This window comes from Streptomyces sp. NPDC015139, from assembly GCF_043079785.1.
Classification (GTDB): domain Bacteria; phylum Actinomycetota; class Actinomycetes; order Streptomycetales; family Streptomycetaceae; genus Streptomyces; species Streptomyces albidocamelliae.
Map to the genome: position 1 here is coordinate 396,067 of NZ_JBIBUW010000001.1, position 57,671 is coordinate 453,737.

Genomic DNA, 57,671 nt, shown 5'->3' on the forward strand with positions numbered 1-57,671 from the left:
AGCCGCGGTGCGGGAACTTCTCGAGCGCGGAACCGGGGTGACACATGACGGGGGGTGACGTGCGGGCCGGTGCGGACGCGGTGACCGGCGATACGGCCGGAGAGGCGACGCCCGAGCGTGGGGTCGTGGCGGGCGGCGAGGGTGCGGTCGTGGCCGGCGGTGAGCCGTGGGTGTCGGCCGGTGAGACCGGTCCGGACGTCGCGACCGCGACCGTGCCCGCACGGGCCCCGGCGGTCCCTCGGCGCGTCGACGTCCTTGTGGTCGGCGCCGGACCGGCGGGACTCACGGCCGCCGCGAGGCTGGCCGCCGCCGGTGCCGGGCGGGTGGAGGTACTGGAACGGGACACGCGACCCGGCGGAGTCCCCCGCTACTGCGTCCACGGCGGCTTCGGCACCTGGCTCCGCCCGCTGACCGGCCCCCGGTACGCCCGTCTGCTGGCGGAGGCGGCCGAGCGGGCCGGTGCCGTCGTACGGACCGGGGTCTCGGCGCTGGACTGGGGGAGTACGGGACCGGTGCTGAACACGGTCGGCCCCGACGGCCCCGAGACGGTCGAGGCACGGGCGGTGATCCTGGCCACCGGCGCCCGTGAGCGCCCCCGTGCCGCCCGGCTGGTGCCCGGCACCCGGCCCGCCGGCGTCTTCACCACCGGTGAACTCCAGCAAGCGGTACACCTGTTCGGGCAGCACATCGGCAACCGTGCGGTCGTGGTCGGTGCCGAGGACGTGTCCTGTACGGCGGCCGACACCGTGCGTGCGGCCGGTGCCCAGGTCGTCGCCCTGGTCACGGAACTTCCGCGCGCCCGGACGAACCGTACCCGCGCCCGGACGGCCCTGCTGCGCCACGGCGCTCCGCTGCTGACGGAGACCACCGTCACCGAACTCCTGGGCCACGGGCGCCTGTCCGGTGTGCGTGTCCGCCACCGTGACGGGCGCGGCGCCGTAGTGCCCTGCGACACCGTGGTGTTCACCGGCGACTTCGTCCCCGAGCACGAACTGGCCCGTCGCGGCGGTCTCGCCCTGGACCCCGCCACTCGCGGCCCGGCCGTCGACGGCTCCCTGCACACCTCGCGTCCAGGAGTGTTCGCCGCCGGCAACCTCCTGCACGCGGCGGAACGCGCCCGTGCGGCGGCCAGCGAGGGCGCGCGGGTGGCGGAGGCCGTCCTGGCCTTCCTGGCCGCGTCGGCACCGCCGGAGCGGGCCTGACGGGGCCCGGCCCCACGGGTGCCTGGGGGCGGGGCCACCGCCCCCGCGGAGGACGCGGTCCCTATTTTCGCGCCCGCCCCGGCTCCGGGTCCGTCGCGAGACGCGCGTGGAGGTGGCAGTCGCGGAAGGCGTCACGGCGACCCGCCTCCCACATCGCGCCGCGCAGCGTCCCCTCGTAGCGGAATCCGCACCGCTCGGCGACCTTGCACGACACCTCGTGGCCGACCGCGTGGTCGAGCTCCAGGCGGTGCAGGCGCAGATCGGTGAACACCCAGCGGGCGGTCAGCGTGAGGGCGCGCGCCGCGACACCCCGGCCGCGTGCCTCCGGCAGCACCCAGTAGCCGACGGAGGCCGACCGCATCACGTGGTCGATCCGGCTGACGCCGATGTGCCCGAGCGCCTCACCGGTGTCCGCGTCCGCCACGCAGAACGCGGCACCGGTCCCGGCCTCGGCCGCCTCGGTCTTGCTCCGCAGGGTCGCGCGGGCGGCCGCGAGATCGGCGATCGGGCGCAGCGGGGTGTTCCAGCGCCGGAACTCAGGGTCGGAACAGCCGCGGAGGAAGGTCTCGACGTCGGTGTCGACGGCGGCGTCCCACCGGCGCAGGCGCAGACCGAGGCCGTGCGCGGACGCGTCGAGGGTCGGGGTGTCGTGCGTCATCCGCTCATTGAACAACAACGGGTCCGGTGGCCGGAATCGTGTTTTTCCAGAGGTGCGAGCGGGGTGCGAGCCGGGGGCGCACCGGACGGCGTCGAGCCTGCTCCCCCGGGGCCGCGGCTCACACGTCCGTGAACGAGCCGTGGCGGCCCGCGCCCGAGGCGAACCGGGCGGCGCCCTCCGTGCTCTGCGCCAGCACGCCCGTGCCGTGCCGGAGTTCGCCGTGCAGGGCCGCCTCCTCCGTCAGCCCCTCCTGCTCCAGGACCGACCTGCGGTCACTGCGCAGGCAGGCCTGCGGGAAGCCGGCGATCTCCGCCGCCAGCGCCTCCGCCTCGGTGCGGGCGCTCCCGGTCGGGACCAGCCGGTTGGCGAGCCCCACCTCGAAAGCTTCGCGGGCCGGCACCGGCCGGCCGGTGAGGATCATGTCCATGGCCCGGCTGGTGCCGATGAGCCGGGGCAGCCGTACCGTACCGCCGTCGATCAGGGGAACGCCCCACCGGCGGCAGTACACCCCGAACACCGCGTCCTCCTCCGCGACCCGCAGATCGCACCAGAGGGCGAGTTCCAGACCGCCCGCGACCGCGTGCCCCGCGACGGCGGCGATCACCGGTTTGGACAGCCGCATCCGGGTCGGGCCCATCGGCCCGTCACCGTCCTCGGCGACCCGGTTGCCGCGCTCCGTGCCGATCGCCTTCAGGTCGGCACCCGCGCAGAACGTGCCGCCCTCGCCCCACAGCACCGCCACCCGAGCCCCGTCGTCCTCCTCGAAGGCACGGAAGGCGTCGGCGAGTGCGGCGGCCGTCGGCCCGTCCACCGCGTTGCGGGCCTCGGGCCGGGAGAGGACGACCGTGGTGACGTACTCCCGCCGCTCGATCCGGACCGGCATGGGGCGACCTCCTCGGACGGTCCCGGGGTCCCCGAACGGACCGCCGGCGCTGGTGACCTGCCGGTAGCTTCTCAGCAAGTGCCGGTCGGCGGGAGTCTCAGATGACCTTCAGCCGCACCAGCGCGCCCAGCGTCAGCGCCCCCGGCACCAGCGGCATCCACACCGTGATGATCCGGTAGGCCAGCACCACCGCCGTGGCGATGGCGGCGGGGCCGCCGACCGCGACCAGCGCCACGATCAGCGCCGCCTCGACCGAACCCAGCCCGCCCGGCGTGGGCACCAGGGCGACCGCGACCGTCGCCGCGAGGTACGCCAGCGCCATGTGCACGGGCGGCACCGGCAGCCGCAGTGCCTGGCCGACCGCGGCGAGACCGGCCGCCTGGAGCGCCGGGAAGGCCAGCGAGCCGCCCCACAGGGCCAGGGCGCGCGCCGGACGCGTGTGCACCGACCGCGCCTCGCCGAGGGCCTCTCGGGCGAACGCGACCAGCCGTGTGCGCAGCCGTCGTACCGACAGCACGACGGCCGCCGCCACGACCAGCAGGCCGGCGACGCCCAGCAGCAGCGGGAGCAGCGAGCCGTCGGGCAGCAGCGTGCCGAGCCGCAGCGCACCCGGGAAGGCGATCAGCAGGGCGGCCAGCAGACCGAGCCGGCCCACGCACTCGGCCATCAGGTACAGCGCGAGCGCGGCCGAGGAACGGGCCAGCGGCACCCCGCACACGGTCATGAACCGCAGGTTCACCGCGCCCGCCCCGAGCCCGGTCGGCAGCAGATGGTTGGCGGCGCCCGCCGCGAACTGGGTGGCCAGCAGCCGCCCCTTCGGCAGCGGCTGCACCACCGCGCCCTGCCGGGTGAACGCGGCGGCCACCCAGGTCAGGCAGGTCGTGCCGGCCGCGGCGAGCAGCCACGGCCAGGACGCGGCGCGCAGCTGACCGAAGCCCTCGGCGAGTACCGAACGGTGCCGTACGGCCGCCACGGCCACGAGCACGAGCGGGACCAGGCACAGCACCTGGCGGACGGGGACGCGACGGGGGAGTCGTCCACCGGAGAGCGGGGGGAGCGGGGGGAGCGGGACGGCGGTCACATCCCCAGAGATTCGCCCCGCCGTCCCAACGGCGGGTGGCGGAATCGGGGACGGCGGCTTACAGGCTGCGGTCATCGGGGCCTTAGGTCGAGGGGACGCCGGCAGGGATGAAATGGCGCGGACATTGACCTCAACGATGGTTGAGGTTCTACGTTCTCTCCCATGAGCATGGAGACCACCGCATGGACGCAGCTGCACAGCGTGATGAACGCTCAGGCGGACCGCCGTCCCCTCGCCCGCGCCACCCTGCGCCGCATCGCCGCCTTCGCCCGCCCGCACCGCGCCGGCATCGTCCGGTTCGTCCTGCTCGGGGTGGTGACCGCACTGCTCGCCGTGGCCACGCCCGTACTCGCCGGCCATGTCGTCGACGCGATCGTGGCGGGGCACGACTCCGGCACGATCGTCCGGCTGTCCCTGCTCATCGCGGTCGTCGCCCTCGCCGAGGCCGGGCTCGGCATCCTCGGCCGGCGCCTGTCGGCGACGCTCGGGGAGGGGCTCATCCTCGATCTCCGAACGGCTGTGTTCGATCATGTGCAGCGCATGCCCGTCGCGTTCTTCACACGTACGCGTACGGGAGCGCTGGTCAGTCGTCTCAACAACGACGTGATCGGCGCCCAGCGGGCCTTCGCCAACACCCTCTCCGGTGTCGTCAGCAACCTCGTCACCCTGGTGCTCACCCTCGCCGTGATGCTCACCCTGTCCTGGCAGATCACCCTGCTCGCGCTGGTCCTGCTGCCGGTGTTCGTGCTGCCCGCCCGGCGCATGGGCAGCCGGATGGCCCGGATGCAGCGGGAGGCCGCCGCGCTCAACGCGGCCATGGGCACCCGTATGACCGAGCGGTTCTCCGCCCCCGGCGCCACGCTGGTCAAGCTGTTCGGGCGGCCGGAGGAGGAGTCGGCGGAGTTCGCCGCCCGGGCCGCCCGGGTGCGGGACATCGGTGTGCGCACCGCGACCGCCCAGTCGGTCTTCATCACCTCCCTCACCCTGGTGTCCGCGCTCGCCCTCGCCCTCGTCTACGGCCTCGGCGGCTGGTTCGCGCTGCGCGGCACCCTGGAGGCGGGCGCGGTGGTGTCCCTCGCCCTGCTGCTGACCCGGCTCTACGCCCCGCTGACCGCGCTCGCCGGGGCCCGGGTCGAGGTGATGAGCGCCCTCGTCAGCTTCGAGCGGGTCTTCGAGGTGCTGGACCTGAAGCCGCTCATCGAGGAGAAGCCGGACGCGCGCGAGGTCCCGGCCGGCCCGGTCGCCGTCGAGTTCGACGACGTCCGCTTCTCCTACCCGGCCGCCGACCAGGTCTCCCTCGCCTCCCTGGAAGAGGTCGCCACCCTCGACAGCCGAGGCGGCTCCGAGGTCCTGCACGGCATCTCCTTCCGTGCCGAACCCGGTCACACCGTCGCCCTGGTCGGCTCCTCCGGCGCCGGGAAGTCCACCATCGCCCAGCTCATGCCGCGCCTGTACGACGTCGACGCGGGCGCCGTCCGCATCGGCGGGGTGGACGTGCGTGACGTGTCCGCCGCGTCCCTGCGGGCCACCCTCGGCATGGTCACCCAGGACGGCCACCTCTTCCACGACACCGTCCGCGCCAACCTGCTGCTGGCCCGCCCGGGCGCCACGGACGGGGAACTGTGGGACGCGCTGGGCCGCGCCCGCCTCGCCGAGGTCGTACGGTCCCTGCCCGACGGCCTGGACACCGTCGTCGGCGAGCGCGGCTACCGGCTCTCGGGCGGTGAGCGCCAGCGCATGACCATCGCCCGGCTGCTGCTGGCCCGCCAGCGCGTGGTCATCCTCGACGAGGCCACCGCCCACCTGGACAACACCTCCGAGGCGGCCGTCCAGGAAGCGCTCGCCGAGGCCCTGGAGGGGCGCACCGCAGTGGTGATCGCCCACCGCCTCTCCACGGTCCGGTCCGCCGACCGCATCCTGGTCGTGGAGGCCGGACGGATCGTCGAACAGGGCACGCACGAGGAGCTGCTGGCGGCGGACGGCCGCTACGCGGAGCTGCACCGCACCCAGTTCACGGAACGGACCCCGGAGGGACCGGCGGTGACGGAGGTGCCGGTGGTGTGAGGCGTGGGCGCCTCACCGTGTGCGACGGCTTTGTTGCCGGGGCTCTTGACGGCAGTGGTCCGTACCTTTAGTTTCACGCCTTAATCAAAGCCTACGGACGGCAGGCAACTCCCACCCACCCGAGGGGAGTTGCCTGCCGCATCCGTCGCCCCCCACGCGAAAGGCCGTACCCGCGCATGGCCAGAACTCTCCCTGCGGCGGCATCCCTCGCCGTCCTGACCCTCTCGGCGGGGCTGTTCGCCGCCGCTCCCGCCCAGGCCGTCACCGGTGCCGTCACCGGACTGTCGGGCAAGTGCCTGGACGTCGCGGGCGCGAGCTCCGCCGACGGCACGCCCGTCCAGCTCTACGACTGCAACGGCACCGGCGCCCAGCAGTGGACCGTCGGCAGCGACGGCACCCTCCGCGCCCTCGGCAAGTGCCTCGACGTCACCGGCAATTCGACCGCCGACGGGGCCAAGGCGCAGCTGTGGTCCTGTACCGGCGGCCCGAACCAGAAGTGGACCGTCACCGCCGCCCACGACATCGTCAACCCGCAGGCGGACAAGTGCCTGGACGTCACCGGCAACAGCTCCGCGAACGGCACCCGCGTCCAGATCTGGAGCTGCGGCGGCGGCGCCAACCAGAAGTGGAACGCCCCCGCGGCGGGCGGCGGAACCACCCCGAACGCGCCGATGGCCGTCGCACCGTACCTGTACAACGGCTGGGGCAGCCCACCCAGCCCCACGACCATCACCCGGGCCACGGGCGTGAAGTGGTTCACCCTCGCCTTCGTGCTCAGCAACGGCCACTGCAACCCGCAGTGGGACGGCAGCCGCCCGCTGACCGGCGGCGTCGACCAGCAGACGGTCACCACGGTGCGGGCGAACGGCGGTGACGTCATCCCGTCCTTCGGCGGATACAGCGGCAACAAGCTGGAGAGCTCCTGCTCCAGCGCCGGCGAACTCGCCGCCGCCTACCAGAAGGTCGTCGACGCGTACGGCCTGAAGGCCATCGACATCGACCTCGAGGCCGACGCCTACGGCAACCCCACCGTGCAGCAGCGGACCGTGGACGCGCTGAAGACCGTGAAGGCCGCCAACCCCGGTCTGAAGGTGTACATCACCATCGGCACCGGGCAGAGCGGCCCCGACACCGGCCTCATCGACCGGGCCGCCTCCTCCGGGCTGACCGTCGACGCCTGGGCCATCATGCCGTTCGACTTCGGCGGCGCCGGACAGAACATGGGCACCCTCACCACGCGGGCCGCCGAAGGCCTGAAGAACGCGCTGAAGAACGCCTACCACTACAGCGACGACCAGGCCTACCGGGACATGGGCATCTCGTCCATGAACGGCATCACCGACAACAACGAGACCGTCACGGTCAACGACTTCCGGACCATCCTGGCCTACGCCCAGCAGCACCACCTGGCCCGGCTCACCTTCTGGTCCGCCAACCGCGACCGCCCCTGCACCGGCGGCCCCGCCGACAGCTGCTCCGGCGTCTCCCAGTCCGCCTGGGACTACACCCGCGTCTTCGCCGGCTACACCGGCTGACCCCGTCCCCCAGGAGACCCCCGTGCCTCGCCCCTCCCGCCGCCGCGGCACCACCGCGGCCACGCTGGTCATCGCGGCGGCAGCCGCCCTGCTGACCGGCGCTCCCGCTCCCGCCCGGGCCGCCGCCCCTCCCACCGGATTCGTCACCGTCGTGAACGCCGCGAGCGGCAAGTGCCTGGACGCCCGCGCGGCCGCCACCGCCAACGGCACCGCCGTACAGCAGTACACGTGCAACGGCACCACGGCCCAGCAGTGGCGCCTCACCGCCACGAGCGACGGCTACGTCCGCATCGACAACCGCAACGACACCAATCAGGTCGTGGACGTCTCCGACGTCTCCACCGCCGACAACGCCCAGGTGCACCTGTGGAGTTACGGCGGCGGCGCCAACCAGCAGTGGCTGCCCGTGGACGACGGCGGCGGCGCCTTCCACTTCGTCAACCGCAACAGCGGCAAGTGCCTGGACGACCCCGCCGCGTCCACCGCCGACAGCGTGCAGTTCGTCCAGTACACCTGCAACGGCACCGCCGCCCAGCGCTTCCAGGTGACCCCGGTGACCCAGAACTCCGACGACCCCGACCTCGGTCCCAACGTGGCCCTGTTCGACCCGTCGATGTCCTCCGCCACCATCCAGAGCAGACTCGACTCGATCTTCAAGCAGCAGGAGACCAACCAGTTCGGGTCCCAGCGCCAGGCCGTCCTGTTCAAGCCCGGCACCTACGACGCGGACGTCAACGTCGGCTTCTACACCCAGGTCCTCGGCCTCGGCCTGACCCCGGACGCCGTCAACGTGAACGGAGCCGTGCACGCGGAGGCCGACTGGTTCCAGGGCAACGCCACCCAGAACTTCTGGCGCGGCGCCGAGAACCTGTCCGTCACCCCGAGGAACGGCGCCGACCGCTGGGCGGTGTCGCAGGCCGCGGCGTACCGGCGCATGCACCTGCGCGGCAACCTCGCACTCGACGACGGCGGCTGGTCCTCCGGCGGCTACCTCGCCGACAGCAGGATCGACGGAAAGGTCGACTCCGGCAGCCAGCAGCAGTGGCTGACCCGCAACTCCCAGCTGGGCGGCTGGACCGGCTCGAACTGGAACATGGTCTTCGTCGGCAGCCAGGGCGTCCCCGGCACCAGCTTCCCCAACCCGCCGCACACCACCGTCGCGCAGAGCCCCGTCACCCGGGAGAAGCCGTTCCTGTACGTCGACGGCGCCGGGAAGTACCAGGTGTTCGTGCCGTCCACCCGCACCGACTCCACGGCCACCAGCTGGGCGGGCGGCAACCCGGCCGGCACCTCGCTGCCGCTGAGCCGGTTCTACGTCGTCAAGCCCGGCGCCACCGCCGCACAGATCGACGCCGCCCTCGCCGCCGGACAGAACCTGCTGGTCACCCCCGGCGTCTACCACCTCGACCGGACGCTGAAGGTGACCCGCCCCGACACGGTCGTCCTCGGCCTCGGGCTCGCCACCTTCGTCCCGGACAACGGCATCACCGCCATGACCGTCGCCGACGTGGACGGCGTCAAGATCGCGGGCCTGCTCTTCGACGCCGGCACCACCAGCTCGAAGACCCTCGTCGAGGTCGGGCCGGCCGGCTCCACCGCCTCCCACGCGGCCGACCCGACCTCCCTGCACGACGTCTACTTCCGCATCGGCGGCGCCGGCGTCGGCAAGGCGGCCACCAGCCTCGTCGTGAACAGCGACAACGTCATCGGCGACCACATGTGGATCTGGCGCGCCGACCACGGCAGCGGCGTCGGCTGGACCAGCAACACCGCCGACACCGGTCTCGTCGTCAACGGCGACGACGTGACCATGTACGGGCTGTTCGTCGAGCACTTCCAGAAGTACCAGACGATCTGGAACGGCAACGGCGGCCGCACCTACTTCTTCCAGAACGAGATGCCGTACGACCCGCCCAGCCAGTCCGCCTGGATGAACGGATCCACCCAGGGCTACGCCGCCTACAAGGTCGCCGACTCCGTCACCAGCCACCAGGCCTACGGGCTCGGCAGCTACTGCTACTTCAACGTCAACCCGTCCGTCACGGCCGCCCGCGCCATCGAGGCACCGAACAAGCCCGACGTCCGCTTCACCAGCATGGTGACCGTCTCCCTCGGCGGCACCGGCACCATCAGCCATGTCGTCAACAACACGGGAGGTCCCTCCAACTCCGGTACCAACGTGGCGAATCTCGTCCGCTACCCGTGATCCGGCGGGCGTGAGCCGCACGGGGGTGGGAAACCGGGTCCGGGTCAGTCACGTCCGGAACGACCCGACCCGCCAGGAGACCCCACCGTGTCGAACACCCGGATCGCAAGCACCGTGGCCGTCCTCGTCGTCGCCGCCGGACTGACCGGCTGCGGCGGCGAGGACGGTTCCGGCAAGGGCGGCAACGCGCAGGCGGGGCCGAGCGCGACCCCGCCCGTACGCGCGGTCCAGGACGCCTACCGCAGGACGCTGGCCGCGGACACCGCCCGGATGACCGTCACCAGCAAGGTCCTCGCCGACGGCCGGTCCCTCACCGCCCACGGCAGCGGCGTGGCCGGCCTGAAGGACGGCACCAGCCGGGTCACCCTGACCTCCCAGGGCACCACCGTCGAGCAGCGCGTGATCGACGGCGTCGTCTACCGGAAGCCGTCGGGCAAGGACCGCGGTGCCGTACCCGGCGGAAAGACCTGGATGAAGATCGACCTCCGGCGGCTCGCCGGGAAGGGCGCCACCGGGCGGTCCTCGGTCACCGACCCGGCCGAACCGGTGCGCTACCTCGAACGGGCCGGCACCGGCAACGTCACCCGCCTCGGCACCACCACCCTCGACGGCACGCGCACCACCCACTACCGCGTCTCCGTCCCCGTCTCCGTCCTCACCCGCGGCGACGCCGGACGCGCACAGGAACTGGCGCGGCAGCTCGGAAAGTCCTCCCTGCCCCTCGACCTGTGGCTCGACGGGCAGGGCAGGCTGCGCCAGGAGCGCGTCCGGCTCGCCCTGCACCCGCTGAAGCAGCGGACACCCGGCCACGAGAACGCCCAGGTGACCAGCACGACCGTGCTGCGCTTCGCGGACTACGGGACCGACGTCCACGTCACCGCGCCGCCCGCCCGGGACACCGCGGACGTCACCGACCGGCTCGCCGCGTCCGGCACCGGTGACGGCTGAGACGTGTGAGCCGCCGAGACCTGGATACGCGGGATGCACGGCAGCACCGTCCGTCGGGAGGTCATTCCTGCCATGACCAGCACACACGAGCCCGGCCACCGCTCGGAGATCACCCTCCGGGTGAACGGAAAACCGCACACCCTGTCCGTCGACCACCGGCGCGTCCTGCTGGACCTGCTGCGCGAGGACCTGGACCTCACCGGCTCCAAGAAGGGCTGCGACCACGGCCAGTGCGGTGCCTGCACCGTCCTGGTCGACGGGCGCCGCCTCAACAGCTGTCTGCTGCTCGCGGTCACCCTCGACGGCAGCGAGGTCACCACCGTCGAGGGCCTCGGCGGAGAGGGCGAGGAGCCGCACCCGCTCCAGCGGGCGTTTCTCGACCGGGACGCCTTCCAGTGCGGATACTGCACCCCCGGCCAGATCTGCTCGGCCCTCGGCATGCTCGCCGAGGCCGCGGCCGGCCACCCTTCCCACGTGACCGACCCCGCGGCACCCTCCGGCCGGCCCGTCCGGCTGGACCGGGCCGAGATCCGCGAGCGCATGAGCGGCAACCTGTGCCGGTGCGGCGCCTATCCCCGCATCGTCGAGGCGGTCGAGGACGTGATCCCGTGAACGGCTTCGCCTACGTCAGGCCCGGCAGCGTCCAGGAGGCCGTCGAGGCCCATGCGACCCACCCCGGCGCCCACTACCTGGCGGGCGGCACCAACCTGGTCGACCTGCTGAAACTCGGCGTGGAGCGCCCCACGGCCCTCATCGACGTGAGCCGGCTGCCGCTGGACCGCATCGAGGATCTGCCCGACGGCTCCCTGCGCGCCGGCGCCACCGTCCGCAACAGCGACCTCGCCGCCGACCCCCGCGTCCGCGACCGTTACCCCGTCCTGTCCCAGGCCCTCCTGTCCGGCGCCTCCGGCCAGCTGCGCAACGCCGCCACCACCGGCGGCAACCTGCTCCAGCGCACCCGCTGCCCCTACTTCCAGGACCTCGACAAACCCTGCAACAAGCGGGAGCCGGGTACCGGCTGCGCCGCCCGCGACGGCGTCCACCGCGACCACGCGGTCCTCGGCCACTCCGACAGCTGCATCGCCACCCACCCGTCCGACATGGCCGTCGCGCTCGCCGCCCTCGACGCGCAGATCGAGCTGTACGGCCCCGACGGCGGGCGGCGCGTACCGGTCGCCGACTTCTACCGGCTGCCGGGCGAGCACCCCGAACGCGACACCTGGATCCGTCCCGGCGAACTGATCACCGCAGTGCTGCTGCCCGCCGCCACGGCCGGCGTCCCCTCCGCCTACCGCAAGGCCCGGGACCGGGCGTCGTACGCCTTCGCCCTCGCCTCCGTGGCCGTCGTGCTGCGGGTCGCGGACGGCGTCGTCGACCAGGTGGGCGTCGCCTTCGGCGGGCTCGCCCACCGGCCCTGGCGGGCTAGGCACACGGAGCTGGCCCTGCTGGGCGCCCCCGCCGGCCCCGACGCCTTCGAAGGCGCCGTGGCCCTCGAACTCGCCCACGCCGAACCCCTGCGGGACAACGCCTACAAGGTGCCGCTGGCGCGCAACCTCGCCCTGGACGTCCTGAACCGTCTCGCCCCGACGCCCGCGGTGGCCTGAGCCGTCACAGGAGGACCCCATGACCGGCACCATCCTGGGTGCTCCCGCCGAACGCCGGGAAGGACGCCAGAAGGTCTCCGGCGCCGCCCGCTACGCCGCCGAGTACACCCTGCCCGGCCGTGCGTACGCCTGGCCCGTGCCCGCCGCCGTCGCCCGCGGCCGGGTCACCGCCGTCGACGCCTCCGCCGCGCTCGCCCTGCCCGGTGTCCTCGCCGTCCTCACCCCCGGCGACGCACCGCGCCTCGCCGAGCCGGAGGACGCCACGCTCGCCGTCCTGCAGAACCCGGACGTACCGCACCGCGGCTGGTGCGTGGCCCTCGCCGTCGCCGACACCCTGGAGACCGCACGCGCCGCCGCCCGCGCGGTCCGCGTCAGCTACCGGACCGCACCGCACGACGCCGAACTGACCCCGGACCACCCGGACGGCTACGAGCCGGCGGAGGCCAACGGCGGCTACCCGGGCCGCGTCCGGCAGGGCGACCCGGAAGGCGCCTTCGCCGACGCCGACGTCCGCGTCGAAGCCCTCTACCGCGTGCCGCCGCTGCACAACCACCCCATGGAACCGCACGCCAGCACCGCGCACTGGGACGGCGACCGGCTCACCGTCTGCACCTCCACCCAGGGCGGTACGGTCGTCCGCTCCGTCCTCGCCCAGCTGTTCGACCTGCCCGAGGACTCCGTCACCGTCGTCTCCGAACACGTCGGCGGCGGCTTCGGCTCCAAGGGCACCCCGCGCCCCGACGTCGTCCTCGCCGCCATGGCCGCCCGGCGCACCGGCCGCCCCGTCACCCTCGCCGTTCCCCGCCGCCACCTGCCCACCGTCGTCGGCCACCGCGCCCCCACCCTCCAGCGGTTGCGGCTCGGCGCGAGCCCCGACGGCCGGCTCACCGCCCTGCTGCACGAGGTGACCACCCACACCTCCCGGGTGAAGGAGTTCGTGGAGCAGGCCGCCGTGCCCTCCCGGATCATGTACGCCACCCCCCACCTGCTCAGCTCCCACCGGGTCGTCCCACTCGACGTGCCCAGCCCGTCCTGGATGCGGGCCCCCGGTGAGGCGCCCGGCATGTACGCCCTCGAATCGGCCATGGACGAACTCGCCGACGCGCTCGGCATGGACCCCGTGGAACTGCGCCTGCGCAACGAACCCGACCGCGAGCCCGGCAGCGGCAAACCCTTCAGCAGCCGGCACCTCGCCGAATGCCTGCGCGAGGGCGCCCGCCGCTTCGGCTGGGCCGACCGCGACCCGCGCCCGGGCAACCGCCGCGAGGGCCCGCTGCTCATCGGCACCGGCGTCGCCGCGGCCACCTACCCCACCATGGCCGTCCCCGCCACCGCGACCGCCCACGCCCTGCCCGACGGCACCTTCGCCGTCCGCATCAACGCGACCGACATCGGCACCGGGGCCCGTACCGTCCTCACCCAGATCGCCGCCGACGTCCTCGACGTGCCGCTGGACCGCGTCCGCACCGACATCGGGCACAGCGACCTGCCGCCGGCCTGGGTCGCCGGCGGCTCCATGGGCACCGCCTCCTGGGGCTGGGCCGTGCACGAGGCGTGCGCCGAACTGGCCTCCCGGCTGGCCGCCCACACCGGACCGCTGCCCGTAGAGGGCGTCGAGGTCCGCGCCGACACCACCGGGAAGGCCGACGCCGACAGCCCCTACGCCCGGCACGCCTTCGGCGCCCACTTCGCCGAGACCGCCGTCGACACCGTCACCGGCGAGGTCCGCGTACGCCGGCTCCTCGGGATCTTCGCGGCCGGCCGGATCCTCAACGCCCGCACCGCACGGTCCCAGTTCACCGGTGGCATGACCATGGGCCTGGGCATGGCCCTCACCGAACACAGCACCATGGACAGCGCGTTCGGCGACTTCGCGGAGGCCGACCTCGCCGCCTACCACGTGCCCGCCCACGCCGACGTGCCCGACATCGAGGCCGACTGGCTCGACGAGGACGACCCCCACCTCAACCCCATGGGCAGCAAGGGAATCGGCGAGATCGGCATCGTCGGCACCGCCGCCGCCGTCGGCAACGCCGTCCACCACGCCACCGGGATCCGCTTCCGCGAACTGCCCCTCACCCCGGACCGGATCCTCACCGCCCTGCTGTCCGAGGGATGACGGTGACGGGCCCGGCCTGGGAGTACGACGGCTACCGGCCCGAGGAGGAGCGGCTGCGGGAGTCCCTGTGCACCCTCGGCAACGGCTACTTCGCGACCCGGGGAGCGCTGCCCGAGTGCACCGCCGACGCCGTCCACCACCCCGGCACCTACGCCGCCGGCTGCTACGACCGGCTCACCTCCGAGGTCGCCGGACGACGGGTCGAGAACGAGGACATGGTCAACCTGCCCAACTGGCTGCCGCTGCGCTTCCGCCCGGCCGGCGCCGACTGGCTCACCCCGGACACCGTCCCGGTCACCGACCACCACCAGGTGCTCCACCTCGACCCCGGCCTGCTGGAACGCCGTACCCGCTACCCCCTCGGCACCGGCGGCTCGCTGCACGTGCGCCAACTGCGCCTCGTCCATCTGCACGACCCCCATCTCGCCGCTCTGCGCACCGAGTTCACCGCCGAGGGCGACACCGTCGACCTGGAGGTCGAGTCCGCGATCGACGGCGAGGTCACCAACTCCGGTGTGGCCCGCTACCGGGACCTCGACGGCAGGCACCTCACCCACGTCCACACCGGCACCGCCGCACCCGGCACGGTGTGGCTGCGCTGCCGCACCCGCACCTCGGACATCAGTTTCGAACTCGCCGCCCGGCTGACCGCCGACGCCCCGGTCACCCACGCCGGCGAAGGCCGACGGGCGGTCCAGCACGTCCGGTTGCGCCTGCCGCCCGGCCGTACCGTCACCCTCGACAAGACCGTCGCGCTGCACACCTCCCGCGACCCCGCCATCGGCGACCCGCTGCGCGCCGCGGTCGACCGGGTCCGGGACGCGCCCGGCTTCGACGAACTGCTGGAGACACACGCGGCGGCCTGGGACCAGCTGTGGCGGCGCACGGCGCTGGAGGTGCCCGGCGAGGCGGGCAGCATCCTGCGCCTGCACCTGTTCCACCTGCTGCAGACCCTCTCCCCGCACACCGCCGACCTCGACGTCGGCGTCCCCGCGCGCGGACTGCACGGCGAGGCCTACCGCGGGCACGTCTTCTGGGACGAACTCTTCGTCCTGCCCTACCTCAACCTGCACCTGCCCGAGGTCTCCCGCGCCCTGCTCCGCTACCGCCACCGCCGGCTGGACGCCGCCTGCCACGCCGCCCACGAACTCGGCCGGCGCGGCGCGCGGTACCCCTGGCAGAGCGGCAGCGACGGCCGCGAGGAGACCCAGCAGCTCCACCTCAACCCGCGCTCCGGGCGCTGGCTGCCCGACCACTCCCGGCTCCAGCACCACGTGGGCTCGGCGGTCGCGTACAACGTGTGGCAGTACTGGGAGGCGACCGGCGACCTCGACTTCCTGCACGGCGAGGGCGCCGAGATGCTGCTCCAGATCGCCCGCTTCTGGGCGGACTCCGCCGGCTACGACCCCCACCTCGGCCGGTACCGCATCCGTGGCGTGGTCGGTCCCGACGAGTACCACGAGGCCTACCCCGGTGCGAGCCGGCCGGGCCTGGACGACAACGCGTACACCAACGTCACCGCCGCCTGGGTGCTCACCCGCGCGCTGGAGCTGCTGAGCGCCCTGCCCGAGCCGCGCCGCCGCGAACTCACCGAGGCCGTCGGACTGGCCGAGGACGAGCCCGCCCGCTGGGAGGAGGTCTCCCGCACCCTGCACGTCCCCTTCCACGACGGGGTGATCAGCCAGTTCGAGGGGTACGCCGGCCTCGCCGAGCTGGACTGGGACGGCTACCGGAAACGGTACGGCGACATCCGCCGCCTGGACCGGATCCTGGAGGCCGAGGGGGACACCGTCAACCGGTACAAGGCGTCCAAGCAGGCCGACGTGCTGATGCTCGGCTACCTCTTCGCCCCGCCCGAACTGAACTCCCTGTTCGACCGGTTGGGCTACCCGCTGGACGAGCGGACCTGGACCGCGACCGTCGACCACTACCTGCACCGCACCAGTCACGGTTCCACCCTCAGCGGCCTGGTCCTCGGCTGGATCCTGGCCCGGGCCCGCCGGACCGACGCCTGGGCCTTCGTCCAGGAGGCGCTGCGCGGCGACATCGCCGACCTCCAGGGCGGCACCACCGGGGAGGGCATCCACCTCGGCGCGATGGCCGGCACGCTCGACCTCGTCCAGCGCGGGCTGACCGGCCTGGAGACCCGGGGCGGCGCCCTGCGCCTGGACCCCGTCCCGCTGCCCGAACTCTCCTCCTACGGCTTCGCCATCCGCTACCACGGCCACTGGGGCGTCCACCTGCGCCTGCGCAGCGGCCTGCTGGAGATCGCCGTACCGGCCTCCGGCCGTGGCCCCATCGACCTCCGCCTGCGGGACCTGGCGGTGGGAGTACGGCCGGGGGAGACGGCCCGTCTGGTGCTCCCGGAGTAGTCCCTCAGCCGTCTCACGGCTACCCCCTGGCGTCCCGAATCTGACGTGCCGTCACGAGAGGAAGATCACTGCGGTGGACGCGGTCTTGGCCGCGCACGCGTCTCGCGGTACGGTCTGTCCGATATCGACGACGGCGAGACGGAAGCCGGTGGGAATCCGGCACGGTCGCGCCACTGTATGCGGGACACCCCTCGGGGTGGTCCGCCGAGTCAGACCCGTGGCCGTCGTCCTGTGCACCACCGAGATGGGACGCGAACTCCCAGAGGAGGCCCTGCCATGGCGCAGACCGTCGCCCAGCCGACTGCCGACACCCCCGCCGTTCCCGCCACGCTGCCGCTGAAGGCGATAGCCCCCTGGGCGGTCTTCTTCGGCGTCCTGATGCTCGTCCTGCTCTACTTCGTCGGCGCCGAGCAGGGCGCCACGTCCGTGTTCAACGGCACCGACGTCCACGAGTGGGTGCACGACGCCCGCCACCTGCTCGGCTTCCCCTGCCACTGACGCGAGGGACGCCGCGCACCATGAACTCCGCAACGGTAAGAAACCTCCTCGTGCGGGGCATGCTCGCCGGCCTCGTGGCCGGCGTGCTCGCCCTCGTCGTGGCCTACCTCCTCGGTGAGCCGAGCGTCGACCAGGCGATCGCCTTCGAGGACGCCCACTCCCACGAGCACGAGATGGAAGTCGTCTCCCGCTCCCTGCAGTCCACCGCCGGCCTCGCCACGGGCGTCCTCGTCTACGGGGTCGCCTTCGGCGGCATCGCCGCGCTCGCGTACTCCTTCGCGCTCGGCCGTGTCGGCCGCTTCAGCGCGCGGGCGACCGCGCTGCTGCTGTCCGGCTGCGCGCTGGTCGCCGTGTACGTCGTGCCGTTCCTGAAGTACCCGGCCAACCCGCCGTCCGTCGGTCAGCCCGAGACCATCGGCAAGCGGACCACCCTGTTCTTCCTGATGATGGCCCTCAGCGTGCTCCTCGCGGTGGGCGCCACCATCCTCGGCAAGCGTCTCGCGCCCCGTCTGGGCAACTGGTGGGCGACCGTCGTCGCGGTGGCCGCCTTCGTCGTCGTCATCGGGCTCGCCTACGCCTTCCTGCCCGCCGTCAACGAGCTGCCCGCGCACTTCCCGGCCCGCCTGTTGTGGCGGTTCCGGCTCTCCACCCTGGCCATCCAGACCGTCCTGTGGGTCGGATTCGGTCTGCTCTTCGGCGAGTTGGCCGAGCGGCAGCTGAACCCCCGGCCGGCCAAGGCATCTTCCGGACGGACGGTTCCCGCCCCGCACTGACGGTCCCGGGACACCGGACGCCCGTTCGGAACGGGTGTTCGCGCCGCGCGGCGGCGACGCTGCCGCGCCGGCGCCGGGGAGGCAGCCTCCTGAGCCACGGCGACCGCCCCGGCTCAGCAGGCGGCGGCCGCGTCCGGTCCGGCCGGCGGCTGACCGAGCCGCAGATTCCACCGTCCGGCCCGGCCGCTCAGTTCCGTCGCCGTCAACGGCGGCACGTCCAGCCGCCAGAAGGCGGCCGCGGGCAGCCCGAGGACGTGCACGACCGCGGCCCGTACGACCTCCGGCTCGACCACGGCGAGGGTGCGGCCGTCCGTGCCCTGTACGGCGTCCAGCCACCGCCCGACCCGTTCGCACAGCTCCCGCACCGACTCGCCGCCGTGGGGCGCGGATCCGGCGTCGGTGAGCCAGCGGCCCACGGCCTCCGGTTCGGTGGCCCCCACCTCCTCCAGGGTGCGGCCTCGCCAGCGGCCCGCGTCCAGACCGGCCGGCGCCGAGTCCCGCGCACCGACGAGGCCCAGCGCCTCGGCCGTCTCCCGGCAGCGCACGCTCGGTGAGGTCAGCACCCGGCCGGGGGCGCGCAGGTGCCCGGCGGCGGCGCGGGCGCGGGCCGCCCCGGCCTCGTCGAGCGAGTCGCCGTCGTCGAAGCGGGCCCGCCGCATCGACGGGCTCGTCGCGGGCGAGACGAGGGTGACGCGGCTGGTCACGTGCCTGTTCCTCCTGCTGCCGTCCCGGATTCGAGCGCCGGGGCCGGGTACCGGGAGCGACCCGGCGGTCCCGCCGCGAACCTAACACCCGCCCCGAGGAGGCAGGCACCCCGTCCCGCGACCCGCGGTACATCGCGACGAGGGTGTTTAGCCCGCTCCCCGTGGGTCACGCGATGTGGGAAGCCAGGTGCCGGCCGGGCCCCCCGCGCGTGCGCGGGCAGGACAGCGCAGGGAGGCGAGTGCCGCCCCGCTGGCGGGAGACCGGCGCCCAGGAGCCGCTGCGCCGCCGTCGGCGCACGACGAAAGGCAGCCTCATGACGGAGATCCGCCCCGCCACCACCTCCGACTCGGGCGCACCGGTGGAGAGCGACGAACACTCGCTCACCGTCGGCCCCGGAGGACCGATCCTGCTCCAGGACGCGTATCTGATCGAGCAGATGGCGCAGTTCAACCGGGAGAGGATTCCCGAGCGCCAGCCGCACGCCAAGGGAAGCGGCGCCTTCGGCCATTTCGAGGTGACCCACGACGTCAGCGCCTACACCAGGGCGGCGGTCTTCCAGCCCGGCACGCGCACCGACCTGGTCGCCCGCTTCTCGACCGTCGCGGGTGAGCGCGGCAGCCCGGACACCTGGCGCGACCCGCGCGGCTTCGCGGTGAAGTTCTACACCAGCGAGGGCAACTACGACATGGTCGGCAACAACACGCCGGTGTTCTTCGTCAAGGATCCGATGAAGTTCCAGCACTTCATCCGGTCCCAGAAGCGCCGCGCCGACAACAACCTGCGCGACCACGACATGCAGTGGGACTTCTGGACCCTCTCCCCGGAGTCCGCGCACCAGGTCACCTGGCTGATGGGGGACCGGGGCGTGCCGCGGACCTGGCGCCACATGAGCGGCTACACCTCGCACACCTACATGTGGATCAACGCGGCCGGCGAGCGGTTCTGGGTGAAGTACCACTTCAAGACCGACCAGGGCATCGAGTGCTTCACCCAGGACGAGGCCGACCAGATGGCCGCCGCCGACACGGACTACCACACCCGTGACCTCTTCGAGCACATCCGGGACGGCGACTTCCCCAGCTGGACCCTGTACGTGCAGGTCATGCCGTACGAGGAGGCCGCGTCCTACCGGTTCAACCCGTTCGACCTCACCAAGGTGTGGCCGCACGGCGACTATCCGCTCATCCAGGTCGGGCGCATGACCCTGGACCGCAACCCCACCGACAACCACGCCCAGATCGAGCAGGCGGCCTTCCAGCCGAACAACCTCGTCCCCGGTATCGGGCCGAGCCCGGACCGCATGCTGCTGGCCCGGCTGTTCTCGTACGCGGACGCGCACCGGTACCGCATCGGGGCCAACTACCAGCAGCTGCCGGTGAACGCCCCCGTCGTCGACGTCCACACGTACTCCAAGGACGGGGCGATGGCGTACCGGAACACGACCGATCCGGTGTACGCCCCGAACTCCAAGGGCGGACCCGCGGCGGACACCGAGCGCTTCGGCTCCCCGCCCAGTTGGACCGCCGACGGCGAGATCACCCGCGCGGCCTACGTCTCCCACCCGGAGGACGACGACTGGGGGCAGCCCGGCACCCTGGTGCGCGAGGTCCTGGACGACGCGGCCCGTGACCGCCTGGTCGACAACGTCGTGGGGCACCTCCTGAACGGCGTCAGCGAACCCGTCCTGGAACGTGCCTTCACCTACTGGTCGAACATCGACGAGACCATCGGCAAGCGCATCGCCGACGGCGTACGGGCCAAGGCGGACGAGAAGGACCCCAAGGCCGCCGAACAGGCCAACCCGGCCCGGAGCTCGATGCAGCACAAGGCCTGACCACAGCACTGACCACCGGACGCGCCCCGAGCGCGCCGCCCGGCAGCCCGAGACCGGCCGCCCCAGGGTTCCCCGACCCGGGGCGGCCGTCGTCGCACCGAGCGCGAAGTCGGGCCCCTCTCCACGACGGTGACTCCACGGAGTTGTCCGGCCACTCTCGATCGCCTCTGCCCGAGCCCGGACCCGTGTACTGCGATAAAATCGAGCCGCGGGATCCACGCGGCCGAGCCGCCCCGCACGGTGCGGGAAGGCGGTCGGCACCTGCTCGACCAGCAGGAAAGTCCACAGTGCCAGGGGGCCGGTCGGCGGCTCCGCATTCCGTTCACCCGTAGGTCGGCTTCCATGGACCTCAACACCATCACCGAAGTGATCCGGCGACCGTCCGAGCGGCCGGGCACGGACTGGCGCGAGGGCGACGCCTGGCTCGCCGGCGGGACATGGCTCTATTCCACGGAGCAGCCCGGCCTGCGACGGCTGATCGACCTGACGTCCTTGCCCTGGGAACCCCTCGCCCGCACGGACGAGGGCCTGGAGATCGGTGCCACCTGCACGATCCGCGACCTGTACGCCCACCCGTGGCCCGAGCGCTGGACCGCGGGGATCCTCTTCCGCAAGAGCTGTGAGGCGTTCCTGTCCTCGTTCAAGGTCTGGAACGCGGCGACCGTCGGCGGAAACATCTGCATGTCCCTGCCCGCCGGCCCGATGATCACGCTGACGGTCGCCCTGGAGGCGCGGTACGAACTGTGGGCGCCCGACGGTTCCGTGCGCTTCGTCGACGCCCTCGACTTCGTCACGGGCGACCACCGGAACGTCCTCGGCCCCGGGGAGATCCTCCGGCGCGTCACCGTTCCGGAGCAGGCGCTGCGCAAACGCACCGCGCACCGCCGCTTCACGCTGACCCGGCTCGGCCGTTCCACGGTGTTCCTCGTCGGCACACAACGGCCCGGAGCGAACGACCTGCTGCTCACCGTCACCGCCGGGACCACGCGACCGGTCCGCTTCGCCTTCGACTCCCTGCCCGACGCCCGAACCCTGCGGCAGAGCATCGACGCCGTGCCCGCCGGCCTCTGGTTCGCCGATCCCAACGGGACCCCCGACCACCGTCGGCACCTGACACGGTATTTCGCCGAAGAGATCCGCCGCGAACTCACGGCTGGAGACCTGGCATGAGCTACGTCGTGAACGGCAGGGGGTTCGACCGGGAGCCGGCCCCCGGCCAGTGCCTGCGCACCTTTCTGCGCGAACTCGGCCACCTCGGCGTCAAGAAGGGCTGCGACGCGGGCGACTGCGGCGCCTGCACGGTGTGGCTGGACGGCGCGCCCGTACACAGCTGCATCACCCCGGCGTTCCGTGCCGACGGCCGCGAGGTGACCACCATCGAGGGCCTCGGCCGGCCCGGCGCCCCGCATCCGATGCAGCGGCAGTTCGAAGAGGCCCCCGGCTTCCAGTGCGGTTTCTGCACCGCGGGGATGATCATGACGTCGGCGACCCTCACCGAGGAGCAGAAGGCGGATCTGCCACGAGCGTTGAAGGGCAACCTCTGCCGCTGCACCGGATACCGGGCGATCGAGGACGCCGTGCGGGGCGTCGGCGCCGTGGAGACGGCGGCACCGGGCAGGGCCGTCGGCACGAGCGTCGGCGCGCCCGCGGGCCACGACGTGGTGACCGGCCACGCCGAGTTCACCATGGACACCCACATCGACGGGATGCTGCACCTGAAGGTGCTGCACTCACCGCACGCGCACGCCCGGATCCTCTCGATCGACAAGAGCGCCGCCCTGGCGGTGCCCGGCGTGCACCGCGTCTACACCTGGGAGGACGTACCCCGCAGACGTTTCACCACCGCGATCCACACCGACCACCTGGTCGACCCGGACGACACCTACATCCTCGACGACACGGTCCGCTTCGTGGGACAGCGCGTCGCGGCGGTCCTGGCCGACACCGTCGGGGCGGCGGAGGAGGGCTGCCGGCGTCTCGGCGTCGAGTACGAGGTGCTGCCGGCGGTGTTCGACCCGGAGGCCGCGATGGCCGAGGGCGCACCCCAACTGCACGGCTCCCACGATCCGTTCGTCCGCGACCCCGTCCACAACGTCCTGCTCGAACTCCACTCGCACATCGGCGACGTCGACGCGGGATTCGCCGCCGCCGACGTGGTCCACGAAGGCACCTACTTCTCCCCGCGGGTGCAGCACGCGCATCTGGAGACCCACGGTTCCGTCGCCTGGATGGAGGACGGCCGGCTGACCGTCCGCACCAGTTCGCAGTCACCGTCGATCGCCAAGGTCAAACTGGAGTACCTGTTCGCCCTGCGCCCGGACCAGCTGAGGGTGTTCTGCAAGCGTGTCGGCGGTGGTTTCGGCGGCAAGCAGGAGGTGATCGCCGAGGACCTGGTCGCACTCGCGACCCTGGACACGGGGCGGCCCACCTGTCTCGAGTACACCCGCGAGGAGGAGTTCACCACGGCCTCGCCGCGGCATCCGATGACCCTGACGGTCACGCTCGGTGCGAAGGCGGACGGCACGCTCACCGCGTTCCAGGTACGCAACGTGTCGAACACCGGGGCCTACGGCAACCACGGCGGCGAAACGCTGTACGCGGGCGGAGCCGCCGTCATGATCTACCGCTGCCCGAACAAGAAGTACGACGCCTGGTCCGTCTACACGAACACCGTGCCGAGCGGGGCGCTGCGCGGCTACGGGATGACGCAGCCGGCGTTCGCGGTGGAGTCGGCGATGGACGAACTGGCCCGCGCCCTCCACCTCGACCCGCTGGAACTGCGCCGCCGCAACATCGTGCGGCCGGGTGAGCCCCTGGTCGCCCTGCACGACGGCCCCGACGACGTGATCTTCACCGAGGACGGACTCGCCATGTGCGTCGACCTCGTGGGTGACGCCCTGGCCCGGGCGGCCGACCGGCCGCCCCCCGGTCCCGAGTGGCTCGTCGGAGCCGGCGTGGCGAGTTCGCTGCACGAGACCGCGCCCCCCACGGAGCACCTCTCCGAGGCCTGGGTCACGCTGGGGGACGACCTCCTCTACGAAGTGGCGGTCGGCACCGTCGAGTTCGGGGAGGGAACCTCCACGGCGCACGTCCAGATCGCGGCCGACCAACTGGGTACGACACCCTCGCGGATCCGTCTGGTGCAGTCCGACACCGACCGTACGGGATTCGACACCGGCGCCTTCGCGAGCGCCGGCCTCTTCGTCGCGGGCAACGCGGTCCTGCGGGCGGCCAACGCCGTGCGCGACCGCATCCTGGAGTTCGCCGCGGCGCACACGGGCGTCCATGTCGTGATGTGCGCGATGGACGACGACGGAGTCCTGTGCGGGGACCGGCGGGTGTCGCTGGCCGAACTCGTCGCCCTGGCCCGCAGCCGCGGGATCCGCTTCACCGCCGCACGCAAGGCCTACGGCTCGCCCCGGAGCGTCACCTCCAACACGCAGGGATTCCGGGTCGCCGTGCACCGCGTGACGGGCGAGATACGCATCCTGTACAGCGTGCACGCGGCGGACGCCGGAGTGATCATCAACCCGGCGCAGGTCCGGGGGCAGGTGGAGGGCGGTGTCGCCCAGGGGATCGGCTTCGCGCTGACCGAGAACCACCAGGTCGACGACAGCGGTGTCATGGTCAACCCGAACCTCCGCAACTACCGCATCCCCGCCTACGCCGACGTCCCCCGCACCGAGGTCCTTCTGGTGGGCTCGACGGATTCGGTGGGGCCCGTGCGGGCGAAGGGCATGGCGGAGTGCTGCATCAACCCGGTGGCCCCCGCGCTCGCGAACGCGGTGCACGACGCGACGGGCGTCCGGTACCGGGCTCTGCCGCTGACTCCGGAACGCATCTACGGCCGGCTCCCCGCGGAGCAGTCGGTGCGGGCGGGCTGAGCCACCATGAGTACCGGAAGGAGCGTTGCCACCGCGGCGACGGCGATCATCGGCCAGAAGGTCCTCCCCGGGATGGAGCGGGAGTTCGAGGCGTGGCAGGAGAACCTCAACGCCGCGGCCGCCCGCTACCCGGGCTTCCTCGGCGCGGAGATCTCCCCGCCGACACCGCTGCAGCCCGACTGGGTCATCGTGTACCGGTTCGACTCGGTGGCGCACCTGCAGGCGTGGATCAACAGCAGCACCAGGCAGACGTATCTCGACTCCGGCGCCAAGTACGTCGACGGTCCCGCGACCCAGCAGGTGGTGAGCAGCGGCACCCGGTCACCGGATCCGCTGGTCACCGTGGTGGTCACCCACCGCGTCCCCCCTCACCAGGTCGACGACTTCCTCGCCTGGCAGCAGCACATGGTCCAGGAGGAGAGCAAGTTCGAGGGGTTCCGCGGCACCGAGCTCTTCCGCCCCGTCGAGGGGCTCCAGGAGGAGTGGACCACGCTCTACCGCTACGACAGCGCCGAGCACCTCGACGCCTGGCTGACGTCGCCGCAACGGCGGGAGATCCTGGCCGAGGGGGAGAAGTTCAGCGCCTACCGGCTGCACACGATCGACAACTCCTTCGGCAGCTGGTTCGCCTTCGACAGCACCGGCGAGGAGGCACCCCCGCCGCCCTCCGAGACCAGGACCTCCCTGGCCATCTGGGTCGGCCTGTACCCGACGGTCGTGCTGCTGACGCTCGCCCTGTCCCCGCTGCACCTGCCGCTCTGGATCGGCCTGCTCGTGGGCAACCTGCTGTCGAGTCTCCTCATGAGCTTCCTGACCATGCCCTATTACGTGAACCCGCTGCTCGGGCGCTGGCTGCGGCCGCCCCGGCACGAACCGGCGCTGAGAACCAACCTCCGCGGCCTCGGCGTCGTCGCCGTCGCGATGGCGTTCTGGGCCCTCGTCTTCTACCTGGTCACGGTCCGCTGGTGGACCCTGCCCTGACGCGCGACGCACCGCAACGACGCCTCCGACGCCGTCGCGCGGTTCGCGTTCGAGCGCCCCGATACGGCCGATGACCCGCAAGCGCTGCTGCGGTGCGCCCGCCCGACCCGCGCCGTCAGGCGGCCTGGTACTGGAAGGCGCGGCGGTACGCCGTGGGCGTGATGCCGAGGGTGTCTCGGAATCGGGCGCGCATGTTCGCGCCGCTGCCGAGGCCGCACCGGGTGGCGATCTGTTCCACCTGGAGATCGGTGGTCTCCAGGAGTTCCCGCGCACGGTTGGTACGGGCGGTCACGAGCCACTGGTGGGGGCTGACGCCGGTTTCCTGCCGCCACAGGCGGGTCAGGGTGCGTGGGGATACACCGGCCGTGTGCGGCCAGTTGGGGGAGGGTGAGGTCTTCTCCGAGGCTGCGCAGGGCCCAGTCGCGGGTGTCGGCGAGCGTGCTGGACCGGGGGGCGGGGAGGCTCCTCGCGATGTATTGGGCCTGTCCGCCGTCACGGTGCGGGGCGGCCACTATTTCCCTGGCGATGTCGTTCGCGACGGCTGCGCCGAGGTCTTTGCGGACGATGTGCAGACACAGGTCGATGCCGGCCGTGACGCCCGCGGAGGTCAGGATGGTGTCGTTGTCGATGTAGAGGACGTGGCGATCGACGCGCAGCCGGGGGTAGAGCTCTTCGAGGTCGTCCGCGCTGGCCCAATGGGTGGTGACGGTACGGCCGTCGAGCAGCCCGGCGGAGGCGACGGCGAACGCGCCGGTGCAGATGGACGCGATGCGGATCCCGGCGCGGCCGGCGAGCTCGAGAGCGGCGCTCACCCGTGGGTGCGGAGGGCGCCGGTAGTCCTCGTAGCCCGGGACGACGACCGTGTCCGCGTCGGCGAGCGCCTCGAGCCCCGCGGTCAGCCCGAGGGTGAAACCGGCACTGGTGCTCACGGCCTCCTCGGTGTCGCCGCACACGGTGAGCTCGTAGGGGGTGTTCGGACGGGCGTTGAAGATCTGCGTGGGGATCCCCAGATCCATGGGCAGTACGCCGTCCACCGCCAGAACCATGACGCGGTGCTTGTCCATGGCGAGATGGTGGCACATCCGCATCCCATTGGCCCAAAAAATGCGGACACTGGCAGATGAGCCATGGCCGGGGAGGGAGTGGGCGGAGCAGGATCGCATCACGGGCGCGGGCAACCGGCTCCACACACCGGTGGAGCGGTCCGACTGCCCCGGCCGTGGACGAGGAACTGACAATGACTTCGCAGAATGTGGTGGGCCGCTTCCTCGACGTGCGGGGAGGCCAGGTGTACGCCCACGTCCGGGACGGCGACGGCCCGGCGCTGATCTTCCTGCACTACTGGGGAGGCTCACGGCGCACCTGGATCCCGGTGCTGCGGCGGCTGGACCCCGGGCAGGGCTTCGTGGCCTACGACCAGCGTGGATGGGGCGACTCCGCGAGCGTGCCCGGGCCTTTCGGCCTGGAGCAGCTCGCGGAGGACGCGGAGCGGATCGTCGACGCGCTCGGGCACTCCCGCTACGTGCTCGTCGGGCACTCCATGGGCGGCAAGGTGGCCCAGATGCTGGCCGCACGCAAGCCCGCGGGCCTGACCGGAGTCGTCCTCGTGGCGCCCGCGCCGCCCGCGCCGATCGGGGTGACCCGGCAGGTGCAGCGGACGGTGTCCCACGCCTACGACGACGAGGAGGCCGTTCTGCGGAGCATCGACCTCATGCTGACCCACGGCGGGCTGTCCTCCGAGCTGCGTCGGCAGGTTGTCGAGGACAGTCTGCGCGGCGGCGACGAGGCCCGTCTCGCGTGGCCGGGCGAGGGCCTGGTGCAGGACGTGTCGGCCGGCGTCGCAGCCATCGAGGTGCCGGTGCTGGTTCTCGCGGGCAGCCACGACAAGGTCGACCCGCCGGCCGTGCTCGCCGACCACCTGCTGTCGCTGATCCCGACCGCCTCGCTGACGGTCCTGAAGGACACCGGCCACCTTTCGCCCCTGGAGGTGCCCGACCAGGTGGCCGCACACATCGGCGCGTTCGTCGCCCAGCTGTAGGCCCACGACTCCGGCCGCACATCGCCCGCAGGCCGTTCGGCCTTCGCGCCCGGGACGCCTATGACCATGTGGACCGGACCACGCCCGCCTTGTCCTTCAGCGTGTGCCGTCAACTTATGCGGCGCGGGGCCGAACAGGGCCCCGATCACCGTTCGCTCACTGTCACACAACCCACCTACCCCGGCCGTCGGCCGGGCCAGGGGAGCGGTGTCAGGCCGTGTACTGGTACGCCGGGTAGGTCAGGTATCCCACGTCGCCGCCCTGGTAGTACGTGGCCTCGTCGACCGGCGCGAGCGGCACTCCGGTGCGCAGCCGTTCGACCAGGTCGGGGTTGGAGATGAAGGCGCGGCCGAAGCTGATGAGCTCGGCCCCCAGGTCGAGCCAGTGGTCGGCCTCGTCCCGGCCGGTGTGCTTCGGTCCCATCGGGAGCACCGGGTTCATGATCAGGGTGCCCGGCCATGCGCGGCGCAGGCCGGCCAGCACCTCCTCCTCGGCGGTGGCTTCGAGGTGGATGTAGGCGAGCCCGAGGCGGGACAGTTCGGTCAGTAGCGCGGTGTAGAGCTCGGGGACCTCTGTCTCCTCGACTCCCCAGAAGGTCACGCCCGGGGACAGGCGGATTCCGGTCCGGGCCGCGCCGATGGCCTCGGCTGTCGCGGACACCGCCTCGACGGCGAAGCGGATGCGGTTGCTCACCGAGCCTCCGTAGCGGTCGGTGCGCAGATTGGCGTTGGACGACAGGAACTGCGAGATGAGATAGCCGTTGGCGCCGTGCAGTTCCACGCCGTCGAAGCCGGCGTCGATGGCGCGGCGGGCGGCCTGGGCGTACGACTCGGCCTGCTCGGACACCTCGGCAGTATCCAGAGCGCGCGGGACCGCCGCCGGCTGGAGCCCGGTCGGGGTGAACAGCTTCCATCCTTCGGCCGCGACTGCCGAGGGACCGACCGGCTGCATACCGGTGGTGTCGGGGTGTGAAACCCGTCCACCGTGCATGATCTGGGCGAAGATCCGTCCGCCGTTGGCGTGCACGGCATCAGTGACCGGGCGCCACGCGGAGACCTGCTCGTCGGTGTGCAGACCCGGCGTGCCGGGATTGGACTGCCCGACCACGTTCGGCTGTACCCCTTCGCTCACGATCAGTCCGGCCGTGGCCCGCTGGGCGTAGTAGGTCGCCATCGACGGCGTCGCCAGACCGCCGGCGGCGGCACGGACGCGTGTCATCGGGGCCATCACCACCCGGTTGGGCAGCGCCAGGTCCCCCAGCTGGTACGGAGTGAACAAGTTCGTCATGTCATGGCTCCTTCGTCGTCGGCGCCGGACCACCGGGCACGGCGGCTACGCTAGAACCTGACATTGACGTCAGGGGCAAGGGTTGTGGCTCAGCCCACAGCACTGAGGGGGACGGCATGCGTATCGGGGAGCTGGCATCACGGGCCGGAGTCAGCGTCCGGTCCCTGCGCTACTACGAGGAGCAGGGGCTGCTCACCAGTACCCGCAGTGCCAGCGGCCAGCGGCACTACACGGAGCACGAGGTCGAGCGGGTCGTGTTCATCCAGCGGCTGTTCGCCGCAGGGCTGTCCAGCCGCACCATCGCCGAACTGCTGCCGTGCGTCGATTCTCCCAGTGAGGAGAACTCCGACGCCGCGCTGGTGCGGATGGCGCAGGAGCACGACCGGCTGTCCGAGCGCATCGCCGACCTCGTACACACCCGGGACGCCCTCGCCGGGCTCATGACCATGGCGCGGGCGCATCAGGAGCACCTGCGGTCGGCGACTGACTGATGTCCGCGGCGCGGCAGCCGAGTTCTCGGTGTCGAGCACGAGTCCAGGCCGTCGGGAAGCTCGTAGCGGCGTGGGTGGACATGAATGACGGGCGGACCGGAGCGTCTCGGCCGGCACCTTGGACGTGCGAGCGTGCTCACCTGAACGGTGTTCGTGGGCGCAGGGCTTGGCCAGTAGCTAAGCGACTGCTTAGTATCTAGCCGGCGGGAACAGCCTGCCCTGCAACCCTCCCTCTCAGGAGTCCACCGTGACCTCACTGTTCTCCCTCTCCGGCAAAACCGCCCTCGTGACCGGGGGTTCCCGCGGTATCGGCCTGATGATCGCCCGGGGCCTGGTCGAAGCGGGTGCCAAGGTCTACGTCAGCTCCCGCAAGGCGGAAGCCTGCGAGGAGGCCGCGCGCGGGCTTTCCGCTTCCGGCCGGGCTGTCGCGCTACCCGCCGACCTGTCGCGCGAGGAGGAGTGCCACCGACTCGCCGCAGACATCGGCGACCGCGAGGAGCGGCTGGACATCCTGGTGAACAACGCCGGCGCCACCTGGGGCGCGCCCCTGGACGAGTTCCCGGTCAGCGGCTGGGACAAGGTGATGAACCTCAACCTGCGCAGTCCCTTCCTGCTCACCCAGGCCCTCCTGCCGAAGCTGCGCGCCGGCGGGTCGACGGAGGACCCTGCGCGGATCATCAACGTCGGATCCATCGACGGCCTGCACGTCAGCCCGGCCTCGGCCTACTCCTACGCGGCCAGCAAGGCGGGCCTGCACCACCTGACCCGCGTGCTGGCCAAGGAGCTCGGGCCGCAGGGCATCACGGTGAACGCCATCGCGCCCGGACCCTTCGAGTCGAAGATGATGGCCGCGACCCTGGACGTCATGGGCGAGGCGATCGCGGAGGCGGCTCCGCTGCGCCGGATCGGGCGGCCGGACGACATGGCGGGCGTCGCCGTCTATCTGGCCAGCCGTGCGGGCGCCTACGTCACCGGCGCCGTCATCCCGGTCGACGGCGGTCTCGGCACCACGGTCTGACCGGCCGACGACAGCTCCCCTCTCTCGTCCAAGCAGCCCGAACCCGAGAAGAAGGACACCATGGCCCCCCTCCTGCTCTCCCGCCGAGACCTCGACTTCCTGCTGCACGAGTGGCTCGACGTCGAATCCCTGACCGTGCGCCCCCGCTTCGCCGACCACTCCCGCGACACCTTCGACGCGGTACTGGACCTCAGCGAGACGATCGCCACCCGGCACTTCGCCCCGCACAACAAGAAGAACGACGTCCAGGAGCCGCACTTCGACGGCGAGCGCGTGCACATCATCCCCGAAGTCCACGAGGCACTGAAGGTCTTCGCCGACGCGGGCCTGATCGGCGGGGGCATGGACCACGAGGTGGGCGGCATGCAGTTGCCCAGCGTGGTGGCCAACGCCTGCTTCGCCTGGTTCCAGGCGGCCAACGTGGGAACGGCCGCCTATCCCTTCCTCACCATCGGCAACGCGAACCTGCTGCTGGCCCACGGCACCCCCGGGCAGATCGACACCTATGTCCGCCCGATGGTCGAGGGCCGCTTCTCCGGGACCATGTGCCTGTCGGAACCACACGCGGGATCCTCGTTGGCCGATGTGCGCACCCGCGCGGAACGGGCCGACGACGGCACCTACCGCCTGTTCGGCAACAAGATGTGGATCTCGGGCGGCGACCACGAACTGACGGAGAACATCGTCCACCTGGTCCTGGCCAGGATCCCCGGCGGCCCGCCCGGGGTGAAGGGACTCTCGCTCTTCATCGTCCCCAAGGTCCTGGTGGGGGCCGACGGGACGCTCGGCGAGCGCAACGACGTCGCCCTGGCCGGCCTCAATCACAAGATGGGGTACCGAGGGACGACGAACACGCTGCTGAACTTCGGTGAGGGCGCCTTCCGGCCCGGCGGGGCCCCCGGTGCCGTCGGCTTCCTGGTCGGGGAACCCCACCGCGGACTGTCCTACATGTTCCACATGATGAACGAGGCCCGCATCGGTGTCGGACTCGGTGCCACAGCGCTCGGTTACACCGGCTATCTGCACGCTCTGGACTACGCACGCACCCGGCCGCAGGGGCGCCCGCTCATGGCCAGGGACGCCACCACCCCCCAGATCCCGATCGTCGGGCATCCCGACGTCCGGCGCATGCTCCTCGCCCAGAAGTCGTACGTCGAAGGCGCGCTGGCTCTCATCCTGTACTGCGGGCGGCTGCTGGACGACGAGCGCACCGCCCCGACGGCCGAAGAGCGGGCCAGGGCCGGGCAGCTGCTGGGCATGCTCACCCCGATCGCCAAGAGCTGGCCCTCCCAGTGGTGCCTGGAGGCCAACAACCTCGCCATCCAGGTCCACGGCGGCTACGGCTACACCCGCGAGTACAACGTCGAGCAGTTCTACCGGGACAACCGCCTCAACCCCATCCACGAGGGGACGCACGGCGTCCACGGCCTCGACCTGCTGGGCCGAAAGGTCGTCATGGACGGAGGCGCGGGGCTCCGCCTGCTCATCGAGACCGTCTCCGTGACGACCGCCCGCGCGGCGGCCGCGGACGACCAGGTCGCCGGCTTCGGGCGGCAACTGGACACCTCCGTCGCCCGCGTCGCCGCCGTGACGCGGCGCCTGTGGGAGGCCGGGGACGCCGAGACCGCCCTCGCCAACGCCTCGGTCTATCTGGAGGCCGTGGGACACGTCGTGATTGCCTGGATGTGGCTGGAACAGATGCTGGCCGCCGCCGGACGCAGCGGCGCCTTCTACGAGGGCAAGCGCCGGGCGGGTCAGTACTTCTTCCGGTACGAACTGCCGAAGGTGGAGGCGCAGTTCGCGCTGCTGGAAAGTCTCGACCGCACCACCCTCGACATGCCCGCGGACTGCTTCTGAGCCAAGACCGTGCTGTCGGCGCCTGTAGGTCCGCGTACCGCTCCGTTCGCACTGACCAGTCCCACGGTGCCGGGCGTGACCCGGACCTGCATCACGTGGAATCAGCTCTCGGACGAGAACGTCGACGCCCGGGTCTTCTCCGGTATCCACAGCCGGTCGGCCGACGAGGCGGGGATCACCCTCGGCACGGACGTGGCACGGTACCTCCTGCAGAACACGGGACGCCTCCTCGCTCCGCGCCGACTCTCCGCGCAGTCACCGGCAGCGCGGCGGCGACGCTCGCCCGACCCCGTGGGCGTGCCCTCTCGTTCGTTGCTGCCAGAAGGTGACGTGAGGGTGTCCCGAGGAGGCGGAGACGTTCTCCGTGTCCGCAATGCAAGACCTGCCCGGGAACTTCTTGACCAGCCCGGTGGACATCTGCTGAACTCCCGAACCATGAACCCGCGCGTGGACCTGACCCGGCGGCGCCACATCGATCTGGCGCACGTCTCCAGCGCGTTTTGTTGTCGCTGACCCGGGAAGTGCTCCCCGGCGGCGGCCGGTGTGCGCCCATGGCGCGTGCCTGGCAGCGGCGGTGCAAAGCCGCTGACACTGCGATGCCTGCCCGCGGGATCGTCGTCTCCACCTCCTGAGGGCTCCCCCTCTCCTCTCCTCTCCTTCTCGTGTGAGCCGGGAGCCTGTTCGCGCACGCCGACGCGGTCGCTGAGAACGCGGCTGTAGCGGTCCTGCGGCCAGGTGCTCTCCTCTCCGGTCCGCCCAGCCCGGCGTTCCGCACGTGGTCGAGCAGTCCTGCGCAGTGCCAGCCCATCTACCCAACGTCCCGATTTCCAGCACCCCTTGGCGTGCCCCATCTGTCCGGGAGGGACCTCCTCATGCCTCCGTCCATCCGCAAACTCACCGGCCGCATCGGCGCGGTCGTCGAGGGCGTCGACCTCACCGCGCCGCCCGACCCCTTGACGGTCACGGCGCTGCGTGACGCCCTCAACGAGCACAAGGCGATCGTGTTCGACGACGTGAACCTCGACCATGCCGGTCAGGAACGTGTGGCCGGTTGGTTCGGCGAACTCACCACCGCTCACCCGAACGTGCCGGCCGCCGACGGTACGACGAACGTGCTCGCCGTCGACAGCGAGACGTCCAAGGCCAACGAGTGGCACACGGACGTCTCCTTCGTGGTCAACCCGCCGCAGGCCACCACGCTGCGGTCGGTCGTGACCACGCCGTACGGCGGCGAGACGCTCATCGCGAACGCTGCCGCGGCCTACCGCGACCTGCCCGAACCGCTGCGGGCCCTCGCGGACTCGCTGCGCGTCGTGCACACCAACCGGTACGACTACGCCCGCCCTTCGGCCACGACGGCACAGCGACAGGAGTACGACCGGATCTTCGTCTCGACGCCGTACGAAGCGGAGCACCCGGTCGTGCGGGTACATCCGCTGACGGGCGAACGCGGGTTGTTCATCGGCGGGTTCGCCAGGCAGATCGTCGGTCTGTCGAGCAGCGAGTCGGCCCAACTGCTGCGCCTCTTCCAGTCGTATGTGACCCGTCCGGAGAACATCCTGCGCTGGACCTGGGCACCCAACCAGCTGCTGATCTTCGACAACCGGATCACCCAGCACTACGGGGTGGACAACTACGACGACCACCCCCGCCGCCTGAACCGGGTGACGATCGCCGGAGACGTTCCGGTCGGCGTCGACGGACGCCACAGCGAGCAACTCGTCGGCGACGCCTCGCACTACAGCAGCGTGCTGGAGGTGGCGGCATGACCGAGCTCAGCCTCAAGGCGCCCGCCGTCAGCGAGAGCCCGGACACCGAGACGACGAGCGCGCGGGAGCGCGAGGTGTTCCTACCGCGCGACGCCCGCCGTCGAACGCCACTCAGCACACTCCGCGAGCGCCTGCGCTGGCCGCTGGGCATCTACACGACTCCCGTCGTGATCCTCATCGCCTGGGAGGTGCTCGCCCGGGCCGGAGTGCTGGCGAAGACCTACGCTCCGGCACCGACCTCGATCGTGAAGTCCGCCGCCGATCTGTGGCAGCAGGGCGTCCTCGGGCCCGACCTGGCCATCTCGCTGCAGCGGGCCGGCACCGGACTCGCCATCGGGCTGACGGTGGGCGTCTTCACCGGCGTGCTCGGCGGGCTGCTGCGCAGCGGTGAGTACCTGTTCAACGGCCTGGTGCAGGTGCTCAACACGATCCCTCTCCTCGCGGTGCTGCCGCTGATGATCGTGTGGTTCGGCATCGACGAGCTCACGAAGGTGCTGCTGATCTCCTTCGGAGCCGGCGTCCCGATGTATCTCAACCTGTTCGCCGCGATCCGGGGCGTCGACCAGCGGCTGATCGAGATGGCACGTACGACGGGCGCGGGCCCCTGGCGCCTGGTGACGCGGGTGCTGGTACCCGGAGCCGTGCCGGGTTTCCTGGTCGGTCTGAGGTTTTCCCTCGCATACAGCGTGCTGGGCCTCGTCGCCGCCGAAACGGTCAACGCCGACAAGGGACTCGGCTTCCTCATCACTCAGGGGCAGACCTATCTCCAGACCAACCAGGTCTTCGTGGGGCTGGTGATCTACTCGCTCCTCGGTCTGCTCGCCGACCAGTTCGTCCGGGCTCTCGAGCGGGTGCTGCTGCGGTGGCGACCCAGTTATGAGGCGTCATGAGCAGCGCAGTCGCGACCGAGCCCCGTCGGCAGACCGGGGTCGCCGTCGAGCAGGTGGTCCGTCGGTTCGGTGACCGGGTGGTGCTCGACCACCTCGACCTCACGATCGCCGACGAGGAGTTGGTGATCCTGCTCGGCCCGTCGGGCTGCGGCAAGAGCACTCTTCTGCGTCTGCTCGCCGGACTGGACCGGCCCGACGGAGGGCGCGTGGAGGTCCCGGCACGGCGTGCGATCGTCTTCCAGGCCGACCGGCTGCTGCCGTGGCAACGGGTCCTGCGCAACGTCACGCTCGGCCTGCACGGACCCGACGCCGACCAGCGGGCCCGCGACGTGCTCGCCGAGGTCGGACTCTCGGGCCGTGAGAAGGCATGGCCCAAGGAGCTCTCCGGAGGCGAGGCCCAGCGGGTGTCGCTCGCGCGAGCACTGGTCTCGGAGCCCGAACTGGTGCTCCTCGACGAACCGTTCGCGGCCCTCGATGCCATCACACGGCTGCGCATGCACGACCTCGTACGCGCGCTGCGGACCAGGCACCACGCCGCCATGCTGCTCGTCACCCACGACGTCGACGAGGCGATCGCCCTGGCGGACCGCATCGTCGTCATGAGCAACGGCCGCATCGGCACCTCACACGACGTGCACCTCTCCGCCGCGGACCGTGAGGCGAGCGTCGCACGCGAGGAACTCCGCGCCCGGCTCCTGGAAGACCTCGGCCTCGCCGGCCAGCACTGACTTCCCCGAACACCCTCACCCAGCACAGAAAGCACGACAACCCATGCGAAAGAGGACCACCAGACTCATCGGCGCCGTCGGCTCGCTCGCCCTGGCGGGCACCCTGGTCGCCTGCGGATCGTCGTCGTCGGACACCGACGCGCCGCTGAGCAACGCCGCCGACACGAGCGACGCCAAGCATCCCGAGTGGAGCAAGTACACCTTCACCATCGGCGACAACGGCGGTGATGGCAGCCAGGAGCTGGCGAAGCTGACCGGCGTGTTCGACAAAGCGCCCTACAAGGTGAAGTTCGCCCGTTTCACCTACGGCCCGCCGCTCGTGCAGGCCGCCGCCTCGGGCGACATCGACCTCGGCAGCGTCGGCGACGTCCCGCCGATCACGGGTGCCGCGAAGGAGTACGGCTTCAAGGTCGTCGCCGTCAACCGCTCGCTCACGCCCGACCAGGCCGTGGAGAACATCATCGTGCCGAAGGGCTCGAAGCTGAAGACGGCAGCCGACCTCAAGGGCAAGAAGATCGCTGTCCCGCAGGGCAGTTCCGCCCACGGTCTGGCCCTGAACGCGCTGCACAGCGTCGGCCTCACCCCCAAGGACGCCAAGCTGGTCTTCCTCGACCCGGCGGCAGGCGCGACGGCGTTCAACACAGGCAAGGTGGACGCCTGGTCGATCTGGAACCCGCAGTCGGCCATCGCGGTCAAGAACGGCGCGCGGATCCTGGTGAAGGGTCTGCCGCCGATCGACCAGACGAGCAGCTACTACGTCGCCAGTGACACGTCCCTGAAGGACAAGACCAAACGCGCGGCTCTCACGGACGTCCTGAAGAGGCTCTCGCGGGAGTTCGCCTGGGCCGTCAAGAATCCCGACAAATACGCGCAGGCGCTCTCGAGGGAGCAGGGCATCCCGCTGGACGACGCCAAGGCGTCCCTGGCCGCCTACTCGAACCGGGTGACCCCGGTGGAGCAGTCGGACATCGAGCTGGAGCAGAAGCTCGCCGACGCCTTCCTGGAGGCGGGCCAGATCACCAAGAAGGTCGACATCAAGTCGATCACCGACAACCTCCTCCCGGCCGGCTACGACAGCTCCAAGCTGAAGGTCACCTCATGAGCGCGAGGCGGCGGCTCCACCTCAACGCCTTCCTCATGGAGGCGGGTCACCATGAAGCAGCATGGCGGCTCCCTGAAAGCAACCCGCGGGCCGACTTCGACCTCCGGCACTGGATCGAGCTGGCCCGGCTCGCCGAGAGCGCCAAGTTCGACTCGCTGTTCCTTGCGGACGGCCCCGCCCTCATCGGAACCGGCGAGTTCCGGCCGCCGGGCCAGCTCGAACCGCTGACCCTGCTCACCGCCCTGTCCCAGGCGACCAGCAGGATCGGCCTTATCGCGACCGTGTCCTCGACCTACAACGAGCCGTACAACCTCGCCCGCCGGCTCGCGTCCGTCGACCACGTCAGCGGAGGCCGCGCCGGCTGGAACATCGTCACCTCGGCAAGGGCCGACGAGGCCGCCAACTTCGGCCTCGACGTCCGCCCGGACCACGCCGAACGCTACGCCCGCGCCGACGAGTTCCTGAAGGTCGCCAAGGCGCTGTGGGACAGCTGGGAGGCCGAGGCCGTCCTCGCGGACAGGGCCACGGGACGCTACGCCGACCCCGCGCGGCTGCACCGGCTCGGCCACCAGGGCCGGTACTTCAAGGTGGCCGGCCCGCTCAACGTCGAGCGTCCACCGCAGGGCTACCCGCTGCTCGTCCAGGCCGGCTCCTCCGAGGACGGCAAGGACTTCGCGGCCCGCCACGCCGAGGCGATCTTCACCGCCCACACGACGTACGAACGCGCCGCCGCCTTCTACGCCGACATCAAGGCCCGCACCAGGGCCGCGGGGCGCGACCCGGAGGGTGTGATCGTCCTGCCGGGCATCGTCCCGTACATCGGGTCGACCGAGGAGGAGGCCCGGGAGCTTGCACGGGAGTTCGACGAGCTGCGCGTGCCCGAGTACGGACTGCGCCAGCTGGCCGCCGTGTTCGAGACCGAGCCGTCGGTCTTCGCACTCGACGACCCTCTGCCGGACTTCATCCTCGCCAGGCCGAAGCTGGAAGGCTCGCAGAGCCGTTCCGACCTGATCAACGATCTCGCGGTGCGCGAGCAGCTGACGGTTCGCCAGGTCATCTCCCGGCTCGGCGGCGGGCGCGGCCACTTCGAGTTCGTCGGCACGCCCGAGCAGATCGCGGACACGATCATCGCCTGGTTCGAGGGCGGTGCCGCGGACGGGTTCAACATCATGGCGCCCGCCCTGCCGTCAGGCCTTGCGGCCTTCGTGGAGCATGTGCTGCCGATCCTGCGCGGCAAGGGCCTGTTCCGCGAGGAGTACGAGGGCACGACCCTGCGCGAGCACTACGGCCTTCCGGTCCCGGCGAACCAGTTCCACGGCTGAACCGCTTCCCGTCGGCGGTCCGCTCGCGACACCCGCCGCTCCCACTTCCCGGAGCGGCGGGAGTCCGCCCGCGCCGCGGGTCAATACATCTAGGGCCTTCCAACCGGGTGCCGGGTCACGCCGGAACGGACGATCGCCTGCTCGATGGTGTCGATCCGCAGATGGAGCGCACCGAACCGGGCCGCCAGGAGACGGGCGAGCGTGGTCTTGCCGGTGCCGGGCAGGCCGCCCATGACGACGAGCACAGGATCATCCCTCCGTCGGCCGTCGCGAAAAAGCCTCGTATGCCTGGGCGTTGCGCACCAAGAGCTCGTGCAGGTCGCGGGACCGCCCGCGGAACGGAGCCGGAGTGGCGGCGCTGCAGTACCAGAAGTACATCGGTGGCATCCCCCGCGAGCGGCCGCACAGTGATCGCGCCCCGTCGCTCCAGAGGGTCGCCGACGACGCTGAAGTCCGGCAGCACCGTGGCCCCCAGCCCCTCGGCCACCATCAGCTTGCCCATCTCCGCGCCGTCGGTGGAGTACGAGAAGGACGGAGCCCGGCCGCGGAGCAGCCGGTGCACGAAACGGTGCATCACATAGCCGGACCGCATCACGACCAGCGGCTCGGCCAGGAGACTGTCCGCGTCCACCGCGTCCAGGGCCGCCAGCGGACTGTCCGGACGCACGCACACCACCGGCCGGCCGCAGAGCAACTCCGTCGTCTCGAAGCCGGGCGGCATGTCGTCGCCCCGGAGGTAGTTCACCAGTCCCAGGTCGAAGGCGCCCTCCAACAGCCCGCGGTGGATGTCGGCCTGCTGCGCGCCGACCAACTCCACCTGGGTGACCGGGTGCGAGGCCCGGAACTCGCGCACGGCCGGGATGACCAGCGGCACGGTAGCCGTGTTCACCGTGCCGAGTCGGACCATGCGGCTGATGCGGTGCTGGTCGCCGGCCGCGCCGCGCAGCCGGTCGACCGCTTCCAGCACGCTCATGATGTGCGGCAGCAGCTCGCGTCCCTCGTCGCTGATCTTCGCCCCGGACCGCTTGCGTTCCAGCAGGTCCACGCCGAGCTCGCGCTCAAGATTGCGTTCGGTCTCGCTGAGCGCAGGCTGGGACAGGTGCAGTTCCTCGGCGGCCCGCCGCAGCGAACCGAGCCGGGTGACGGCAGTGATGTATTCGAGCTGTTCGATACGCACGAAAAGGAGACTGCGCCCTCCTGAGGGCCGGGTTCAAGGGAATCCCTGTCACAACCTCGTGAATACCGACTCTCAGCATGTGGAATCGCATCCGGGCATTCTTGACCGGCCGGACTCCCTCCTGGTTCGATCGGTGGCATGAAGCGACAGGACCTCACGCGGCGGCGCCACGTCGACCTTGCGCGTGTTTCCAGCGCCTTCTGTCGCTGTCGGGCCTGAGCGCACCCGAGGGAAACCCTCCCACCTGCTCCCTCTGTGACTTCCTGCCGTGAATTCCGGTCCCGGCTCATTTCCGTCGTGACGACGGCTTTCTCGTAGAACGCCGCTCCAGCGTGCCTGAATTCCGCGGAGCTCATTCGTCCTGCCCGCGCAGCATTCCCTGCCAGGAGTTCCCATGCCCGCATCCTCCGCATACCCCGGATACGATCCCGTCCGCTTCGCCTACTGGGTGCCGAACGTCAGTGGCGGTCTGGTCACCAGCAAGATCGAGCAGCGCACCGACTGGGGCTACGACTACAACCGCGAACTCGCCGTCCTCGCAGAGAACAACGGCTTCGACTACGCGCTCAGCCAGGTCCGCTACATGGCCAGCTACGGCGCTGAGTACCAGCACGAGTCGACCAGTTTCAGCCTCGCCCTGCTGCTCGCCACGCAGCGGCTGAAGGTCATCGCCGCCGTCCACCCCGGCCTGTGGCACCCGGGTGTACTCGCCAAGCTCGGGGCCACCGCCGACCACTTGTCGAACGGCCGCTTCGCCGTCAACGTCGTCAGCGGCTGGTTCAAGGGCGAGTTCACCGCGCTGGGCGAGCCCTGGCTGGAGCACGACGAACGCTACCGGCGCTCCGAGGAGTTCATCTGCGCCCTGCGGAAGATCTGGACCGAGGACCATGCCGAGCTCGCCGGCGACTTCTACCGGTTGCGCGACTTCTCCCTCAAGCCCAAGCCACTCAACACCCCCGAGCGCCCGCACCCGGAGATCTTCCAGGGCGGCAACTCCACCGCCGCGCGCGCCATGGCCGGCCGCGTCTCCGACTGGTACTTCTCGAACGGCAAGGACTTCGACGGCGTCACCGAGCAGATCGCCGACGTCCGCTCCTCCGCCGCCCAAGCGGGCCGTACCGCACCGAAGTTCGGCCTCAACGGCTTCCTCATCGCCCGCGACACCGAGGCCGAGGCCCGCGAGACGCTCCGCGAGATCGTCGCCAAGGCCGACGCCCAGGCCGTGCACGGGTTCCGCGACGCCGTCCAGCAGGCCGGTCCGTCCACCGGCGACGGCAAGGGCATGTGGCAGGACTCCACGTTCGAGGACCTCGTCCAGTACAACGACGGCTTCCGCACGGGTCTGATCGGCACCCCTGAGCAGATCGCCGAGCGGATCGTCGCCTACAAGAGGCTCGGCGTCGACCTCTTCCTCCTCGGCTTCCTGCACTACCTGGAGGAGGTGGAGTACTTCGGCAAGCGGGTGCTGCCCCTGGTGCGCGAACTGGAGGCACAGCAAGCCGCGTCCGAGCCCGCCGCCGCCCACGCCTGACCGCCGCCGCACACGAAACGACGAACCGAAAGGTCCTCCCATGGCCACTGTCCTGTCCGTCTCCGGAAGCCCTTCCGCCACCTCCCACACCGCTCGGCTGCTGCGCCACCTGGACGAGCGGCTCATCGCGCAGGGGCACGAGGTGATTGCGCTGGATGTTCGTACCCTGCCTGCCGAGGCGCTGCTCGGGGCCGACTTCGGCCACCCGGCGATCGTCCGGGCCACCGCCCTCTTCGAGCAGGCGGACGGGGTGGTGATCGGCACCCCCGTCTACAAGGCCGCCTACTCCGGACTGCTGAAGTCGCTGCTGGACCTGCTCCCGCAGTACGCGCTGGCGGGCAAGACGGTCCTTCCGCTGGCCACCGGCGGCTCCACCGCCCACGTCCTGGCCATCGACTACGCGCTGCGCCCGGTGCTGGCCTCCATGGGCCCTGCGCACATCACGCCGGGATGGTTCACGCTCGACAAGGACATCACGGTGGGCGAGGACGGAACACCGACCGTCGCGCCGGGATCGGCGGAGGCTCTCGCACAGGTGACGGACCAGTTCTCGGCCGCGCTGGGCGGGCGGACGACGCTGCTGACGGCCGTCGGATGAGCGTCGCGCACGTCATCGCGGACGACGCCGAGGCCCTTGCCGTGGCTGCGGAGCTGGCCGCGGACTTCCGTAAGGGCGCCGCCGAGCGGGACGCGCGGCGCAGGCTCCCGCACGCGGAGCTGGAACGGCTGTCCGCCTCCGGGCTGCTCGCCGTGACCGTGCCCGCCCGGTTCGGCGGCGCGGACGTCCGTGCCGACACGCTCGCCGAGATCTTCCGGCTACTTGCCGCCGCCGACGCCAGCCTGGCCCAGATCCCGCAGAGCCACTTCGTGTATCTCAACGTGCTGCGTCGGCAGGGGACCGACGAGCAGCAGGAGTTCTTCTTCGGCGAGGCACTGGTCGGCAAGCGGTTCGGCAACGCTCAGTCCGAGGCGGGCACCCAGCACGTCCAGGACATCCGCACCCGCCTCGCCCGGCGCCCGGACGGGGCGTACATCCTCGACGGCGTCAAGCACTACTCCACCGGCGCGCTGTTCGCCCACTGGATCCCCGTCCTCGCCCGCTCCGAGGACGACACGCTGCACGTGGCTTACGTCCCGCGCGACGCGCCCGGCCTCACGGTCGTGGACGACTGGGACGGCATGGGACAGCGCACCACCGCCAGCGGAACCGTCCGCCTGGAATCGGTGCCCCTGCCCGCCGACCGCGTCGTGCCCCACCACCTCACCTTCCAGGGCCCCCAACTCCATGGTGCGGTTGCCCAGTTGCTGCACGCGGCCGTCGACGTCGGAATCGCCTCCGGGGCCCTGGCCGAGGCGGTGGAGTTCGTCCGTACGAAGAGCCGCCCCTGGTTCGAGAGCGCCGCGGAAGGGCACGCGACCGCCGCGGAGGATCCGCTGTTGATCCAGCGGTTCGGCGAACTGGCGATCAGAGAAAGGGCTGCCGAAGCGTTGCTTCGCGAGGCCGCCCGCGCGGTCGACGACGCCCGCGCCGATTTGACCGACGACTCGGCCGCCGAGGCATCGATCGCGGTGGCCACCGCGAAAGTGACGGCGGCCGAGGCCGCCGTGGAGGTCGCCAGCGCCCTTTTCGAGGTTTCCGGTACCCGCTCGGCGCTCGACTCCCTGGGCCTGCACCGCCATTGGCGCGACGCGCGCACCCACACCCTGCACGACCCGGCCCGCTGGAAGGTCCAGCACATCGGCCGTTACGTGCTCAACGGCACCAAGCCGCCCCGGCACGGCCTCCTTTGACGAACGCTGACGACCACTGATCGGAGCCCCACGTGTCCCTCACCTTCCACTGGTTCCTGCCCACCAACGGCGACAGCCGCCACGTCGTCGGCGGCGGACACGGCACCCCCGCCACGGAGTCCGGGCGCGACCGGCCGCCGACGGTCGCCTACCTGAGCCAGATCGCCCGCGCCGCCGAGGACCTGGGCTTCGTCGGCGCGCTCACACCGACCGGTGCGTGGTGCGAGGACGCGTGGCTGACCACCGCCATGGTCAGCCAGAACACCGAGCGCCTGAAGTTCCTCGTCGCCTTCCGCCCCGGCTTCGTCTCGCCGACGCTCGCGGCGCAGATGGCCTCCACCTTCCAGCGGCAGACCGGCGGACGGCTCTTGCTCAACGTGGTCACCGGCGGTGAGAGCCACGAGCAGCGGGCCTACGGGGACTTCCTGGACAAGGAGGCGCGGTACCGCCGTACCGGCGAATTCCTGGAAATCGTCCGGGGATTGTGGGAGGGCAAGACCGTCGACCGGTCCGGCGAGCACCTCCGGGTGGAGGACGCAAGGCTGGCCCGGGTGCCCGACCCGGTGCCCGAGGTGTACTTCGGTGGTTCCTCGGCGATCGCCGGGGAGGTGGCCGCGCGGCATGTCGACGTCTACCTCACGTGGGGTGAGCCGCCGGCGCAGGTCGCCGAGAAGATCGCCTGGATCAGGAAGCTGGCCGCGCAGCAGGGTCGCAGCGTCCGCTTCGGAATCCGGTTGCACGTCATCACCCGCGACACCTCCGAGCAGGCCTGGGGCGAGGCGGAGCGGCTGCTGGCGGGCTTCGACGCGGAGACCGTGCGGCAGGTGCAGGCGGGGCTTGCCCGCAGTGAGTCGGAGGGCCAGCAGCGGATGCTGGCCCTGCACGGAGGTGGGAACCTCCCCCACGCTCGACTTCGCTCGCGCGGGGGGACCCCCACCGGGCTGGAGATCCATCCCAACCTGTGGGCGGGCATCGGGCTGGTGCGGGGCGGGGCGGGGACCGCCCTGGTCGGCAGTCACGCCGAGGTTGCCGAGCGGATCAAGGAGTACGCCGCGTCGGGGGTCGAGGAGTTCATCTTCTCCGGGTATCCGCACCTGGAGGAGGCGTACTGGTTCGGCGAGGGCGTGCTGCCGAAGCTTCAGGCGCAGGGTCTGTGGCGGCACCCGTACGGCCAGCAGGTGGCCCCCGCCGCCCAGGTCCCCTTCGCCGGCGGCGGGAGCGCGCGATGACCCAGGTGATCGCCGACGACGCCGAGGCGGTCGCCAAGTGCCCGCGAGGCCACCCGGCGCGACGCTGACGCCGTCCTGCCGCCCACAGAACCCGACGAAAGGTCGGACTCCGGGATGCCGGGCATCACCGTGCCCGGCTCCCACGGAGATGCCGAGGTGAGTGCCCGCACCCTCGGCGAGGTCGTCCGCTGCTGTCGGCGACCGCCTCCAGCATCGTCCGGACCAAGCAGAACCACTGCGCGTTCGCCACGCTGGTGACCCCGACCCCAGCTGGTCTTCGTCCACTTCCAGCTGGGCATCGCCGAGCATCTGCTCAGTCCGGAGGTCGGGCTCGGCACGCACGTCGAGGACGTCGTCAGGCTGATCCACGAGGAGGACCTGACCGAGGTGGTGCTCGTGGGGCACAGCTACGCGGGGCTGGTCGTCTCCTCAGCGGTCCACCAGATCCCGGGCCGCGTCGCGCATCTGGTGTACCTCGATGCGATGGTCCCGCAGCACGGCGAGACCGCCGTCGACGTTCAACGCATGACCCAGGACCTGATCGACCTGGCCGCGAAGTCCGGCAGGGGCTGGCGCATTCCGCCGCTGCCCGAGATGCCCGAGCCCCTTGGCCTGTTCGGTGTCACCGACCCGGCGGACGTCGCATGGCTGCGCGCAATGCTCTCGGATCAGCCGGTGCGCTGCCGGAGTGGCGCCGGAGGGCATCGTGCGGCGGATGGCCTGCATAGCACTTGGACGACTGGCTCGCTGACCGGCGAGAGACTCTCAAAGCCGCAGGTAAAGCAAGGATCACCTCCTTCGAGTGGGCCGCTGAGGCGTTGCCCGTCTACTTGGCGGCTCAGAAGTTGACCGACGCAGGCCGCTTGGACGGAAAGCGCGCCGAGAGTCCGTGAGCGAGTGCTCGTCCCACTGTGGCGGCGTCAGAAAAGTCAGCAACGGGTCAGTGTGAGTTCTGGAACACCTGGCGACGGCTGACCGAACATGCGAAACGATGTAGCCTCCGAGGACCGCCCTTGACCTGCGCGGACAGGCAGGGAGCAGCCGGGAATTTCTCCATGCTTCGTACCATGTTCAAGTCCAAGACCCAGCGTTTGGGTATTTTCGTAGGTCAGGGTCGTGAGCGCCACTTGAGGGTCAGCAAGTGGTCAGCATCAGGTCTTGTTCAGTCTGTACGCCGATAGCCATCAGTCTTGGTGGGGCCGACTCCTGATCCAGGGCCCTGGGATCGATCCCCATGAACGGCCGGTTTTCCCCAACTCTTCTCCGTAGTGTCAGTGACGGTCCGTACGCTCGACGTCATGGAGGGGAACGAGCGGAGGACCGCACACGGGGAGGAAGCCGGCGCCGAGGCCTGGCAGCGACTGAGTGCGTACGCCTACCTCAGCGCGCCCGAGCGCCTGGAGTACGTCGCCGTGATGCGGGTGTTCTGCGGCACGCTGCTCGCCGACCTGTCGGTACCCGACCTTCTCGCCAAGCTGGCCGAGACGGACGGCCCGGGGGCGGCGCTGGACGCGGAAACGCTCACCCGCAGGCTCGAAGAACTCGTGCGCTGGGGCAATCTGCTGCGCAGCACGCACACCGTCAGAGCGACCAGCATCGCCGAATACCAGCGCTCGCGGTCCCGCTACCAGCTGTCGAAGCTGGGGGAGCGCGTGCAGCGGGACGCGGACGAGGTACTCGCCGGGGCGGACGCGGCACGCGAGGTCAGCAGCGAGCTGCTGGCCCTCGTCGACCGCGGCCTGCGGGAGATCGCCGCGATGGCCGCGGCCCCGGGCGGGGCCGATCCGCAGCAGGCGCTGGAGCGGATCAGCACGCTCTTCGTGCAGTTCGCCGAATTCGCCGAGTCCGTCCGCGACTTCTACGCCTACCTGGGCCAGGTGCTGGCGCGCTACGACCTCAACACGGCCGAGTACCAGGGGTTCAAGGAACTGCTGCTCGACTACGTGGAGGCCATCACCGAGGACGTCTCCTTCCGGGCCCCGCGCATCGCGGCCCACCTGGACTCGGTGTGGCCGCACCTGCCCGCGCTGCTCGCCCGGATCGACGCGCACGCGGCGGGCATCGGCGCGCTCGCCGACGGGCTGCCGGAGACGCGCGTGCAGCGCAGCCGCGGACGCGACCGCGCGGACTGGGAGGGGCTGCGCGAGTGGTTCACCGTCACCGGAGGCCACTCCAGCCAGGTGGATCAGCTGCGGGACGCCACCCTGCGCGCCCTGCAGTCGCTGCTCGCCAACGCCAAGCGGATGCTGCGCTCGGCCTCCGGTGAGATGTCTCGGCGCAAGGACCTGCTGCGGCTCGCGGCCTGGTTCGACACTGCGGAGCCGGAAGAGTCCCACGACCTGGCGGTCGCCGCCTTCGGGCTCTACGGCGCACGCCATCTGGGGGTGGCGCCGGATCCCGACCGGTCCGTGCCGGCGTATGTGAGCTGGTGGACCGGACCCGTGGTGGAGGTGCCGGTGGCGCTGCGCGAGCGCGGCAGCAGGGCTCCGCGCGGACGCGCCGCCGCGGCCGAGGACCACTCCGCGCAGAAACGCCGCCTCGTGGAGCAGGCGCGACAGCAGGCCGAGGCCCGCCAGGCGGCGGCGGACGAACTGCGCAGCGCCTCGGGCAGGTTCGAGCAGGTGCGCCTCAGCGCGCCGGCGATGCGGCTGCTGCTGGAGCTTCTGACCACCGCTCTCGGTAATGCCCAGCTGCACAAGGACGCCCACGACTTCCTGCTCGACGGCGCCCAGGCGGTCGACGCGGACCTCGGCATCCGGCTGACGGCGTGGCGCACGCCCGGCAGGTCCATGGTCCTCAAGTCCGTGGACGGTGACCTGACCGCGGACGACCTCACCGTCGCCGTCGACAGCGCGTCCGGGCCCACGGTGGGGGAGGCGAGCGCCTGATGCCCCTGCCGTCCGCTCATGATGTCGCTCTCGCGGCCGAACGCCGCGCCGCCGCCCGGCTCCTGCTGGCCCACCCCCTGGTCACCAGCACCGGACCGCACAGCGACGCCTTCCCGCTCGTCAGGCGACACGCAGACTGGCTGGCCCAGCGTTTCCAGCAGGTCTTCGGATACCGCCTGCTGGTGGAGGCGTCGTACGCCCGGCTGTTCAAGGCAGGTCTCGGAACGGGCTCGGGCCACCGCCTGGAACGTCCCTCGACCGGAACGCCGTTCAGCCCACGGACGTACGCCTACCTGGCCCTCGCGCTGTCGGTCCTCGTCACCGCCCCTGAACAGCTCCTCCTCTCCCAGCTCGTAGCCGACCTGCGGGCCGCGGCCGTCGACGCCGGCATCGAGATCGCCGACACCGGACGGCAGGCCGAGCGGCGAACCCTCGCCGCCGCGCTGCGGCAACTCGTCGACTGGGGCGTCCTGGTGGAGACCGATGGCCAGGTCGCGGCCGTCGCCGAGGAACGGGGCGGGGAGGCCCTGCTGACCGTGGACCGCGAGATCGCGCGCGTCATCGTCGCCGGCCCGCTCGCCCAGAGCCGCGACGGCGAGGACCTCGTGCGCCGGGCCGCCGACCCCGGTTTCGGAGGACCGCGCACCTACGTGCGCAGGCGTCTCGTCGAAACCCCCGTCGTCCACCTCGACGACCTCACGGACACCGAGCGCGAATGGCTGCGCACCCGGCAGCGGCGCGAGGCGCAGGCGTTCTCCGAACTGCTCGGCTTGGAAGCCGAGATCCGCGCCGAGGGCATCGCCCTGGTCGACACCGAGGACGAACTCACCGACCTGCACCTGCCGGGCACCGGGACGGTCGCACAAGCCGCGCTGCTCCTCCTGGAGCGGCTGGCCGACCGGCTGCGTCCCGAAGACGCCGGGCATCCGGCGGTCGGCGGGCGGCTGGTCATCGGCGTACCCGTCCCGGACGGGCTGCTGCCCGAGCTGCTGGACGGACTGATCGAGGAGTACGGCATGCGCAGCGGCTGGCAGCGCGGCCATCTGGAGGACCGGGACGGATTCCTCGCGGCCGTGCTCGACCTGCTCGTCCGGATGCGTCTGATGGCTGCGGCCGGGCCCGTGCGCGCGGACGGCCACGGTCTGCCCGAGGGATACGAACAGACGGTGGCCGACGGCCGCTCCGTCACCGGCGTCTCCCGGGCGCGCCGCCAAGGCAGTGCGGACGGCGGCTGGATCCTGCTCGCCGCAGCCGCCCGGTACGCCACCACCGTGGCGGTCAAGCACCGTACCGACCGGTCCCCGGCGGACGACGACTCCAAGGAGCCACCCCGATGAACCGTCCGCCGGCCCCGCACCGCTACCGACTGCACCGCGCGGGCATCCGCAACGTCTGGCAGTACGACGAGCAGGAGTTCACCTTCGGAGAGGGGCGCCTGCTGCTGCGCGGCAAGAACGGCGCCGGCAAGTCCAAGGCCCTGGAGATGCTGCTGCCCTACCTCCTCGACGGCGACGCCCGCGCGCTGGACGCCACGGGAACCGGACGCACCACGCTGGCCTGGCTGATGCTCGACGGCTTCGGACAGACCAACCGGCTGGGTCACCTGTGGCTGGAATTCGCGCGCACCGACGAGGAGGGCAACGACCACCACCTGACGATCGGCGCGGCCATCCGCGCGTCCCAGTCGACCAAGACGGCCAAGCCGTTCTTCTTCACCACGCGGCTGCGGGTCGGCGAGGCACTCGACCTGGCCCCCGCCGGGCAGCCACTGCCCGTCGACCGGCTCAAGTCACTCGTCGGCTCCGAGAACGTCACCGACCGCGCCGTCGAGCACCGGGCCAGCGTCGCTCGGGAACTGTTCGGCCTCACCGACCCGGCGCGCTACCGCAACCTGCTGCACCTGCTGCACCGGCTGCGCCGTCCCACCATCGGCGACCGCATCGACTCCGGCGGACTGGTCTCGGTCCTCGCCGAGACCCTGCCCGCCCTCGACGACGAGGTCGTGGAGAAGGTGGCCCGCAGCCTGGACGACCTCGACTCGGTCAGGGCCTACCTCGGGCGCCTCGAACGCACCGACCAGGCGTTGCGCGCCTTCCTCGCCGACTACCGCGGCTACCTGCACGGGGCGCTGCGCCGCCGCACGGACCAGGCGAGCGGTGAGCTCGAGCAGCTGATGGCGCACCGCGTGTCCGCGGCCGACGCGGCGCGCACGGCGGACGGGCTCCGCGAGCGCGAGCAGGAAATCGGCGCCCGCATCGAGGCACTCGAGAGCGAGTCGAACGCCGCCGCGACGGACCTGGCGGCGCTGCACGCCGGCGCCGAATACCGCAGCCTCACGGAACTCGGGGAGAAGCGCGCCACCGTCACCGCCCTGCACAGCGCGGCCGCCGCCGCCTTCAAGGCCGTCCGGCAGGCACACGGCAACCAGGAGGAGGCAGGACGGCGTCTCACCGCGGAAGCAGGGCGGCTCGGTGAAGAGCTCGTCGAACTGAACGCCACGTACGGCGAATTAGCGCGGGAGGCAGAGCGGTCCGGGCTCGACCCCGTGCACCTGGGGGAACCCGTGGCGCCCCCCGTCGCACCCGTCATGCCCGCCGCAACCGCCGAACTGACCGCACCGGACGGCGACTGCCACCTCGTACGACACAGTGCGGTGCTGGCGGTCGACACGCAGACATGCGCGGCCGCGCTGCACGCCTGGGACGAACGGCTGGACGCCGCCCAGCCGGTGATCAGGAACCGTTCCCGGTTCGTAACCGAACTCGGCACCCTCATCGAACGGTCGGACGAGGCCCGAAGGGAGGCCGCCGAGGCCGACGCGGCCCGGGAGCGCCTGGAGGAACAGGCGGAACACGCGCGCCGTCGGACTGAGCAGCGGCTACAGGAAACCGTGCACGAGTCCGATGCGTACGCCCTCGCGGCCACAGCCTGGAGCGAGCGGCTGCGGGAATGCACCGGGGTGCCCCTGAACGCCCTGCTCGACCTCGTCGCGCCGGAGCCGGCAGACGGCCCCCTGCCCGCGCAGACCCCCGAGGCCGTGGTCGAAGCGGCCCGGTCGGCCGTCGACCCCTGGCTGGCGGCGCTGGGCGCGGAGCGCGACGACCTCTCCCTGATCGTCCGCGAACGGGAGACGGAACAGGACCGCCTCCGGCAGCAGCGCGCGGACTGGGAACGCCGCACCGACCCCGAGCCCCCACCCCCGTCCCACCGCATGGCTCCCCGCACACCCGGCACCGGAGCCCCCCTGTACCGTCTTGTGGACTTCGCCCACGACGTGGGACCGGACGCGCGGGCAGGGCTGGAAGCAGCGCTGGAGGCGAGCGGCCTGCTCGACGCCTGGGTGTGCGCCGACGGCACCGTCCTCGACCCGGCCACGCGGGACACCCTTCTTATTCCAGGAGCACCCGTGCCCGGGCCGACACTCGCCCAGGTGCTGCGGCCGGTCGCCGCGCCCGACAGCGGTATGACGGCGGAGCAGGTCGAGCGGCTGCTGGGCGCGGTGGCTCTTGCCGGCGGCGAGACCCTCACCGGCGAGCCCGGCACCGTGGGCCCAGGCATGGGCATGGGCATGGACGTGGCGGACGTGGAGGTGGCGGAGCCGCACACCGCGATCGGTACCGACGGCTCCTGGCGGCTCGGCATCACCCACGGCCGCCATACCAAGGAGGCCGCCGAGTACGTGGGCGCCGAGGTGCGTGCCGAGACCCGCCGCCGGGCGCTGGCGGAACTGGACCGTCGACTGCTCGACCTGGAGCAGGAGTTGGTGGAACGCAGGCGCGGTCTGCGCATTCTCACCGAGCACCGCGACCTGGTCACGGACACCCTGCGCCGCCCGCCCCCGGCACGTGGGCTGACGGACGCCTGGGCTCGTACCGCCGAGGCCGAGCGTGCCGCCGAAACCCTGGCCTCGCAGGCGAACACGGCGGCCCGCGAGGCGGAACAGGCACGGGCCCGGGCCGTGGTCGCCCGGCGCGAAGCCGAGGCCACGGCGAGTGCCCACGACCTCCCGGCGGACCCGGCCGCACTCCAGACGGTCCGACTCGCCCTGGACCGCCTCGGGCAGGGTGCGCAGCGGCTGCGCCGACGGGTCGGCGCGGTCTTCTCCGCCGCCGACGGCCACCGCGCCGGCCGCGCGGACTACGAGCGTGCCGAGTCGGCGCGCCGGGAGGCCGAGTCCGACTACGCGGAGCCGCTGGCCCGCCTGGAAGCCGCCCGCCGCACCGTCCGGGCCCTGGAAGAGGCTCTCGGGGCCACGGAGCAGGAGATCCTCGCCCGCGAGGCCGAGACGAAGCGCCGCCTGGACGCCGTCGGACGCCAGCTCCCGGGCGCGCGAAGGGACATGGCCGACGTACACGACCGGAGAGTACGGGCGGAGGAGGACGAGAGGATGCGGCGCGAGACACTCGCCACGCAGGAGGCCGAGGTGCTGGCCTGCGGCAGGAGACTGCGTACGGCCCTTTCCCTGCCAGGCGTTCTGAGGGGAGCGGGCCTCGATGCCGACGCGGACGCCGGCGCCGACGTGGGCGCCGACCCGGATGCCGGCGCGGACCAAGGGGCCCTGAAGTCCCTGGACCCCGTCCACCACGATGTGCGGGAGCGCATCGCAGCGCTGCACCTGCTGGTCGATGCCGTGCGCCGCGGCCTGGATGCCGTACGCCGGGACGTCTCGGACACCACCCTCCTCAACCGTCACACCGAACTGCGCGACCAGCTCTCCGGCGGCTACGACGCGACGATGGAGGAACGCGAGGGCATCAAGCTGTGCCGCCTCGTCGACGACCACGGCCCGCACGACATCGCCGCGGTCGGCGAGCGCATCGCGGCCGAGGCCGCCGAGGCCCGTGACCGTCTGACGGAGCGCGAGCGTGACGTCTTCCAGCGCTTCCTGACCGGAGAGCTGGGCGACCATCTGTCCTCGCAGGTGCTGGCCGCGAGCGCCCTGGTCGCCGCCCTCAACACCACCCTCGCCACCGTCCGCACGTCACACGGTCTGGGCGTCACCCTCGACTGGAGCCTCGCCGACGGCGTGGAAGCGGACGTCAAGGCTGCCGTGGACCTGCTGCGCAGCCCCTCCGGCCTGCGCACCCGTGAACAGTCCGAGCAGCTCCGCGACGTCCTTCAGCGCCGTATCGAGGACGCCCGCCGCGCCGACCCGGCCGCCGGCTACGCCGCCCACCTGCGGACCGCCCTGGACTACCGCGACTGGTTCACCTTCACCCCCTGGGTGGTGAACGACGCGGCACCGGGCAGCCGCCGCAAACTCTCCGGCCGCACGGGCCTGAGCCAGGGCGAACAGCGGGTCCTGTCCTACCTGGTCCTCTTCGCCGCTGCGGCGGCGCATTTCACCGGCCTCGCCGACACCGCCCCCCAGGCACCCCGCCTGATCCTCCTCGACGACGCGTTCGCCAAGGTGGACGAGCCCACGCACGCCCGCCTCGGCCGCATCCTGGTCGACCTGGACCTCGACTTCGTCCTCACGAGCGAACGCCTGATCGGCAACTGGCCCGACGTACCGTCCCTCCACATCTACGAGTGCCTGCGCGACCCGCACGTCCGGGGCGTGGCCACGCTCCACTACACATGGAACGGGCGGCAGCGGAGGCTGGTGTCGGTATGACGGGCGCCGAGCAGACCGACGAACGTCCCCCGGACGCCGAAGCCCTCGCGTTCCTCACCCGGCCGGGCCTCACCCGCCTGTGGACGGCGGCCCGCACCCGCCTGGAACGCAACGGCCTGCGACCAACCGGAACCCTCAGGCTGGAGCACCTGGACGCGCGGGAGCGCGAGGCGCTGTCCCTCCTCCTGGCCAGACCGGTCACCGGCCCCACCGCCACCATCCGCCTGCCGGACCTGGACACCCGCCTGCGCGCCAGCGCGGTCGGACGGGGCCTGACCGCGACGCTGGAGGAACTGGGCCCACCGCTGACCGACCGCCGGGCGGTCCGCGACGCGGCGGCGGCCGAACGCTCCCGACTGTGGTCGACGGTCCAGACCGAGCTGGAAAGCACGTCGCTGTCGGCCCAGCCCTGGACGGCACTATGGCTGGAGGAGATACGACGCGGCGGCACACTCGCCCGCCAGGACGCGCACACCGCGACCACCGTCATCACCCAAGCCGTCCAGACCCTGGCGACACTCTTCCCTGGCACGGACCCACGCCTGACCCCGGCCTCCTGGGGCCGCGGCGAACTGGCCACCCGCGCCACCGGCTCGGCGCACGGCCTGGACGACGGCACCCTGCTGTCCCGGCTGGTCCTGCGTGGCATCGCAGTGGCACGAGGTGTCGAGTTCCCTGCCGACGCACCGGCGCGCCGGGCGCTGTGGCGCATGGCCTCGGTCACTCCGGACGAGGTCTCCAGCACGGTTCTCGCGTACGGCCTGCGCCCCACCGGCGGCACCTGGCGGGAGGCGGCATTGCGCGAGCGCGCCGACCACCACATGGAAACCCACCTGACCCTGCGCGAACTGCGCACCCTGACCCTGAACATGCCGCCCGGTACCCGGGTCCACATCTGCGAGAACCCGCGCGTAGTGGAGGCCGCGGCCGACGCCGGCCGCACGGCGACCCTCGTCTGTACCTCGGGAAGCGCGACGACGGTCGCCCTCACGCTCCTGGACGCGCTGGCGACGGCCGGCTGCGCCTTCGCCTACCACGGTGACTTCGACTGGCCCGGCATAGCCCTGGCCAACCGGGTCATGCAGCGGTACGCGGCGGAGCCGTGGCGTATGCGCGCGGCCGACTACGAGTACCTCGCGACCCGCGCACAGGTGAACGGCGCACCGTCGATCGCCCTCACCGGACCGCCGGCCGACGCGGTGTGGGACACGGAACTGGCCCCCTCCATGGACGCCCTGGGCATCGCCCTGCACGAGGAGGCGGCGCTCGATCTGCTGCTGGAGGATCTCGGGTGAAGACCCGGGGCTGTCCGCCTCGCGAACAGCCCCCGGACCGCCGGATCGGCAGCTCGGGCCGGACGGGGTCAGGCAGGCAGCCCGCCTGCCGCGAGTCGATCACTCATGTCACTCACCAGCTCCTTGCCCGACCCGCCGGCCGCGGTGAGCAGTTCCTCGAAGGTCCGCAGACGACGGAAGGTCTCGGCGTAGATCGTCTGCTTCTCCAGGGGCAGCTGGAGCACCTGGAGACGCCGGATGTCGACCCTGGACGAGCTGGAGGCATGGGTGCCGGCTTGACGCCCGTTGGCGGGCGCGCACAGACAGCCGGCGAGGAAGTGCGGTTCAAGTTTCTTCGCGTCCACGCGCAGGAGGTAGAGCTGAGGGCCCAGGGCGGTCGGCGGTCCCTGGTGGACCCACGCCTTGAAGGCCCGAGCCACTCCGGCGACCACGACGTCGCCCTCCTCGGCGACGGCCGGGGCCGAGCCGGTGGTGACCGTCCCGCCGGGAGTGCCGTCGTGCAGGAGGTCGGCGATGGTGAGGAGCGGAACGGCGGCCCCGCCGGCGGCTGCGGCCGACTCCGGCGGCTGCTGGCCGGCGCGCAGTGTCAGTGCTCCGGCTTTGACGAGGTCTCCCACCGTCGTGGTGGTCTGTGGGGTACCGGCCTCGAAGTCGAGGGCGGACAGGCGCCGGGCGTGATCGGCCAGATCTGTCAGCAACGATCCGAACTCGTCCCACTTGCCCGCGAGTTCCTTACGGGACGGCTCGGCCGTCGCCGTGGTGTAACGCCCCGGGGTGACATCCACCTCGTCGTCGAGAAGGTCGAGCAGGGGCACCCGGACGGCGCCCTGCGGCGGCTCTTGGTCCGGCTGGTCGAGGGTCGCCATCGCGGTGAGCACATAGGAGCCGAGGCTGTCCCAGTCGGGGCTGGGTTCCCGCGTTCCCGGTCTCGCGAAACGGGTGGCGTCCACCAAGAGGGCGTCCTGGCTCGGGGGAGCGGCCGCGGAGCCGTCCGGGGCCGCGCGGAGGATCCACAACTGGAGTGACACGCTGTGTGGTTGGGCGCTGCCGGGAGGCAGGGAGACGACGGCGCGGAGTGCTCCGGTGCGCAGCAGGGAGCTGCGGATACGGCGGCCCGCCTTGCGTGACGCGACGGCCGGCGGAAGGACGATCACGGCGGCCCCGCCGGGCGCGAGGTGGGACAGCAGGTGCTGCACCCAGGCCAGTTCGGGTTCGGTGCGAGGGGGCAGGCCGTGCGTCCAGCGCTGGTCGGTGGCGAGCTCCGCGTAGCCCCAGTCGCGTTCGTTGAAGGGAGGGTTGCACAGGGCGATGTCGGCCTTCGATCCGGCGAAGGGGTCGTCCCGCAGTGCGTCGGCGCTGACGATGTGTGTCCGGATGTCGTGGTCCTCCGCGAGGAACTCGAGCCGGGCGGCCGTCAACGCGGCGAGCGCCAGGTCCCTTTCGCAGGCGAGTACCTCCAGCCCGGGGCCGTCGTACTCTCGCACGGCCGCGGCGGCCAGGTGCCCGGTACCGCACGCCGGATCGAGGACGGTCAGACCGCCCTGCCCAGGGCCGAGACGGACGGCGAGGGCGATCCGGGCCATCAGCGCGGCGAGTTGCGGCGGCGTGGTGCTCAGCTGCCGGACGTGCGTTTCCAGCCATCGCTGCAGCAGGAACTCGAAGACCTCCCGGGGCCCATCCTTCCGCCCCACCCTCGCGGTCTCGGCCACCAGGTCACGGGCCTGCGCGGAGAGTTCGGGCGGGGCGGTGCTTGCCTTGTGGGAGCGCATCCGGCCAGCCGCCGCCGCGATGGCGAGCCCCGACTCGTTCCGGCTGCCGAGTGCCTCGAAGCGCGGCCAGAGGAGTTCGCGGCCGCCGATGTTCCTGAGCTTGCCGTTGTCCCGCAGCCACTGCTCGACCTCGGCCAGCGAGAACTGCGGGCTGACGTCGGTGCCGCCGATGCGGGTGGGGAAGGAGTCGTGGCGGCGGCGCCAGTTGCTCACGGCGGCGCGGCCCACGCCGGCGATCCGGGCGATCTCGGCCAGGCTGACGGGGACGGCTTCATGGGCACTCATGGTCGGTCTCCGAGGTACTTGGCGGCTGGGCTGGTCGGCGTTCCCAGCGGCCGTTCATGCAGGGAAGGCTACTACCCCTATTGACTTTGTTCACAGCGTGTACGTTCCATCTTGTTGTGCAGGGAATGTGGAGGTCGGCAGAGATGTGGAGTCCCGCGCCGGGAATGGTGATCCATGACCGCTATCGGCTGGAGTCCGTGCTGGGCCGCGGAGTGATGGGGTACGTCTGGCAGGCCCGCGACCTGCCCCTTGACCGGCCCGTGGCCGTGAAGACCGTCGCGACGGAACTCCTGGCCGTGGCGAGCAGTCGCGATGCCGCACTCGCGCGGTTCGGCAGGGAGATGCGGGCGGCAGCGCGCCTGGACCACGCCAACGTCGCCACGGTCTTCGACGCGTCGATCACGGACGACACGTGCTGTCTGGTGATGGAGCTGATCGATGGCACCACCCTCGAGTACCTCTTCGACCAGCAGGAGGACGGCCGTTTCGACGTGCCCTCGGCGGCCGCCGTCGCCGCCCAGCTGTGCGCGGGTCTGTCCGCGGTCCACAGGGCCGGTCTGGTGCACCGTGACCTCAAGACACAGAACGTCATGGTTCGCCGCGACGGCGTCGTGAAGATCCTCGACTTCGGCCTCGTCAAGCTGCTCGGCGACACCGACCCGCGGCTGACGATGACCGGCGAGGGCGTCGGTAACCTCGTCTGCGCCTCTCCAGAACTGCTGGCGGCCCAGGACCCGCTCGACGGCCGCAGCGATCTGTACGCCGTGGGTTGCCTCCTGCACCACATGCTCACCGGGGAGACGCCCTTCCCCTCCGATCAGCCGGCGCTCCTGGCCTCCCACCACCTCGCTTCGCCCCCGCCCCTCGTCGCCGAGGCGGGTGCACGCGTGCCCCGGGATCTCCAGAACTTGATCACTGCCCTCCTGGCCAAGCGGCCGGACGATCGTCCCGCGTCGGCCGCCGAGGTCTACGCATGTCTGGCACCCCACCTGCCGGAGCCGGACCCCGGGCTGGCGGTCAGTCGGACTCCGCCCGAGGATCCGTGCCGCCCTTTCCTCGTCCCCCAGGGCCCGCTGCCCCTGTGATCGACGGGCTCACCGGGTGGCGGCAAGAACCCTGCGGTCGTTGCGGGCTGCACCTTTTCGGTCACACCCGGCACAGAAGTGTCATGGCCGGTGACAGAATGTCTCCGTCGGCCGGGGCGCCGTGACGCTCCCGGACCACGCGGGACGCGGTGGGCGCGGCAGGCGCCGGAACTGGGGGCGGGGCGCGATGCGGCGGAGCCTTGGACGGTACGAGCTGACGCACGAGCTGGGCCGGGGCGGGATGGGCGTCGTGTGGGCAGCTCACGACCGCGACCATGACCGCGAGGTCGCCGTCAAACTCCTCGCCACCCGCGGCCGCGGTGCCGAACCGAGCATGCTGGAGCGCCGGTTCCTGCGCGAGATCCGCCTGACCGGCCGCCTGCGCCACCCGGGCGTCCCCGCCGTCCACGACCATGGCAACCACGAGGGCGAGCTGTACCTGGTCATGGACCTCGTCCCCGGCCGCGCCTTGGACGCCGTCCTGAAGAACGACGGTTCGCTGGGCGTCGAGCAGGCGGCGGATGTGGCCCGCCGCACGGCCGAGGTGCTGTCCTACGCCCACGGTCAGGGGGTCGTGCATCGCGACCTGAAGCCGTCGAACCTGATGCTGACCCCTGACGGCGAGATCAATGTCCTGGACTTCGGGGTCGCCGCGGCTCTGGAGCCCCAACCCGGCGAGACCCGTTTCACCGGCGCTGGCGCCACTCCCGGCACGGTCGTCTACATGGCGCCCGAGCAGGCGGTCGGGCAGGCCGTCCCCGCGAGCGACCTGTACGCGCTGGGCTGCGTCCTCTACGAACTGCTCACCGGCGCGCCGCCGTTCACCGACGCCAGCCCGTTCATGCTGTACCACCGGCATGCCCACGACCCCGTCCCGCCGCTCGCCGACCGCCGCCCCGGCGTGCCGGACGGCCTGCGGGCGCTGGTAGGGCGGCTGCTGGAGAAGAAGCCCGAGGACCGGCCCGCCTCCGCCGAGGAGGTGGCCGCCCTGCTCGCCGCCTGGACGCCCCGACCGGCTCACGCCACTGCGAGCACGCCCGCTCACCCGCGGCTGGCCGAGCTGGCGGCGCTGCGCCGGGCGGGGCGTCCGGGCCGCGCCCTGGAGGGGTACCGCGAGCTGATGGCCGCCCCCGGCCTCGACCGCGCGGGCACGCT

41 protein-coding genes, 5 pseudogenes and 1 riboswitch (2 of these 47 only partly in view) are annotated in these 57,671 nt (G+C 71.7%); of the genes and pseudogenes, 37 read left to right on the plus strand and 9 right to left on the minus strand.

Annotated elements, in window-relative coordinates; translation table 11 throughout:
- Together ACF08B_RS01825 and ACF08B_RS01830 are read left to right on the plus strand one after the other, a co-directional pair.
- Positions 1-58: the end of an NAD(P)/FAD-dependent oxidoreductase gene (locus ACF08B_RS01825; protein WP_392315557.1), read on the plus strand. The gene continues 1,364 nt to the left of window position 1, outside the view; the window shows 58 of its 1,422 coding nt (coding positions 1,365-1,422); its start codon lies beyond the left edge, outside the window; its stop codon occupies positions 56-58.
- 154 nt (positions 59-212) lie between these two features.
- Positions 213-1,190, plus strand: a pseudogene (locus tag ACF08B_RS01830) (NAD(P)/FAD-dependent oxidoreductase); the annotation flags it as partial.
- A gap of 73 nt (positions 1,191-1,263) precedes the next feature.
- Here ACF08B_RS01830 and ACF08B_RS01835 read toward each other — a convergent pair.
- The 3 genes from ACF08B_RS01835 to ACF08B_RS01845 all read right to left on the minus strand — a co-directional run bounded on the left by ACF08B_RS01835 (position 1,264) and on the right by ACF08B_RS01845 (position 3,824).
- Positions 1,264-1,860, minus strand: a complete 597-nt coding sequence (locus tag ACF08B_RS01835; RefSeq protein WP_392315558.1) for a GNAT family N-acetyltransferase — start codon at positions 1,858-1,860, stop codon at positions 1,264-1,266.
- A gap of 118 nt (positions 1,861-1,978) precedes the next feature.
- Complete coding sequence (locus ACF08B_RS01840; protein WP_392315559.1) at positions 1,979-2,743, minus strand: crotonase/enoyl-CoA hydratase family protein; 765 nt, start codon at positions 2,741-2,743, stop codon at positions 1,979-1,981.
- A 97-nt stretch (positions 2,744-2,840) separates the two neighbouring features.
- A complete protein-coding gene (locus ACF08B_RS01845; RefSeq protein ID WP_392315560.1) occupies positions 2,841-3,824 on the minus strand; it encodes a YbhN family protein in 984 nt (327 codons plus the stop codon).
- A gap of 168 nt (positions 3,825-3,992) precedes the next feature.
- Between ACF08B_RS01845 and ACF08B_RS01850 the strand changes: the two genes are divergently transcribed.
- The 10 genes from ACF08B_RS01850 to ACF08B_RS01895 all read left to right on the plus strand — a co-directional run bounded on the left by ACF08B_RS01850 (position 3,993) and on the right by ACF08B_RS01895 (position 17,943).
- A complete protein-coding gene (locus tag ACF08B_RS01850) occupies positions 3,993-5,888 on the plus strand; it encodes an ABC transporter ATP-binding protein (protein ID WP_392316018.1) in 1,896 nt (631 codons plus the stop codon).
- A 176-nt stretch (positions 5,889-6,064) separates the two neighbouring features.
- On the plus strand, positions 6,065-7,423 hold the full coding sequence (locus ACF08B_RS01855) for a lectin (RefSeq protein ID WP_392315561.1): 1,359 nt from the start codon (positions 6,065-6,067) through the stop codon (positions 7,421-7,423).
- A gap of 22 nt (positions 7,424-7,445) precedes the next feature.
- Positions 7,446-9,629, plus strand: a complete 2,184-nt coding sequence (locus ACF08B_RS01860) for an RICIN domain-containing protein (protein WP_392315562.1) — start codon at positions 7,446-7,448, stop codon at positions 9,627-9,629.
- An 87-nt stretch (positions 9,630-9,716) separates the two neighbouring features.
- Positions 9,717-10,577: a hypothetical protein gene (locus ACF08B_RS01865; protein ID WP_392315563.1), complete on the plus strand. Its 861-nt coding sequence runs from the start codon at positions 9,717-9,719 to the stop codon at positions 10,575-10,577.
- Between the two features lie 72 nt (positions 10,578-10,649).
- A complete protein-coding gene (locus tag ACF08B_RS01870) occupies positions 10,650-11,189 on the plus strand; it encodes a 2Fe-2S iron-sulfur cluster-binding protein (RefSeq protein WP_176985488.1) in 540 nt (179 codons plus the stop codon).
- The gene (locus ACF08B_RS01875; RefSeq protein ID WP_392315564.1) at positions 11,186-12,181 is read left to right on the plus strand and encodes an FAD binding domain-containing protein; all 996 of its coding nucleotides are present in this window, start codon (positions 11,186-11,188) and stop codon (positions 12,179-12,181) included. The genes ACF08B_RS01870 and ACF08B_RS01875 overlap by 4 nt, the downstream gene beginning before the upstream one ends.
- Before the next feature lie 19 nt (positions 12,182-12,200).
- A complete protein-coding gene (locus tag ACF08B_RS01880; protein ID WP_392315565.1) occupies positions 12,201-14,300 on the plus strand; it encodes a xanthine dehydrogenase family protein molybdopterin-binding subunit in 2,100 nt (699 codons plus the stop codon).
- The gene (locus ACF08B_RS01885) at positions 14,297-16,672 is read left to right on the plus strand and encodes a glycoside hydrolase family 65 protein (RefSeq protein WP_392315566.1); all 2,376 of its coding nucleotides are present in this window, start codon (positions 14,297-14,299) and stop codon (positions 16,670-16,672) included. Before ACF08B_RS01880 ends, ACF08B_RS01885 begins: the two co-directional genes overlap by 4 nt.
- A gap of 94 nt (positions 16,673-16,766) precedes the next feature.
- A riboswitch (cobalamin riboswitch) is annotated at positions 16,767-16,912 on the plus strand.
- 36 nt (positions 16,913-16,948) lie between these two features.
- A complete protein-coding gene (locus tag ACF08B_RS01890) occupies positions 16,949-17,170 on the plus strand; it encodes a CbtB-domain containing protein (RefSeq protein ID WP_093472862.1) in 222 nt (73 codons plus the stop codon).
- A 20-nt stretch (positions 17,171-17,190) separates the two neighbouring features.
- Entirely contained in the window at positions 17,191-17,943 is a 753-nt protein-coding gene (locus tag ACF08B_RS01895) for a CbtA family protein (protein WP_392315567.1), read from the plus strand.
- A 113-nt stretch (positions 17,944-18,056) separates the two neighbouring features.
- Here the strand turns inward: ACF08B_RS01895 and ACF08B_RS01900 are convergent, their stop codons facing one another.
- Entirely contained in the window at positions 18,057-18,647 is a 591-nt protein-coding gene (locus ACF08B_RS01900) for a histidine phosphatase family protein (protein WP_392315568.1), read from the minus strand.
- A gap of 314 nt (positions 18,648-18,961) precedes the next feature.
- Between ACF08B_RS01900 and ACF08B_RS01905 the strand changes: the two genes are divergently transcribed.
- The 4 genes from ACF08B_RS01905 (at position 18,962) to ACF08B_RS01920 (ending at position 25,347) form a co-directional block, all read left to right on the plus strand.
- Positions 18,962-20,482 carry a catalase gene (locus ACF08B_RS01905; RefSeq protein ID WP_392315569.1) on the plus strand — a complete coding sequence of 507 codons (1,521 nt, stop codon included), beginning with the start codon at positions 18,962-18,964 and terminating at the stop codon, positions 20,480-20,482.
- Between the two features lie 342 nt (positions 20,483-20,824).
- Positions 20,825-21,652 carry an FAD binding domain-containing protein gene (locus ACF08B_RS01910; protein WP_392315570.1) on the plus strand — a complete coding sequence of 276 codons (828 nt, stop codon included), beginning with the start codon at positions 20,825-20,827 and terminating at the stop codon, positions 21,650-21,652.
- On the plus strand, positions 21,649-24,366 hold the full coding sequence (locus tag ACF08B_RS01915; protein WP_392315571.1) for a molybdopterin-dependent oxidoreductase: 2,718 nt from the start codon (positions 21,649-21,651) through the stop codon (positions 24,364-24,366). Before ACF08B_RS01910 ends, ACF08B_RS01915 begins: the two co-directional genes overlap by 4 nt.
- A gap of 6 nt (positions 24,367-24,372) precedes the next feature.
- Positions 24,373-25,347, plus strand: a complete 975-nt coding sequence (locus tag ACF08B_RS01920; protein ID WP_392315572.1) for an antibiotic biosynthesis monooxygenase — start codon at positions 24,373-24,375, stop codon at positions 25,345-25,347.
- A gap of 115 nt (positions 25,348-25,462) precedes the next feature.
- Here ACF08B_RS01920 and ACF08B_RS01925 read toward each other — a convergent pair.
- Positions 25,463-26,411 (minus strand): annotated as a pseudogene (locus ACF08B_RS01925) (GlxA family transcriptional regulator).
- Positions 26,412-26,584: 173 nt separating this feature from the next.
- On the opposite strand from ACF08B_RS01925, the gene ACF08B_RS01930 reads away from it, so the two are divergent.
- Entirely contained in the window at positions 26,585-27,385 is an 801-nt protein-coding gene (locus ACF08B_RS01930; RefSeq protein WP_392315573.1) for an alpha/beta fold hydrolase, read from the plus strand.
- 210 nt (positions 27,386-27,595) lie between these two features.
- On the opposite strand, the gene ACF08B_RS01935 is transcribed toward ACF08B_RS01930, so the two are convergent.
- The gene (locus tag ACF08B_RS01935; protein WP_392315574.1) at positions 27,596-28,672 is read right to left on the minus strand and encodes an alkene reductase; all 1,077 of its coding nucleotides are present in this window, start codon (positions 28,670-28,672) and stop codon (positions 27,596-27,598) included.
- A 116-nt stretch (positions 28,673-28,788) separates the two neighbouring features.
- On the opposite strand from ACF08B_RS01935, the gene ACF08B_RS01940 reads away from it, so the two are divergent.
- The 8 genes from ACF08B_RS01940 to ACF08B_RS01975 all read left to right on the plus strand — a co-directional run bounded on the left by ACF08B_RS01940 (position 28,789) and on the right by ACF08B_RS01975 (position 37,849).
- Positions 28,789-29,163, plus strand: a complete 375-nt coding sequence (locus tag ACF08B_RS01940; RefSeq protein WP_392315575.1) for a MerR family transcriptional regulator — start codon at positions 28,789-28,791, stop codon at positions 29,161-29,163.
- Positions 29,164-29,410: 247 nt separating this feature from the next.
- Positions 29,411-30,181, plus strand: coding sequence for an SDR family oxidoreductase (locus ACF08B_RS01945; protein ID WP_392315576.1), 771 nt, complete (start codon positions 29,411-29,413; stop codon positions 30,179-30,181).
- A 60-nt stretch (positions 30,182-30,241) separates the two neighbouring features.
- A complete protein-coding gene (locus tag ACF08B_RS01950) occupies positions 30,242-32,038 on the plus strand; it encodes an acyl-CoA dehydrogenase (protein ID WP_392315577.1) in 1,797 nt (598 codons plus the stop codon).
- An 872-nt stretch (positions 32,039-32,910) separates the two neighbouring features.
- A complete protein-coding gene (locus tag ACF08B_RS01955; RefSeq protein ID WP_392315578.1) occupies positions 32,911-33,807 on the plus strand; it encodes a TauD/TfdA dioxygenase family protein in 897 nt (298 codons plus the stop codon).
- Positions 33,804-34,697, plus strand: coding sequence for an ABC transporter permease (locus tag ACF08B_RS01960; protein WP_392315579.1), 894 nt, complete (start codon positions 33,804-33,806; stop codon positions 34,695-34,697). Before ACF08B_RS01955 ends, ACF08B_RS01960 begins: the two co-directional genes overlap by 4 nt.
- Positions 34,694-35,425: an ABC transporter ATP-binding protein gene (locus tag ACF08B_RS01965; protein WP_392315580.1), complete on the plus strand. Its 732-nt coding sequence runs from the start codon at positions 34,694-34,696 to the stop codon at positions 35,423-35,425. The genes ACF08B_RS01960 and ACF08B_RS01965 overlap by 4 nt, the downstream gene beginning before the upstream one ends.
- 43 nt (positions 35,426-35,468) lie before the next feature.
- Positions 35,469-36,527, plus strand: a complete 1,059-nt coding sequence (locus ACF08B_RS01970; protein WP_392315581.1) for an aliphatic sulfonate ABC transporter substrate-binding protein — start codon at positions 35,469-35,471, stop codon at positions 36,525-36,527.
- Complete coding sequence (locus ACF08B_RS01975) at positions 36,524-37,849, plus strand: LLM class flavin-dependent oxidoreductase (protein WP_392315582.1); 1,326 nt, start codon at positions 36,524-36,526, stop codon at positions 37,847-37,849. Before ACF08B_RS01970 ends, ACF08B_RS01975 begins: the two co-directional genes overlap by 4 nt.
- Before the next feature lie 98 nt (positions 37,850-37,947).
- Here the strand turns inward: ACF08B_RS01975 and ACF08B_RS01980 are convergent.
- Both ACF08B_RS01980 and ACF08B_RS01985 read right to left on the minus strand, forming a co-directional pair.
- Positions 37,948-38,094, minus strand: a pseudogene (locus ACF08B_RS01980) (AAA family ATPase); the annotation flags it as partial.
- Between the two features lie 4 nt (positions 38,095-38,098).
- Positions 38,099-39,026, minus strand: a pseudogene (locus ACF08B_RS01985) (LysR family transcriptional regulator).
- Between the two features lie 138 nt (positions 39,027-39,164).
- Here ACF08B_RS01985 and ACF08B_RS01990 point away from each other — a divergent pair.
- From ACF08B_RS01990 to ACF08B_RS02035, 10 genes and pseudogenes are all read left to right on the plus strand, one after another.
- Positions 39,165-39,245, plus strand: coding sequence for a putative leader peptide (locus ACF08B_RS01990; protein WP_361690182.1), 81 nt, complete (start codon positions 39,165-39,167; stop codon positions 39,243-39,245).
- Between the two features lie 175 nt (positions 39,246-39,420).
- Positions 39,421-40,557 carry a dimethylsulfone monooxygenase SfnG gene (gene sfnG / locus ACF08B_RS01995; protein WP_392315583.1) on the plus strand — a complete coding sequence of 379 codons (1,137 nt, stop codon included), beginning with the start codon at positions 39,421-39,423 and terminating at the stop codon, positions 40,555-40,557.
- A gap of 40 nt (positions 40,558-40,597) precedes the next feature.
- Complete coding sequence (ssuE, locus tag ACF08B_RS02000; RefSeq protein WP_392315584.1) at positions 40,598-41,155, plus strand: NADPH-dependent FMN reductase; 558 nt, start codon at positions 40,598-40,600, stop codon at positions 41,153-41,155.
- Complete coding sequence (locus ACF08B_RS02005; protein ID WP_392315585.1) at positions 41,152-42,348, plus strand: SfnB family sulfur acquisition oxidoreductase; 1,197 nt, start codon at positions 41,152-41,154, stop codon at positions 42,346-42,348. Before ssuE ends, ACF08B_RS02005 begins: the two co-directional genes overlap by 4 nt.
- 32 nt (positions 42,349-42,380) lie before the next feature.
- A complete protein-coding gene (locus ACF08B_RS02010) occupies positions 42,381-43,577 on the plus strand; it encodes an LLM class flavin-dependent oxidoreductase (protein ID WP_392315586.1) in 1,197 nt (398 codons plus the stop codon).
- A 270-nt stretch (positions 43,578-43,847) separates the two neighbouring features.
- Positions 43,848-44,261, plus strand: a pseudogene (locus ACF08B_RS02015) (alpha/beta fold hydrolase); the annotation flags it as partial.
- A 614-nt stretch (positions 44,262-44,875) separates the two neighbouring features.
- Entirely contained in the window at positions 44,876-46,465 is a 1,590-nt protein-coding gene (locus tag ACF08B_RS02020) for a TIGR02677 family protein (protein WP_392315587.1), read from the plus strand.
- Positions 46,465-47,802: a TIGR02678 family protein gene (locus ACF08B_RS02025; protein ID WP_392315588.1), complete on the plus strand. Its 1,338-nt coding sequence runs from the start codon at positions 46,465-46,467 to the stop codon at positions 47,800-47,802. The genes ACF08B_RS02020 and ACF08B_RS02025 overlap by 1 nt, the downstream gene beginning before the upstream one ends.
- Complete coding sequence (locus tag ACF08B_RS02030; protein WP_392315589.1) at positions 47,799-52,082, plus strand: TIGR02680 family protein; 4,284 nt, start codon at positions 47,799-47,801, stop codon at positions 52,080-52,082. The genes ACF08B_RS02025 and ACF08B_RS02030 overlap by 4 nt, the downstream gene beginning before the upstream one ends.
- The gene (locus tag ACF08B_RS02035) at positions 52,079-53,377 is read left to right on the plus strand and encodes a TIGR02679 family protein (protein ID WP_392315590.1); all 1,299 of its coding nucleotides are present in this window, start codon (positions 52,079-52,081) and stop codon (positions 53,375-53,377) included. Before ACF08B_RS02030 ends, ACF08B_RS02035 begins: the two co-directional genes overlap by 4 nt.
- 68 nt (positions 53,378-53,445) lie before the next feature.
- On the opposite strand, the gene ACF08B_RS02040 is transcribed toward ACF08B_RS02035, so the two are convergent.
- The gene (locus ACF08B_RS02040) at positions 53,446-55,431 is read right to left on the minus strand and encodes an N-6 DNA methylase (RefSeq protein ID WP_392315591.1); all 1,986 of its coding nucleotides are present in this window, start codon (positions 55,429-55,431) and stop codon (positions 53,446-53,448) included.
- A gap of 164 nt (positions 55,432-55,595) precedes the next feature.
- Here ACF08B_RS02040 and ACF08B_RS02045 point away from each other — a divergent pair, with 164 nt between their 5' ends.
- A complete protein-coding gene (locus ACF08B_RS02045; RefSeq protein ID WP_392315592.1) occupies positions 55,596-56,516 on the plus strand; it encodes a serine/threonine-protein kinase in 921 nt (306 codons plus the stop codon).
- 187 nt (positions 56,517-56,703) lie between these two features.
- Positions 56,704-57,671 carry the 5' portion of a serine/threonine-protein kinase gene (locus ACF08B_RS02050; protein WP_392315593.1) on the plus strand. 295 nt of this gene lie beyond the right edge of the window, so 968 of the gene's 1,263 nt are visible here — the first part of the coding sequence; the start codon lies at positions 56,704-56,706; the stop codon falls past the right edge of the window.

What these genes read in the sequence shown, in the direction of transcription:
- sfnG (WP_392315583.1), top strand. Translation starts at nt 39,421, where the DNA reads ATGCCCGCATCCTCCGCATACCCCGGATACGATCCCGTCCGCTTCGCC.
- ACF08B_RS01870 (WP_176985488.1), top strand. Translation starts at nt 10,650, where the DNA reads ATGACCAGCACACACGAGCCCGGCCACCGCTCGGAGATCACCCTCCGG.
- ACF08B_RS01955 (WP_392315578.1), top strand. Translation starts at nt 32,911, where the DNA reads ATGCCTCCGTCCATCCGCAAACTCACCGGCCGCATCGGCGCGGTCGTC.
- ACF08B_RS01855 (WP_392315561.1), top strand. Translation starts at nt 6,065, where the DNA reads ATGGCCAGAACTCTCCCTGCGGCGGCATCCCTCGCCGTCCTGACCCTC.
- ACF08B_RS02040 (WP_392315591.1), bottom strand. Translation starts at nt 55,431, where the DNA reads ATGAGTGCCCATGAAGCCGTCCCCGTCAGCCTGGCCGAGATCGCCCGG.
- ssuE (WP_392315584.1), top strand. Translation starts at nt 40,598, where the DNA reads ATGGCCACTGTCCTGTCCGTCTCCGGAAGCCCTTCCGCCACCTCCCAC.
- ACF08B_RS01990 (WP_361690182.1), top strand. Translation starts at nt 39,165, where the DNA reads ATGAAGCGACAGGACCTCACGCGGCGGCGCCACGTCGACCTTGCGCGT.
- ACF08B_RS01975 (WP_392315582.1), top strand. Translation starts at nt 36,524, where the DNA reads ATGAGCGCGAGGCGGCGGCTCCACCTCAACGCCTTCCTCATGGAGGCG.
- ACF08B_RS01850 (WP_392316018.1), top strand. Translation starts at nt 3,993, where the DNA reads ATGGAGACCACCGCATGGACGCAGCTGCACAGCGTGATGAACGCTCAG.
- ACF08B_RS02035 (WP_392315590.1), top strand. Translation starts at nt 52,079, where the DNA reads ATGACGGGCGCCGAGCAGACCGACGAACGTCCCCCGGACGCCGAAGCC.
- ACF08B_RS01910 (WP_392315570.1), top strand. Translation starts at nt 20,825, where the DNA reads ATGGACCTCAACACCATCACCGAAGTGATCCGGCGACCGTCCGAGCGG.
- ACF08B_RS01835 (WP_392315558.1), bottom strand. Translation starts at nt 1,860, where the DNA reads ATGACGCACGACACCCCGACCCTCGACGCGTCCGCGCACGGCCTCGGT.
- ACF08B_RS01915 (WP_392315571.1), top strand. Translation starts at nt 21,649, where the DNA reads ATGAGCTACGTCGTGAACGGCAGGGGGTTCGACCGGGAGCCGGCCCCC.
- ACF08B_RS01970 (WP_392315581.1), top strand. Translation starts at nt 35,469, where the DNA reads ATGCGAAAGAGGACCACCAGACTCATCGGCGCCGTCGGCTCGCTCGCC.
- ACF08B_RS01940 (WP_392315575.1), top strand. Translation starts at nt 28,789, where the DNA reads ATGCGTATCGGGGAGCTGGCATCACGGGCCGGAGTCAGCGTCCGGTCC.
- ACF08B_RS02030 (WP_392315589.1), top strand. Translation starts at nt 47,799, where the DNA reads ATGAACCGTCCGCCGGCCCCGCACCGCTACCGACTGCACCGCGCGGGC.
- ACF08B_RS01960 (WP_392315579.1), top strand. Translation starts at nt 33,804, where the DNA reads ATGACCGAGCTCAGCCTCAAGGCGCCCGCCGTCAGCGAGAGCCCGGAC.
- ACF08B_RS01935 (WP_392315574.1), bottom strand. Translation starts at nt 28,672, where the DNA reads ATGACGAACTTGTTCACTCCGTACCAGCTGGGGGACCTGGCGCTGCCC.
- ACF08B_RS02020 (WP_392315587.1), top strand. Translation starts at nt 44,876, where the DNA reads ATGGAGGGGAACGAGCGGAGGACCGCACACGGGGAGGAAGCCGGCGCC.
- ACF08B_RS02025 (WP_392315588.1), top strand. Translation starts at nt 46,465, where the DNA reads ATGCCCCTGCCGTCCGCTCATGATGTCGCTCTCGCGGCCGAACGCCGC.
- ACF08B_RS01950 (WP_392315577.1), top strand. Translation starts at nt 30,242, where the DNA reads ATGGCCCCCCTCCTGCTCTCCCGCCGAGACCTCGACTTCCTGCTGCAC.
- ACF08B_RS01890 (WP_093472862.1), top strand. Translation starts at nt 16,949, where the DNA reads ATGGCGCAGACCGTCGCCCAGCCGACTGCCGACACCCCCGCCGTTCCC.
- ACF08B_RS01905 (WP_392315569.1), top strand. Translation starts at nt 18,962, where the DNA reads ATGACGGAGATCCGCCCCGCCACCACCTCCGACTCGGGCGCACCGGTG.
- ACF08B_RS01840 (WP_392315559.1), bottom strand. Translation starts at nt 2,743, where the DNA reads ATGCCGGTCCGGATCGAGCGGCGGGAGTACGTCACCACGGTCGTCCTC.
- ACF08B_RS01885 (WP_392315566.1), top strand. Translation starts at nt 14,297, where the DNA reads ATGACGGTGACGGGCCCGGCCTGGGAGTACGACGGCTACCGGCCCGAG.
- ACF08B_RS01920 (WP_392315572.1), top strand. Translation starts at nt 24,373, where the DNA reads ATGAGTACCGGAAGGAGCGTTGCCACCGCGGCGACGGCGATCATCGGC.
- ACF08B_RS01930 (WP_392315573.1), top strand. Translation starts at nt 26,585, where the DNA reads ATGACTTCGCAGAATGTGGTGGGCCGCTTCCTCGACGTGCGGGGAGGC.
- ACF08B_RS01965 (WP_392315580.1), top strand. Translation starts at nt 34,694, where the DNA reads ATGAGCAGCGCAGTCGCGACCGAGCCCCGTCGGCAGACCGGGGTCGCC.
- ACF08B_RS02045 (WP_392315592.1), top strand. Translation starts at nt 55,596, where the DNA reads ATGGTGATCCATGACCGCTATCGGCTGGAGTCCGTGCTGGGCCGCGGA.
- ACF08B_RS01895 (WP_392315567.1), top strand. Translation starts at nt 17,191, where the DNA reads ATGAACTCCGCAACGGTAAGAAACCTCCTCGTGCGGGGCATGCTCGCC.
- ACF08B_RS01880 (WP_392315565.1), top strand. Translation starts at nt 12,201, where the DNA reads ATGACCGGCACCATCCTGGGTGCTCCCGCCGAACGCCGGGAAGGACGC.
- ACF08B_RS02005 (WP_392315585.1), top strand. Translation starts at nt 41,152, where the DNA reads ATGAGCGTCGCGCACGTCATCGCGGACGACGCCGAGGCCCTTGCCGTG.